Here is a 57,671-nt window from a genome sequence, read left to right on the forward strand (position 1 = left end):
TACGTTTCGTGCGTGAGTTTCATTTTCAGTAAGATTTTTAGCAGATTCAAACGACTTTATTTCTTTCTTGGTCAATCCTATTTTTTCAGTTTCAGGGAATTTTATCCTAATCTTACCTAAGCCAAATGGATAAAATTTTCTATCAACAACACCCATTTTTATCGCTCTGTTGTATATTGTTCTTATAACAACAAGATTATTAACTATTGACCTTTCAGAGAGATTTAATTTTTTCAAATAAATCTTAAATTTTCTCAAAAAGGCTTCGTCTATTTCTTGAAAGGTCAACTGCTTTGACTTATTAAAGTTTATTACGTGGTTAACACGGGCCTTATCGGTAGACAGTTGAGAGAGCTTTTTATTGGATTCAAGTTCGGAAAGAAAATCTCTTGCAACTTCATAAAAAGTATTCGATTTTGACTCTGAATAGAGTGCTTCTTTTATTTGATTTGCAGAGAAATCTTTTTTATCGGACTGTAAATCTATTAGTGTTTTATTGGCCTCTAATAGCTTGGTGGAAATCAAATTATTTAATCTGTTGGCATTAGTATGGGACTTCCTAACACGTAAGTTCTTCTCATCCCAATCTTTTAAATCTATGTAATGACCAACATAGTGATATGTTGAACGACGGTTCTTGGTTATACGGATTGCCAAAGGATAAAGCCCTTCTTTATTTGGTTTCTTTCTTATAACTACTTTTGCATTTGAGGCCATACCATTGAATTTTAGATTATAAAGATGATCAATTTTGGTACAACATAGGTACAACATTTGTTGATTTTAAACCATATTAAATGAAATCAATTAAAATTAAATATTTATTAATCAGTTGATTATAAGTATATTTAATCAAATTTACCATCAAATACGCTGGATTCAAAATCCAGTTCTTTCGGGAGTGCGGGTTCGATTCCCGCCTCGAGTACTTAAAGTGAAAACCCCTGATAACACAGGGGTTTTTTAGTTTTTCAGCGTCACTTTTAAAACTGAAAAGCATTATAAAATCGAAACCGAGCCACTTACCGGGCCAATTGAAATTAACTTAGTTCTGGGAAAATAGCAATTTACTGAACCGAAACTCTACATTGCCATAGAAAACAATGAACGGTAAGAAATGGTGATAAGCTGTACAAAAATACTTCCTGATTTTGATAATTCAAATTTATCTTACGATCCCGAAGAAGCTTACGCCTTCGTCAAAGGATTGGCAGATCATGTTAGAAACCTAATTGACAACAATCCAAATCTTACATCAGGTCAAATCGCTGATCTTATAACATGTTCAAATTAATGAAAGCTTATTACAAATTAAGACATAGTGCAGAACGAAAACAAGTTGGCTGTTTTCCTCAATCCCAAACTGGATCACTAGGAGGAATCCAGGATGGTAGAATAAATTGGAGAGGTTAATTTTGAGCTACCAGAAATATACCTGGAAAAACCAGCAAAATATTCATCTATTTTAAGTTGCCCTTATATTCCACCCTTATTCATCGTAGTAAATGACGAATTTGTAGATTTTCTGATCAATGAAACTGATGGTCCCTACCAAAGCTGGTCTGTAATAGAACATCACAAAAAACAAATTCTGTCGAATTATAATCTATTTGTTTTAAATGATACTAAAGAGGATCAATTTGTAGATTTTTCAAAATCTATTTTCTATTCTAGAAAATTGGATGATTGGGGTGCCACCGGGATTGTAGAAGAATTTACCTTTAATAATTATGCTGAATACTCAGAAAAACAAAAAAGTTGCATGAGTAATGATCAAATGATATTAGCAAAGAAAATGGTTCATAATTTTACAAATATGAATGAAGATTTTTTCAGAGTAGTAGGAGTTCCAAATGGAGGTTATTTTGTTTCAGAAGAATTGAAACATAAGATTGAACAACGTCATTTTACCGGAATGAGTTTCGAGCATGTTGACCAGTAAAGGAAATTTGCGAAAGCTGTTGCATCGCAATGGCTTTTTTAGAAAAAAGGCGTGGCGATTTAACGATCACTATAGAACCTTTCAATTCTATAATTTGTAGGATAACTTTTATCCTCCATCCTGCAAAATAGAACTCTTACAAATATTTGAATTTTAGATCTGAAGGCGGTATTTTATTATACCTGTTTTTGTACGTAAGTTGTCGTAATAAGAGTGGCAACACTTCTACAAAGAGGAGCGCTCAACTGAAGGTAAAGGATAAAAAGAAATGTGATTTTTCCTCTTGTTTGCAATCATCCGGCGGTATATGGCAAAATTCAGATCACTTCCTGCTTTCAGTATTCTAAACAAGAGAGTTGAGGATACACTTAAAATGCACTTCTTATCATACCTATAATCCAGATTCTTTCTCTACAACATTCTGCTTTAAGTTAAAAGCTGCATTTTTCACTTCAGAAGATCTGCACTGATTCTTTCAAGTTTGATCACTGTAAGGTTTTGGATAGAGTTGAGACGAAATCCCGGCCTGAAGAGATGCAGGCTTCAAATTTTAAATTTATGACCAAACATAAAAATTACTCTATTCTGGATCTTGCAGTAGTCGGCCAGGATATTTCACATTCTCAGGTTTTTAAAAATACCGTAGACCTTGCTCAGCAGGGAGAAAAACTCGGGTATAAAAGACTCTGGCTCGCTGAGCATCACAATATGGTGAGCATCGCGAGTTCTGCAACAACCGTCCTAATGAGTCATGTCGCTGCCAAAACAGATAGTATTCGTATTGGAAGTGGAGGGATTATGTTACCAAATCACTCTCCGTTAATTGTTGCTGAACAGTTTGGGACTTTAGGGTCGCTATATCCAGACAGGATCGATATGGGACTTGGCCGGGCTCCGGGAACAGATCAGGTAACTGCGCACGCGATTCGAAGTGATCGAATGAATTCTGTTTTTAAATTCCCTCATGAGATCGATGAAATTCAGCGTTACTTTAAGAATAGCTCAAAATCTACAAAAGTGAGAGCTACGGTTGCCGAAGGGGTTAATGTACCCATATATATTTTAGGCTCGAGCACAGATAGTGCGCATGTAGCGGCGGAAAAAGGACTGCCTTATGTTTTCGCTAGCCATTTTGCTCCAGGACAGCTATTTGAGGCAATGGAAATTTATTACAGGGAATTCCAGCCTTCAGCATATCTTGATAAACCTTATACTATTGCAGGGATCAATGTGACCGCCGCAGAAACCAACGAGGAAGCTGAGAAACTTTCTACCAGTTCGCTTAGAATGATGGTAGGTGTACTTACAGGGAATCTGGATTATTTGCAAAAACCGGTTGAAATGGATGCTGAATTACGTGAAGTTCGCGATAATCCCGCTTTACAGCGAATGCTGAAATATTCGTTCGTAGGAGACAAACAGCACATCAAAAACAAAGCTGAAGAATTTCTGAAGGATACCGGTGTTGATGAAGTTATTGTTGCTTCTCATATCTACCATCAGGAAGATAGACTTAGGTCGTACCGCATTTTTTCAGAAGTGATGCAAGAGATCAATTCCTAAACTTCCTTAAATGCAGAAGCACAGGCGTTAAGTAAGGTTAAAATACTTCTTACAGTACTTGTCGTATTTGACTTATGCACTCAATTCCATTATCTTGAAAATAAAAAAGATTATGGAAAAGGTAGTAAAGATCAAATCGATTGGTCAGGTAACGCACGATGTAAAGCAATTCATTGTTGAAAGACCCGAAGGCTATGAGTTTACGCCGGGACATGCCACAGAAATTTCGATCAACCAGGAAGAGTGGAAAGATGAAAAAAGACCTTTTACTTTCACCAGTTTAAACGAAGACGAGCATCTCGAGTTTACTATCAAGATCTATCCAGATCATGACGGAGTCACGGAGCAATTATCTAAACTGAAGGAAGGTGATGAACTGATTGTAAGAGATACCTGGGGTGCCATCGAATATAAAGGTCCCGGATATATCATTGCCGGAGGAGCCGGGATCACACCATATATTTCTATGCTTCGGGATCTTAAGAAGAAAGATAAACTGGCCGGCATGAATTTATTTTTCAGTAATAAGACCGATAAGGATATTATTCTGAAAGAGGAGCTGGATAGTATGTTAGGCGAGAATGCTACTTACGTAATTACAGATCAGGAAGACACTAAGCATACAAATGCTTATTTGAACGAGGAATTTCTGAAAAGCAATATATCTGATCTTAGTAAACAATTCTATGTGTGCGGACCGCCTGAAATGACGGAAGAGATCAATAAAACTTTGAAAAACATGGGAGCAGATAACGATGCTGTTCAGTTGGATGATCAATAGTTAGAAGTATCGAATAAAAATAAAAAAAGGCCGGAATTTTTTCCGGCCTTTTTTCGTTATGATTGCTCTTCAGTATAAGTCTTGAAACTTTCAAGGATCGATTTCCAGCTTTGTTCTTGCTGATCCACCGGATTTTCATCTTCTGTATCCAAAGTCTCTTTGATCATTACGCTCCCATCTTCTTCTGAAAAAGTTACTTCAGCATTCCTACCATCCTCAAGTTCATAAGTGAGTTTCTCTTTTTCCTTGACCACCTTGTAAGTTCCGGCGAAATCGAAACCTACTTTTCCATCTTCAGATTCCATCCTGTATTTGAACTTGCCGCCCTCCTTAAGATCATTTTCAGCATTGGGACATAACCAGTCTTCGCTGGCTTTGTTCCATTTGGTAATATGTTCGGGTTTAGTCCAGTATTCCCAAACCTGGTCTAGTTTTGCATTAATCTTACTCTCAATTTCGATCTTTCCTTCTGAAGCCATAATTGTTCTTTTTATTTAAATATATCAAAAATTGAAAGCGCAGTGTGCTCATTTAGCAGACTTATCGGTTTTGTTTAACATTTTGATTCTAGAATCTCCGTAAAATGTAAATAGGAAACATCCGAAGATCAGGTACATCATTTCCACGGAATATCTCATAGAAAATCAGGTCTATTGCAATTTTAGTGATCGAGATACCAAACTAAAAGAATAAATCAGTTATGCGTTCGTGAGAAATTTCCGCAAATTCATCCTTTATTTTTCTGAATCCAACTAGAAAAAGGCCAGTTTCCATGATCAACAAGTTACTGTGTAGTAAGTACAGCTGCTACAATAAGTGGTACAGTAATTAAAGCCGAAACTATCGCTGGTTTGGTCCAACTTTTCCGGATAAATTCTCTTTCCATCCCTATATACCTGTTCCAGAAATATTCTGTCAGGAACAAAGCGCCGCCTAAATTCAGCATTAAGCCAATGTAAGTAGTAGAAAAATTAAAAACGGTATAAGCATGACCAGCAGTATATAAAAGTGCAAAAAGCAATACCTGCCATTTTCCTTTATTCTCTTTAAGGCTGTTCAGGTTGCTCATAAGAATAACTGCTCCAAAGATCGTGGAGAAGAGCAGGCAGAACATGAAAATAACTCTTTTCGAATATAGTGCGGGAATAAGTTCTGTTATGTTATTGTCTTCAAATTCATCGTGGTTATGATCTGTTTCAGAATTGGGGTTTTCAGACCTGTGTGTCATATAGGTTCGGCAAAATTTTTATAATTCAAAATCGAATTTCAGAAAAAGCAATCTATCAAAAATTAAATGATGTCATGACAAAAATCTACAATAGAATTCCATTCAGAAATAATAACACTCGCAATAATAGCAAGTACGATTAAAAACAGGATCAGGAGCCAGTCTATAGATTTGAGCAACTTCATCATTATCTTTATATAAGATACAGTGCAGTGTAGGGACTCTAAGTATTCAATTTTTTATTAAATTAAGGCTTAAAATTAATATTAAAAACTAAACTTTTCACGGTTAGGTTTGAAAACTTTAATTGTAAAAATTACAATAATTAGGTATTGAGCTATTTGATATACCTATCATTATATAAAAACTATAGATAAAAATTATCGAATACCTTTTCGTAAATTCGAATTCTAATCCAATTTATTAATCTAATACTTAACAAAATGGGAAAAAATCATTCTGGAAGCGACGATAATCATAAGGTTTGGGAAGTCAATGAATCCAGTAAATGTCCATTTATGGGTGGAGCTATTAAGAACTCTGCCGGTAATGGGACATCCAACCGGGATTGGTGGCCAAATCAGCTAAACCTCAATATATTAAAACAGCATTCTTCATTAACCGATCCTATGGACGATGACTTTAATTATGCTGAAGAATTTAAAAGCCTTGATCTGGCTGCGGTAAAGCAGGATCTTTATGATCTAATGACCGATTCCCAGGACTGGTGGCCGGCAGATTATGGCCATTACGGACCATTTTTTATACGAATGGCCTGGCATAGTGCAGGTACGTACAGAATTGGAGACGGTCGTGGAGGAGCTGGTTCTGGACAACAAAGATTTGCTCCGCTAAATAGCTGGCCAGATAATGCAAACCTGGATAAGGCGAGATTACTACTATGGCCAATTAAAAAGAAATATGGTAGAAAACTGTCCTGGGCAGATCTACTGGTGCTAGCCGGGAATTGTGCTCATGAATCTATGGGCTTGCCAATGTTTGGATTTGCCGGTGGTCGTGAAGATGTATGGGAACCAGAAAATGATGTTTACTGGGGATCTGAAAGCGAATGGCTTGATAATGAAGAAAGATATGCTGAAGGCGAACTTGAAAGTCCGCTCGGAGCAGCACATATGGGCTTAATTTATGTAAATCCTGAAGGACATAACGGGAATCCAGACCCGGTAGAGTCGGCTTCTTATATTCGTGATACCTTCGGAAGAATGGCGATGAACGATTATGAAACTGTTGCTTTGATCGCGGGTGGTCACACCTTCGGAAAAACTCACGGTGCTGCAGATCCTGAAAAATATGTGGAAGCTGAACCAGCTGCTGCAGGGATCGAAATGCAGAGTATGGGATGGCAAAACACGTATAATTCTGGAAAAGGAGCCGATACAATTACTAGTGGTATTGAGGGAGCCTGGACAGATACTCCAACAAAATGGAGTAATACGTACTTCGAAAATCTATTCAAGTACGACTGGGAATGTATTAAAGGCCCCGGTGGAGCATACCAGTGGCAGCCAAAGGATAATGCCGGAGCGGGAACTGTTCCAGATGCTCATGACCCGAATAAGAAACATGCGCCATTTATGTTGACGACAGATCTTTCTTTAAAGATGGATCCAGAATATGAAAAGATCTCCAGACATTTTCTTGAAAACCCTGAAGAGTTTGCAGATGCTTATTCCCGTGCCTGGTTTAAACTAACCCACCGTGATATGGGACCTATCGAAAGATATTTAGGTCCAGAAGTTCCACAGGAGGAACTGTTATGGCAGGATCCTATTCCAAAAGTTGAACATGAGATCATCAACGAGCAGGATGTGGAAAGCTTAAAATCTAAAATTCTTGATAGCGGACTTTCTACTGCAGCGATGGTTTCTGCAGCATGGGCTTCGGCTTCAACTTTTAGAGGTTCCGATAAACGTGGTGGTGCCAATGGTGCACGGGTACGTTTAGCTCCGCAAAAAGGATGGGAAGTGAACAATCCGGCACAATTAGGGAAAGTGATCCAGACATTGGAAGGAATTCAGTCAGATTTCAACGATTCACAGGATTCTAAAAAAGTATCTATTGCAGATCTTATCGTGCTTGCCGGTTGTGCAGCGGTTGAGAAAGCAGCTAAAGACGCAGGGCATGATGTAAAAGTGCCATTTACTCCAGGACGTGCAGATGCCACCCAGGAAAAGACCGATGTGGAAGCATTTGAACCACTGGAGCCTAATGCAGATGGTTTTAGAAACTACTTCGGAAACAGGGATAATATCTCAGCATCAGCTGAAGCATTGTTGATCGATAGAGCACAATTGCTAACTCTAACTGCCCCTGAAATGACAGTTCTGGTAGGAGGAATGAGATCTATTGGTGCCAATTACGATGGTTCCAAACATGGAGTTTTCACAGACAGACCGGGACAATTAACGAACGATTTCTTTAAGAATATCCTTGATTTTGGAGTGACCTGGAAGGCAACTTCAGAAGATGATCAATTCTTTGAAGGAAGAGATAGAAGAACTGGTGATGTGAAATATACCGGAAGCAGAGTGGATCTAATATTTGGATCAAATTCAGAATTAAGAGCACTGGCTGAGGTTTATGCAACAGATGATGTTGAAGCGAAATTTGTAAAAGATTTTGTAAAGGCATGGAATAAAGTGATGAACCTGGATCGTTACGATCTTAAGGCTTAATATTTATCTAATAAATTAGAAAAGGGTGGCAATTTGCCGCCCTTTCTCATTTCAGATCATGAAACGAAATGCTGTACAGTTTTAAGGAGGAAGCTTACTATAAAAATTACAAACACAGCAAGAATTAATAAACTAACCAGGTTCAGCACTATACGGCTACCAGCAAGATCATACCTGTTATTGAACTTTTCACTCAATAGTGATTTGGCTGTTTTTTCTGAATGCAGGGCGTGTAGATACAGCCATCCTATAGGTTTGTAGATTAAATTATGTCCAAATGGCCGTTCTTGTGTATTCAAAACTGTCTGCGATTTTCATGTAGAAGAAACCTCTTCTTTTACGTTTAAGTCTGCAAAATATAAAAAGTCAGGATGTTTTTATGTTTTCAGGTAGCCTTCAGCATGCAAATCGGCTTCAGAAGAAATACTGACTAAATTCCCATTTTTCAGAAGAAAATATTTAGAGGCAACTTTTAGTACATCCTGGTAATAATGGTCTGTGATGACAACACCTTTTCTAGCTTTCAACTCCGTAATTAACTCAATAATATACTCCTTATACAGTGGTTCTACCATAGAAAAAGGTTCGTCCAGTAACAAAAATGGATGGTCAAGGTTACCCACAAGAAGTAATTCCAGATACCTTCGCTGGCCAATGGCTAGTTCTTTAATCTTTCTGGAAGCAAAATTTCCTACTCCTTTAGCGTAAAAAATGCGATCCTGAGCCTCTCCGTCTGGATGAAAAAACGGAATAATATCCTGCACAGTTGTATTCTTCGGAAGAAAACTATCCTGCGGTAAATAAGCGATCAATTTTTCTGAAATGATGGAGGATGATGTCAATTCCCGGTCATTGAGGTGAATACTGCCCTGGTCAGGTTTTATTTTTCCGAAGAGAATTTTTAGAAGTGTAGATTTTCCAGTACCATTTCTACCGAAGATTCCGATAATTTCACCTGTTTTACATTGAAAGTTCAGATCATTCAGAATATTAACTGCGTAGCTCTTGTGAATATTTCGGACATGAAGAATTCTCAAAATAGCAACAGGATTATTCCGCAGATAACAGAAATCAGAATATTAAGAAGAAAAACACGACTTAGCAGGAATGATTTGCTAAATCCCAGGTTTTCATACATAAAGTATTGATGCTTTTGAAAATAATCGAATGCCAGCATACCTATAAAAACACCAAAACTGCTAAAAATAAGCAGCGCATACAAGGGTCCGGCAGCGATCCCAATAATGATCGCCAGCGGAACATTGTATGTATTGATCTCCTTGAAATACCTGAAAACAGCCTGACTAAACATCAAATTACAACGTTTAAATAGCTCTTAAGGTATAAAATTCAGTTCAGTATTCTATTCTGAATAGGCGCCAGATGAATAAGTGAGTTCGTAACTATGCGTATAAATTTCGAATACAATCCCAAAAGGATCTTCTACATAACACATTTTGAAAGGTTTCTCCTTTGGATAATATTCTCTAATGGGCATTCGCTGTTTCCCACCATCGGCCACAATCTTTTCAATTAGACCTTCAATGTTAGGGTCCTGTACGCAAAAGTGAAACAATCCTGTGTTAAATGGGTTGAATTCCGGAGCTTCGTTTCTGCCCTTAGAAAATGAGAATAACTCGATTCCCACACCGTCTGAAGTAGACATATGTGCGATCTCAAATTCTTCCCAGTCATTTCCAAATACATCGATACACATTTGTCCAATAGCAGTATCAGGGTCTTTCTCTACCTTCGCTGGCTGCATAATCGTGTACCATCCCATTACTTCAGCATAAAAATCTACAGCTTTCTGAAGGTCTGGAACGGTGATTCCAATATGTGAAAATGATCTTGGATAAGCGTTTTCTTTTTTCATAACATTCTTCTTTGGAACCTCAAAATTAAGGTATATTCGTCTCGTAAACAATAAGTTACCTATAAGTGGTATAGGTTACTAAAAGAGTAAATAGTAGGTTTCCAGAGCTTTATGTCTAAAATTATGTCTAAGAATATTTGTCCTTTAAATGCGACCATGAATTTAATTGGTACAAAATGGAAACCTTTGGTGCTCTTTCATTTACTAGATGGTCCGGAAAGATCTGGTATTCTCAAATCCAGAATTCCTGAGATCAGCAATAAAATGTTCACGCAAACAGTACGTGAACTGGAGAAGGACTTACTCGTTTCCCGTAAGGTTTACCCGGTGGTTCCTCCCAAAGTTGAATATCAACTTACTGGAAAAGGAAGGTCATTGGAGCATATTCTGCGTGGATTGGATGAATGGGGAAAGCAGATTTAGTGTTTGATCTGTATCATCAAACAAGGAAACTGTAATTTTTAAAATTCCGTTAGCAAATTATGACCTGTTCGCGCGGAAGTTTTTCTAAATTTACGGCACAATAACAAACACAACTAAACAACACAACAAATGCCGACTACGGAAGCTAAAATCTTTAACTGTACACAAAGCCAGGCGCTGGCCGAGAAAATCGCCGATCATTACGGTACTCATCTTGGGAATGTGATCACTTCCACGTATAGCGATGGTGAATTTCAGCCATCTTTCGAAGAGTCTGTAAGAGGAAGTAGGGTTTTTATCATTGGCTCTACCCATCCGGGTAGTGACCATCTAATGGAGATGCTTCTAATGCTGGATGCTGCAAAACGCGCTTCAGCAAGACATATCACGGCTGTAATGCCTTATTTTGGCTGGGCTAGACAGGATCGAAAGGATAAACCTCGTGTGCCTATTGCCGCTAAAATGATTGCAAGTATTCTCGAAACTGCCGGGGCAACCAGGATCATTACCATGGATCTTCATGCCGACCAGATCCAGGGATTTTTCGAAAAACCTGTGGATCATCTATACGCAAGCACAGTGTTCCTTCCTTACTTAAAAAATCTTGGTCTAGACAACCTTACCATCGCATCTCCAGATATGGGCGGTTCCAAAAGAGCTTATGCATATTCCAAAGCATTAGAAACCGATGTGGTAATTTGCTATAAGCAAAGAGCGAAAGCAAATGTGATTTCCCATATGGAGCTCATAGGAGATGTCACCGGGAAGAATGTAGTCCTGGTAGATGATATGGTAGACACCGCAGGGACTTTGACCAAAGCTGCAGATCTTATGATGGAACGCGGAGCTTTAAGCGTTCGTGCCATCTGTACGCACCCTGTACTTTCTGGAGAAGCTTACGAGCGCGTTGAAAAATCTAAACTTGAGGAATTAATTGTGACAGATTCTATTCCATTAAGAAAGGAAAGCAAGAAAATCAAGGTAGTGAGCTGTGCAAATCTTTTTGCAGATGTGATGAAGAGTGTGAATGATAATCGCTCCATCAGTGAAAAGTTTATCATGTAACTTAAGCATTCGATATAATATAAAAAAGCCGGTTCTATACCGGCTTTTTTTATGCTTGATTCTGGTTCTTTTGACTTTCTATCGTGATGATCTCGATCTCTTTTCCGGTAATATCCTTCAGCAAATCTGCTTTGCGTAAACCTCCCCAGACTTCCAGTTCCGGCTCCCCTAATGTTGTTATTTGCAACCTGATCTTTTCTGAAGATTTAATGATCTCCAGTTCCTGGACGTTCTGATAGTGACTGCGATCCAGGCCGTCGGCAAGTCGGAGTAAAGCGGCTAGTTTCTCGATCCTCTTGCGTAGTTTTTTTGATAACTGTTTATATAAATAATGTCTCTTCTTAGGAACAGTTCTTCGGTGATAGCGAGCGGTGTGCGCCATGATATTGATCTCATCCTCGGTGAAACCACGTAGATCTGCATGCCTAATAATATAAAGTGCATGTTTATGATGTTTGCGATAGTTGATATAATATCCAATATCGTGCATTAATGCTGCATATTCCAGTAGTTCCCGATCTCCTTCTTCCATTTTCAGATCTTTTTGAAAAGCATCGAATAACTGCAGGCTCATCGCTGCCACATGCCGGGAGTGATCTTCCATCCAGTGGCATTTGCGTAAAAGTTCATGGACACTTCGCTTACGCGGTTCAGGATAATTAGCGACAAGATCAAGTTTTGGACGTTCCTTTTTAATAAAATCGAGGATCATCCCATCTCTAAGCGCAGCTTCAGAAATTTTAATTTCTTCGATATTAAATTCCTTGATAAGATATTTTACCAGCACCATTCCCGGGTTAATGATATCTATTCTTTTTTCATCCAGCTCACTTATATCCTCACGTTCTTTGCGATCAAGCTGAATAAAATCCTTGTAGAATTTTTTAAATTCTGAAACATCAAAAACCAGTTCGTTCAGGCTCATATTGGCCGTATGAGAGTTTCTGTTGGCGATCATGGCGCCTATATTCTCCATGGTTCCGGAACTTCCAATAATGGTTCTAACTTTATGTTTTGCTAGTATTTCTGAAAGTTCACCAAGTTCTTTTTTATAATGTTTTTTTAAAGCTTTGATCTCTTCTTTACTAATAGGGTCATTAGAAACAAATTTTGCCGCCATGCGGGCAACGCCGAGTTTCAAACTCTGAGAATAGAGAAACTTCTCATTATTACCCAGAATAAATTCCACGCTTCCTCCTCCAATATCCACCATCAATACCAGTTCTTCGGAAAGTGCTATACTATGCTGAACCGCCAAACCAATCAATGCTGCTTCCTTACTACCCGAAATCGCTCTTACTTTAATGCCAGATTCAGCTTTCATTCGCTGAATAAAATCTCCTCCATTGGTGGCTTCCCTAATGGCTGAAGTAGCAAAGGCGATAATTTCTTCCACATGCATGCTATCGCATAGAAATTTTATCCTTTTCATAGCGTCAAGGCCACGTTGCATGGCTTCTTCACTCAATTTATTCTCCATTCCTTTTTCAGCAAGAATGACCATCTCCTTCAGCTTGTCTACTGTTCTAAAACTTCCGTCAGGATAAATATCTACCAGTACGGCATGAAAAGAATTCGTACCGAGATCGATCGCGGCGATTCGCTTATTGGCATTTACAGTTTCAGATAGGTTCTCCATGTACTTCAGAATTGATTGAGTTTCAATTTATACAAATAATAGATGAACTTCCAGTGAGAGATCTCAAAATCATGATCTCTGTAATTCATCTGAACTTTTTAAGGATCAGTATTTTATAGATTCAGAAAAAGCTTTACTTTTGCAACCTCAAAATTTTGGCAAATGAAGGCAGTCCAAAGCGGACCCGACGACATTTGTTATAACTTTAAATTACAATAATGAAATCAATTACGATCAACGGATCTAAAAGAGAAAGCGTAGGCAAGAAGGCAACGAAGGCACTACGTAATGCTGGACAGGTTCCTTGCGTATTGTACGGCGTAGAAGGTGATCCACTACACTTTGCAGCAGAGGAAATCTCATTCAAAGACCTTGTGTACACTCCAGATGTACATACAGTTAAAATTAAATTGAAAGATGGAAAATCTTTTGATGCGATTCTTCAGGATATTCAATTTCACCCAGTGAATGATGCTATCCTTCACATCGATTTCTACCAGATCTTCGATGATAAGCCAATTACGATGGAAATTCCTGTTCACACTGAAGGTGTTGCAAGAGGGGTTAAGAACGGTGGTGTACTAAGATACAACCTTCGTCGTCTTAAGGTAAGAGGTTTACCTGGAGATCTTCCAGATTACATCGTTGCAGATGTATCTAAACTTAAAATTGGTCAGAAACTTTATGTAACTGGTGTTGCTAGTGAGGATTATGTGATCCAACATCCAGATAACACAGTAATCTGCCAGGTAAGAACATCCCGTAATATTGTCGCTCTTGATGACGATGAGGACGAAGATGAAGTTGCTCCAGATGAAGTGCCAGCTACTGAGACTGATGATGTAGCAGCCGTAAAAGAAGGAGAAGACAACTAGTCTTATTCTTTAATTCATATAGAAAAGCATTCCACTTCGGAATGCTTTTTTTATTAGCAGAATTTTATCATTCGGTTTTTAGTAATCTAATTTCAAAGTAGCTGATAAATTTTATCTTTACGAAAACTAAATTGGATGCTTTCATTCTTCGGAAGGATATTACGTAAGAAAGAGACCGGGAAGCAAATAGATCCCATGAAGAAATTTTTGATCGTAGGCCTTGGAAACATTGGCCCGAAATACGAAAATACCAGGCACAATATAGGATTTAAGATCCTTGACGAACTTGCCAGAGAAAAAGAGGTAAGCTTTGAAACCCAGAAACTGGGCGACGTTGCCAGCTTTAAATTCAAAGGAAGAACTTTCGTGCTTCTCAAGCCCAGTACGTACATGAATCTTAGCGGAAAGGCAGTGAATTACTGGATGCAGAAGGAAAAGATCAATCTTGAGAATTTACTTGTGGTAACAGATGATCTTAACCTGTCATTTGGCACTTTGAGACTCAAAACCAAAGGTAGCGATGGTGGTCATAATGGCCTTAAAGATATACAGGCACAATTAAATACAACAAAGTACAATCGTTTTAGATTCGGAATCAGTGATGAGTTCGCCAAAGGACAACAAATAGATTATGTACTTGGTGAATGGGAAGATGATGAACTTAAGAAGATGCCGGAACGTTTAAAAACTTCCGCAGAATTAATATTGAGCTTTGGAACAGCTGGAGTTTCCAATACCATGAATTCATATAACGGAAAATAACAGGATTTGGAAGAGCATAAAGGTGCAAACTCATTTAGTAGTGAACGTCAAACTGTAGTGACCATAGGGACTTTTGACGGTGTTCATGCAGGACATCGCAAGATTATAGACCGCCTTGTTAATTCTGCCCATGCCAATAACCTCGACTCGGTAGTGCTTACCTTTTTTCCTCATCCAAGAATGGTGTTGCAGAAGGAAAGCAATATCAAGCTTATTAATACGATCGAGGAGCGCAAGCAATTATTAGATCAAACCGGAATAGATCACCTTGTAATTCATCCATTTACACGTCAATTTTCCAGGCTTACTGCACTGGAATTTGTACGGGATTTCCTTGTCAATAAACTAAAAGCGAAAAAGATCATTATTGGCTACGATCATAGATTTGGGCGTAATCGCACCGCAGATATTGATGATCTCAAGCAATTTGGAAAGGATTTTGGTTTTGAGGTGGAAGAGATCTCCCAGCAGGATGTGGAGCAGGTAGCTGTAAGTTCCACTAAAATTCGGAAAGCGCTTATAGAGGGAAGAGTGGAACAGGCCAATATTTACCTTCAAAGTGAATTTACACTGAAGGGTATCATAGTTAGAGGAAGAGGGATTGGCAAAGGCCTTGGCTATCCAACTGCAAATATGGAAATTCCTGAAGATTATAAACTAATACCGAAGAATGGCGTTTACGTAGTAAGATCTGTTTTAGATGGACGAACCATTTTTGGAATGATGAATATTGGAACTAATCCTACTGTTGGAGGAAAGGAGCAAACGATCGAAACGTACTTTTTTGATCTTGATAAGGATCTCTACGGAAAAGAATTTACCATAGAAATGCTGGTAAGGATCCGCGATGAAAAGAAATTTAATTCAGTAGAAGAATTAAAGATCGCCATGAAGCAGGACCAGGCATTTTCAAGTCAATATATCAAGGATAATTATGCTGAATAGGTGGTTGTTCAAAGAAGTCGATAATTCAGCACTCGTTGTATTTCGTGCGTTATTTGGATTATTGATCACCATCGAAGCTTTTGGTGCTATTTTCACTGGTTGGATTCGCCGAACCATGATAGAGCCAGAATTCACTTTCAATTTTATAGGATTCGAATTTCTTCAACCGCTACCTGGAAACGGGATGATCTGGTATTACGCGATCATGGGTGTTTTCGGGATTTTTGTTATGCTGGGTTTCAAATATCGAATGTCCATAGTGCTCTACGGGATCATGTGGGCAGGCGTTTATTTAATGCAGAAATCCTCTTACAACAATCACTATTACCTGCTCATGCTCCTATGTTTTATCATGAGCTTTCTGCCGGCACATCGCTGGTTTTCGATAGATGCGTGGAGAAAACCGGAAATTAGCAAAATTTCCATGCCCAGATGGGTCTGGGCAGTGATCGTACTTCAGTTATGGATCGTGTATACGTATGCTTCCGTAGCCAAATTTTACCCGGACTGGCTGGACGGCAGTTTTCCTGCGATGCTTATGGCTTCCAAAAAAGATTACTGGCTGGTTGGAGAATTCCTTCAGCAACCCTGGATTCGCTACGCGATCACTTCTTTCGGACTCCTTTTTGATCTGTTAATTATCCCATTACTACTTTGGAAAAGAACAAGATTAATGGCATTTATCGCCGCGATATTCTTTCATCTTTTTAACAGTTTTATCTTTCATATTGGCATCTTTCCTTACATGTCGCTTGCCTTCTGTATTTTCTTTTTTCCTTCGGAAACTATCAATAAAATATTTCTGCGTGGAAAGAAGAAAGTCTACACTGGTAATGAGATCAATGTTCCTTCCTGGAACAAGATCTTTGTTGGTGCTCTGGCCGTGTGGTTTGCCATACAGGTTGCTTTGCCATTACGACACTGGTTTTTTCAGGATGATGTACTCTGGACTGAAGAAGGACATCGCTTAAGCTGGAGAATGATGCTTCGGGGCAAAGGTGGTAGAATTACTTTCAAGGTAGTAGAAAAAGGAACCAGCGACACCATTATTGTTCAGAAAGAAGATTATCTCTCGCCTAAACAACTAAGAGCCATACCAAGCAAACCAGACATGATCTGGCAATTTGCGCAAAGACTCGAGCAGGAATATGCTGAAAAAGGTATGGAAATAGAGGTTTATACTGAAGGGAAAATCAGGGTGAATCGTGGTCCATATAAAACCCTGATCGATCCAAAGGTAGATCTGGCGGCTGAAGAATGGCAGCATTTTCGTCATCATGACTGGATTTTACCTTCTACCGAAGACTAATTTTCTAGCCTGCTTTTGCTACATTTGCAGCTTATAAAAATTTCAACTTCATTTAAAATTTTCAGGCCTTATGTTACAGGTTTCCAAAATAGCAGAACATAAAGACGAATATATACAGGCACTCAAAAAACGAAATTTTGAGGCTGAAGCAGTATTCAATAAGATCCTTGAACTGGATGAGACCAGAAGGTCCACGCAGGCACAATTAGATGATACCCTGTCAACATCCAATAAGCTTTCGAAAGAAATAGGGCTCATGTTCAAAAATGGGGAACACCAGAAGGCTAATGTTTTAAAGCAAAAAACCGGGAAGTTAAAAGAAGATTCTAAAGATCTTTCAGAAAAATTAAATAGCACTACAACTCAACTGCAGGAGTTGCTATATACGGTCCCAAATATTCCTCATCCATCTGTTCCCGCTGGTAAAAGCGAAGAGGACAATGAAGAGATATTTAAAGATGGTGATGTTCCGGTACTGGCCGAAGGTTCTCAACCACACTGGGAACTGGCCAAGAAGTACGATATTATAGATTTTGAGCTAGGGAATAAGATCACTGGTGCAGGATTTCCGGTTTATAAAGGAAAAGGGGCGAGATTACAGCGTGCCTTAATCTCCTGGTTCCTGGATAAAGCAACCGAAGCCGGTTATACTGAATATCAATTACCTCTTTTGGTCAATGAAGCTTCAGGTTATGGAACAGGACAGTTGCCAGATAAAGAAGGGCAAATGTATCATGTTACCGAAGATGATCTTTACCTGATCCCAACGGCTGAGGTTCCTATGACGAACATGTTTCGTGATAATTTAATGTCCGAAAATGACTTTCCAATTAAATGTACCGGTTATACCCCATGTTTCAGAAGAGAAGCGGGATCATATGGAGCGCATGTAAGAGGATTGAATCGTTTGCATCAATTTGATAAAGTAGAGATCGTAAGAGTAGAAACTCAGGAAAACTCTTACGCAGCTTTAGATGGGATGGTAGACCATATTAAAAACCTACTTAAAGAGCTGAAACTGCCATATCGAATTTTGCGTCTTTGTGGTGGTGATCTTGGATTTACGGCAGCGCTTACTTTCGATTTCGAGGTATTCTCTACTGCTCAGGATAGATGGCTGGAAATAAGCTCGGTTTCAAACTTCGAAACTTTCCAGGCAAACCGACTTAAATTACGTTACAAGAATAAAGAGAATCAAAAGGAACTGGCTCATACTTTAAACGGTAGCGCCCTGGCTTTACCGAGAGTACTTGCCGGCATCCTTGAAAATTACCAGACTGAAGATGGAATTAAAGTTCCTGAAGTTCTGGTTCCATATTGCGGTTTCGATTTGATCGATTAACCTGAGGTTCACCATACTGAAACAGCGCAAATGTTTATATTTACATATGCGCTGTTTTTTATTTATGCTGATTTTCCTGCTCACGGGCTCTATAGCGGTTGCACAATCTGAGCAGCTTGCCAGGAATTTCTTCGACCAGGGAGAATACAAAAAAGCACTTGAGATCTACAAGGATATTTACGAGGATAATCCTTCCAATCCAATCATTTTTAACGGTCTTGTAAGTTCATATCAACAACTGGAAGATTTCAGTGCTGCGGAAGATCTTTTGCGGGAGCGTATGAATGCTTCGGCAAATAATCCAGCTATCCTTATTGATATTGGTCATAACTACGAACTTCAGCAAAACCTGGAGCGGGCAGAACAGTTTTACCAGGAAGCTTTGCAGGCTGGAGAATCCCGACCTAATTATGCTTATTCTATTGCCCGAAGTTTTGAGAAATACAGTTTACTCGACTATGCAGTAAAAGCTTACGAGCGTGCAATGGAGATCAATCCCGCTCAGAACTTTAATTTGCAACTCGCAAGGATCTACGGGGAACAGGGGAATACAGAAAAGATGTTCTCTAATTATCTCGATCTTATAGAAGATGATACAAAATTTTATAGCCTGGCAAACCGGGAATTTAGTCGTTATATTACGGATGATCCAGCTTCGGAAGCCAATATGAACTTTAGAAAATTACTACTGAAGCGTTCACAGGAAGATCCTAGATTATTATATAATCAAATGCTAAGCTGGCTTTTCGTGCAGCAGCAGGAATACGATAAAGCTTTTACCCAGGAACGCGCAATTTATAAAAGAGGAGAAAAGAACTTACAGGGGATTCTTAATCTTGCACTTCTGGCCCGGGAAGCGAAGCAATTTGAGGAAGCACAGGAAATCCTGACCTATGCGATCGAAGAATCACCATCACCCGCTTTTAATTTACAGGCCAGACATCTATTGCTAAAACTCAGAACCGAAACGGTAACTTCAGCAGGCTTGAATGACCATGAATCGGAATTTGAGCAATTGATCGGAGAATACGGAGTAAATAATGAAACGCTGGAACTTCAGATCGATCTGGCAAACTTTAAAGCTTTCCGAAGAGATAAAAAAGAAGCAGCGATCGCTTTACTTGATAACGCTCAGGAACTGCAATTATCCAATTTCGAAAAAGCCAAAGTCAAAATGGCGCTGGCAGATATCCTGGTGATGCAGGAAAAGTTCAACCAGGCTTTGATCTACTATTCACAGGTGCAAAACCTGGTGAAAAACGATGTTATGGCGCAGGATGCAAGATTCAAGGTTGCTAAGACAAGTTATTATAAAGGTGATTTTGAATGGGCGAAAACTCAGCTTGATATTCTTAAAAAATCTACTTCGCAATTGATCGCAAACGATGCCATGGAATTGAGCTTGCTCATTAATGACAATAGCCAGGAAGATAGCACTCAAACTGCACTTAAGAAGTATGCCAGGGCAGACCTGCTGGCATTTCAGAAGCGAAATTCAGAAGCTATTTCCATGCTGGATACGATACTTGAAATGCATAAGGGTGAAAGTATAGAGGATGAGGCTTTGTATACGCAGGCAAGGCTTTTCGAGGAGCAGGCAAGTTATGATAAGGCAGAGAATAATTATTTACAGATCATCCAGTCCTATGGTGATGATATCCTGGCAGATAACGCACATTACTACCTTGCCGAGCTTTACGTAAACAAGCTGGAACATCCAGAGAAGGCAAAGACTCTTTACGAGCAAATTATCTTTAACTTTGCCAATAGTATTTATTTCACAGATGCCCGTAAAAAGTACCGGCAACTTCGTGGAGATATACTGGAATAACATCTTTAAAAATTTTCCCATGATTATTTATAATGTTACCCTGAACGTACAGGAAGAGATCCACGACCAGTGGATAGAGTGGATGAAAAAAGAACATATTCCGGATATGTTGAAAACCGGAAAGTTCAGCAAAGCTTTGATGACCAAAGTGATGGTGCAGGAACCTATGGGCGGCATCACATATTCTGTACAATATACTGCGGAAAGTAAGGAGATGCTGGAGCGATATTACAATGAAGATGCCACTAAAATGCGAGCAAGTTCCAAAGCTTTTGAAGGTAAATTCGTCGCTTTTAGAACCGAACTTGAAATAATTGGAGAATATACTTCCCAGGAATAATTGATCATGAAAAATAACAGGCCACCAAGACAAGATTCCAATACAGATGTTCGTGCAAAGAAACATCTTGGTCAGCATTTTTTAACCGATGAGAATATAGCCAGGAAAATCGCTGACACCTTGGATTATTCCGGATATGAAAAAACTTTGGAGATAGGTCCTGGGATGGGTGTGCTAACCAAGTATCTTCTTGAGAAAGATACTGAAGTTCACGTGATCGAGATCGATTCAGAAAGTGTGGAATATCTGGAAAGTCATTATCTGCATTTGCGTGGTCGAATTCATGAAAAAGATTTTTTAAAACATGACCTTGGGAGTATTTTTAGAGATGAACAGTTCGCCGTAATTGGTAATTTCCCCTATAATATTTCCACACAGATCGTTTTTAAGGTGTTGCAAATGCGAGACCAGATCCCTGAGTTTTCTGGTATGTTTCAAAAGGAAGTTGCTAAACGAATTTGTGAGAAGGAAGGAAGTAAAGCTTACGGAATTTTGAGTGTACTTGTCCAGGCATTTTATGAAGCAGAATACCTGTTCACGGTACCTCCAACAGTTTTTAATCCACCGCCTAAAGTGGATAGCGGAGTTTTGCGCTTAAAACGTAAGGAAAACTATAGTCTTCCCTGTAATGAAAAGCTTTATTTTACCGTGGTGAAAACCTCTTTTAACCAACGTAGAAAAACACTTCGTAATTCTTTAAAAAGTCTTAATCTTCCAGATAATTTAAGGGAAGATACTATATTTGGCTCTCGACCGGAACAACTCGGTTTCCAGCAGTTTATTGAACTGACGCAAAAAATAGAGCCGTATGCAGTTTCAAATAAGTGAAGAATTAATTGACAAAATTCAGTACCTCATCGAACAAGGAAACGATGAGGAATTGTTGTTGCACCTTGAAGACGTGCATCACGCTGATATTGCTGAAATTCTTACCGAAATTAACCTGGAAGAAGCTACGTATATCGTAAGGCTTCTGGATAGTGAGAAAACTGCTGAAGCTCTTATGGAGCTGGAAGAGAATGTTCGGGAACGCATTCTTGAAAATCTTTCTCCAAGCGAGATCGCTTCAGAGCTGAACGAAATGGATACCGATGATGCGGCAGATATTATTTCTGAACTGTCACCGGAACTTCAGCAAAATGTGATCGCTGAGATCGAGGACGAAGAGCACGCAGATCATATTGTAGAACTGCTTCGTTATGACGAAGATTCTGCCGGTGGTTTGATGGCTAAAGAGCTCGTGAAGGTTAATGAGAACTGGAGCGTTACCGGCTGTATGGCCGAGATGCGCAAACAGGCTGAGAACGTAACCCGTGTTCATTCCATTTATGTCGTTGATTCCAAAAATAAATTAAAGGGGAGACTGTCCCTTAAGGATCTGCTTACCGCTCCAAGCGACGCGAACATCAGCGATGTTTATATTCCGCAGGTGGACTACGTAAATGTGCATACTGAAGGTGATGAGGTAGCCAGGATCATGCAAAAATATGACCTTGAAGCGATTCCCGTGGTGGATGAAATGAATCGCCTCGTAGGTAGAATTACCGTGGATGATATTCTTGATTTTGTAAGGGAAGAAGCTGAAAAGGATTACCAGATGGCCGCAGGTATCTCTGAAGATGTGGAGGCCGATGATAATATTTTCAAACAAACAAGGGCCAGATTACCCTGGCTAATGATCGGGATGTTCGGTGGTCTTGGAGCTGCCAGTATAATTTCCGGTTTTGAAACCATACTTACAACATATCCAAACTTACTGGTATTTGTGCCGCTTATCCAGGCGACTGCCGGGAACGTTGGAGTACAGTCCAGCGCGATCATCGTACAGGGACTCGCGAATGACAGTTTGAGAGGGAATATTCTGTCCAGATTATTAAAGGAATTTGGACTGGCACTTATAAATGGAACTTCTATAGCCCTGATAGTTTTCGCTATTAGTTCCTATTTCTTCGGAACCACTATTCGGGAATCGATCAGTATTGGGGTGGCCCTGATTTCGGTGATCGTACTAGCCGCACTTATTGGTACTTTTATTCCTATTATTCTAAATAAAAATAACATTGATCCTGCTGTTGCTACCGGACCTTTTATCACTACCAGTAACGATGTTTTCGGGATCCTTACTTACTTCCTTATCGCCAAGGCGATACTGGGTTTCTAGGACTGTTTTACGGCTTCTGCCAAATCATTCTTAACTTTGTAGCAGGCATTTTCAGTAGATTACTGAAACTGTGAAAATTGCTAAATTCAAATAAGAAAGACATGATCATCCTACACGCAGATACGAATCACCCTATATTAATGAAAAAACTGGCAGAAGCTGGCCATCATAATGTGGAAGGCTTCGAACAAAGCCGGGAAGAAACCCTTCAGAATCAACATCTATACGATGGTATCGTCATAAGAAGCAGGTATAAGATCGATAAAGAATTTATTGATGCTGCGCCAAATTTGAAATTTATCGCCCGGGTTGGCGCCGGACTCGAAAGCATTGATGTGGAATATACTCAGGAATGCGGAATCAAACTATTTTCTGCGCCGGAAGGAAATGCAAATGCTGTTGGGGAACATGCTCTTGGGATGCTGTTATCCCTGTTTAACCGACTCAACAAAGCAGATCGTGAGGTTCGTGAAGGATTATGGCATCGTGAAGAAAATCGTGGCGTGGAACTGGACGGTAAAACTGTTGGTTTGATAGGCTACGGAAATATGGGGAAGAGTTTTGCTAGAAAGCTCAGAGGTTTTGATGTTGATGTTATTTTCTATGATCTGAAGGAGGGAATTGCCGATGAGAATGCAAGACAGGTTTCCTACGATGAATTTTTCGAAAAGGCTGATGTCGTGAGTTTGCATACTCCGTTAACAGAAAAAACCCATCAAATGATCAATAAGGAATTTATTGCTAGCTTTAAGAAGCCATTCTGGTTTATCAATACAGCCAGAGGGAAAAGTGCGGTAACAGAGGATCTTGTGGAAGCCTTGAAAGAAGGGAAAATTCTAGGCGCAGGGCTGGATGTACTGGAATATGAAAAATCCAGTTTTGAAAGTCTTTTTGGCAATAAAAAGAACGTAAGCATAAGTGCGGCAGATCCTATTCCGGAAGCTTTAAGAGAGCTTATGTTCATGCCACATACACTATTGAGTCCGCATGTAGCAGGGTGGACCCAGGAATCTCACGAGAAACTGGCCACAGTGATTGCAGATAAGATCATAGGGAGCTTTGGAGTTGAGAATAAGTAAATAGGGCTTCACGTTAGAGCCTTAGATATCTCACTTAACTTTAAACAAGTAAAGAAATTTAAAATTTACCGGGATAAATTCGATTCATTATGAAAAACAGGGTTACAGGTTTAGGAGGTTTCTTTTTTAAAGCAAAAGATCCGGATGCTTCAAAAAGCTGGTATAATCAGCATCTAGGTTTGGATACAGATCAATACGGTTGCACTTTCTGGTGGAAGGATAAGCAGGGAAATGATTTCTCAACGCAATGGAGTCCGATGGATCAGAAAACTGAATATTTTCAACCTTCGGAAAAACAATTCATGATGAATTTCAGGGTAGAGAACCTGGAAGAATTACTGAAGGTTTTGAAAGCTGAAGGAGTAGAAGTTGTAGGTGAAATGGAAACCTATGACTACGGTAAATTTGGCTGGATCCTGGATCCTGAAGGAAACAAGATCGAATTATGGGAGCCTGTAGACCAGGTTTTCCTGGATCAAAAAGAAAAAGATAAAGAATAAAAAAAGCCATGCATCGCATGGCTTTTTTTATTCTTGATTCAATATGTCATTTAAGCTTTAGTCGTAAGATCTAATAAAGCTTCTTTTATAGATTGTGGACCTTCAATTGCCTCAAAAGTCATATTCTTTACTAATGGATCTGCCAGTGACATTACCAGTAAAAATGCTACATCATCTCTGGAGATCTCTCCTCTTTTTCCAAGTGAACCTTCTGCAACTTCAACTTTGGCTAGGCCAAGATCATCTGTCAACGCACCTGGTCTTACGATTGTATAATTCAATCCACTTGCACGAAGATAATCGTCAGCTTCTTTTTTCGCTTCTAGATAATGCTTAAGATCTTCATTCTTTGATGGCTCATCTGCTGCCATTGCGCTCAACATTACAAATTTCTGAACATTGGAATTTTTCGCTGCATCAATAAGTTTTTTAGCACCTTCCTGGTCTACAGCAATGGTTTTTTCCTCACTGGTTCCTCCACCAGATCCTGCGGCGAAGATCACCTTATCAATTCCTTTCATGGTGTGACTTACATCGCCTTCAAGATCTCCCATCACAGCTTCTACATCCATATCTTCAAACTGCTGTCTTTGTTCTTCTTTTCGAATAAGTGCCAGCGGATTAAAACTTTCAGAATTGTTCAGGATTTCGATTACTCTTTTCCCTGTAGCACCGGTTGCACCGGCTATTAATATATTTTCCATGTTGTTAGCGTTTAGGTTTGCAAGTTAAGAATCAGGCTTTCCAATGTCCAGTAAAAACATCAGAATAACAGTATCTTAACAGCAGCTTATTTATCTTTTGCAATTGCTGCCGCCCGCTCTTCAAGTTCTTTCTGAAACTCTTCCATCACCGGTTTTACCGTGCTCTCGGGTAGATCAGCGATCTTTATATACATAAGTCCGTCTACCGCATCATTGAACAAAGGGTCCACGTTAAAAGCAACCACCCTGGCATTTTGCTTAATATATTTTTTTATAAGAACGGGAAGCCTGAGGTTCTCAGGTTCCAGCTCATCAATGATACGATCAAATTTATTGAGATCGGCTTCGCTTTCGTCAAATACAAGGTCTTTGTCTGCATCGACAAGTTTTACTTTAAATTCCTTCTTGGGATGAACATACTGTGCAACATAAGGATCGTAATAATTGGACTTCATGAATTCGATCATCAGCGATTTTGAAAAATTACTGAATTTGTCGCTAATGGTAACTCCGCCAATCAGATACTTATGTTCCGGAAACCTCAAGGTACAATGCACAATTCCTTTCCAAAGTAAAAACAAAGGCATTGGCTTTAGCTGGTATTCTTTAATGATAAACGCCCGACCCATTTCGATGCTCTCGCTCATCATTTTGTAAAGTTCTGGTTCAAAACCAAACAGGTCCTGCAGGTAGAAACCATCGATTCCATGAGCTGCAAAAATCTCATTTCCCATTCCCATTCTGTAAGCACCGGCGATCTTTTCAGCTTCTTGATCCCAAAGGAACAAATGGTGATAATGATCATCGAATTTGTCAAGGTCTACACTTTTATTTGTGCCTTCTCCCACTTCTCGAAATGTGATCTCTCTTAATCTGCCAATTTCATTCAGGATGTTTGGGATCACTTCACGTTTGGCAAGAAAAACCTCGTAATTTTTACTTTGCAGCAGTCGTTTATCCATTCTCCTGCAATTCTCCACTTCAAGACTCATTAATTCTGAATTGGTTTCTTCAGCAACGTTTTTCGGAGATCTGGGAATCTTTAATGTTCTGGGAAGTTTGGACAGTAAATTTTTCTTCTCAAAAACATTGGCAAGCATATATGTTTTCCGTCGTAAAAATGCGGTATACGCTTCCAGATTCGTATGCTCTTTCTGATCTTCTACTGAAATTGGATGACCTATTCTAACCTTGATTTTTCTACGCTTCTGTGAAAGCATCTCACTGGGTAACTTTGCAGTACGTAACACATCGCTCATACTAGCCAGGCGATAGAAAAATACGCTGTTCTTAGCATGGAAATAGATAGGAAGCACCGGAACTTTCGATTTCTGAATAAGTTTCATGGCTGAAGGTTCCCAGGGTTTATCCACGATTAAATGTTTGTCTTTGCTGGTAGAAACCTCCCCGGCAGGAAAAATTCCCAGGGCATTCCCGGCTTTGATGTGTGCGATCGATCTTTTCATTCCTCCCAGGCTGGACTTGGCATCCTTATGGTCTTCAAAAGGATTTACTGGCAGAATGTAAGGTCTAAGAGGATCAAGACGGTGCAAAAGAAAGTTTGCAATGACTTTATAATCGGGTCTTTTCTCCAGAACCAGCTTCATCAGGATCATTCCATCAATTCCCCCAAGAGGATGATTGGAAACAGTAATAAAAGAACCATCTTTTGGAATTCTTTTCAGGTCTTTTTCCGGAATATCAAAATCAATCTCAAATTCATTCAGAATAGAATCTATAAAATCAATCCCATTAAGGTTTTTGCGTTTATCGTATTCTCGATTAATGCGGGAAAGTTTCGTGGTTTTAAGGATCATCCAGCCAATGCTGTCACCAAGAAAACCAAATTTGCGAAGATTCATCACTTTGGCTACTTCTCTTGCACTTACAATTCCCATAGTTACCTGGTTTGGTTAGTTTTTGACCTAAAATCAATCTTCAGCTACCAGTTGAACGGTGTTTTGGGTCAATTGTTTTAAAAGTACGGTTTTATCCTTTTCCAGGCTAGCGATCGCTTCTGCATTGAAATGCCTGATGGTATAGAGAGAAACACCGGTTTTGTAATCCACTTTAAATCGCGCCTTAAGATGCTGGATCAGTTTTTCAAGCTGGTTGAATTTATTATCCACGCAAACCTTGAAACTAATAGCCGAATTCTGAATAAGATCCACCTTCATCTGATATTTATGGAAAAGTCGGAATATTTCAGAAATATTCTCTTCCACCATAAAGCTGAAATCCAGGGAAGACAATGAGATCAATACCTGATTCTTTTTCACGATGAAGCAGGGCACTTCGGGAAAAATAGTCCTACCCTTACTTACAGCAGTGCCTTCTTCCGCAGGATTAATAAAAGAGCGTACATAAAGCGGAATTTCCTTTCGCTGTAATGGCTGTAGTGTTTTTGGATGTATCACCGAGGCACCATAAAACGCAAGTTCTATAGCCTCTTCATAGGAGATCTGGTTGAGCAAATGAGTTTCGGTAAAATGCCGCGGATCTGCATTTAAGACACCAGGAACATCTTTCCAGATCGTTACATTTTCCGCATTAAGGCAATAGGCCAGGATCGCCGCCGAATAATCTGAGCCTTCTCTACCCAATGTCGTCGTGAAATTGTTCGCATCTGAAGCAATAAAACCCTGAGTGATATTGAGCTTTGAGGTATCGATATGACTGAGTACGAGGTCCTGAGTTAACCTCCAGTTTACCTGAGCTTCCCGATTGGTGCTATCGGTTTTAATGAATTTTCGTGCATCCAGCCATGTTGATTTAATCTGCTGACTATTGAGGTATTCGCTAACTATAGTGGTAGAAATCAACTCACCAAAGCTCACAACCTGGTCGTAAACGAAATCGTATTGTAATGATTTATTATGTTCTAAAAAGTTTTCAAGTTCAGTAAAAAGCCTATGAATTTTAGTAAAAACCTGTGCTCTTGTATCTGGAAAAAGCTCCTGCATGATCTCCAGATGATAAGTTTTCACTTGCTCCAGCGTATTCGAAACTCTGGAATTTTGCAGGTATTCCTGTACAACAAATTCCAAGGCATTCGTTGTTTTACCCATCGCGGAAATTACGATCAGTTTTTCTGCAGTTCCTGTAACTTCAAGAACCTTTAAAAGGTTGCGAACGCCCTCAGCATCTTTTACTGAAGCACCACCAAACTTAAATACTTTGATCACTACTTTTTCACATTTTTATGGATACCACTTTCTTCCATATGCACGGTCTTCCAGCTCTCCTTTATTTGTGCACCTGTGTTTTCATAAAATTCGATCGCATTTCTATTTCCTTCTGAAACGACCCATTCTATACGTTTAACGCCATGCTCGTGACCATATTTCACAACTTGCTGGTATAAAGCTCCGCCAAGACCTGTTCCACGCATACTTTCACGAACGATAAGATCTTCAAGGTGTACGGTTCTTCCTTTCCAGGTAGAAAACCTGAAATATACAAGCGCCATTCCTTCGATCTTACCAGAAACATCGGCTACAAAACATTTAAAGTTTTCATGTTCAAAACCTTCTTTTTCCAGTGCGGCAACATCTACCTCTACATCATCAAGATGGTTTTCATGTGCGGCAAGTTCTTTTATAAGTTCCAGAACATCCCGCATGTCTTCACGTCTGGCCTCTCTAATTGTATATTCCATAAGTCAAATTTTAACAAAAATAGGGATTGTAGATGATAAGTCTATTAAAGCCTTATTAAAGCATGTTTTTATTTAGGAGATAGGCATGCATTCCATCTGCATCCATTTGTACCGTATCCCAGTCCTGCATGACGTTTGCACCACTTCTGCGATAGAAATCGGCAGCATCTTTATTCCAGTTTAGAACCACCCATTCTGTTCTTTTTACATTTTCTTTGGAAGCAAATTTGATCACGCGGCTGTAAAGTGCAGATCCCAGACCTTTACCTCTATAGCTCTCCCTAACTACCAGGTCTTCAAGATGAACAGTTTTTCCTTTCCAGGTGGAATACCTGAAATATATAAGTGCCATTCCGTGAATCTTGCCTTCAATTTCAGCAACAAAACAGGTGAAAAGAGGTTGCTCACCAAAACCATCCCTTATAAGATCTTCTTCTGAAATAATGACCGCATCTGGCTCCTTTTCGAAGATTGCGAGTTCCTTTATGAGATCAAGAACGTCCTGCATGTCCCGGGCTTCCGCCTTTCTAATGTTAATTTCCATATAAATACTTTTCTACAAATTTAAACAATAGTAGTATTGCCAGCGAAATCGTTATAGTGAGATCAAAATTTAATACTTTAGCGGCCAGAAACCCAATTTCATGTCTAAGCCAAATCAAACTCTCGGAGAATTTATCATTGAAAACCAGTCAGATTTCCCGGGTTCTTCCGGAGAATTATCCAGACTTATCAATTCCATTCGGCTAGCAGCCAAAGTAGTTAATCATGAGGTGAATAAAGCCGGACTAGTGGATATCATAGGAGCTTATGGCGAGACCAACATTCAGGGTGAAGATCAGCAAAAGCTGGATGTTTATGCGAATAATAAGTTTATTCAAACTTTGACCAATCGCGAGATCGTTTGCGGGATCGCTTCCGAAGAAAATGATGATTTCATCCGGATCGAAGGGCATAAACGCGATCATAAAAACAAATATGTAGTGTTAATGGATCCGCTGGATGGTAGTTCGAATATAGACGTAAACGTTTCTGTAGGTACTATTTTCTCGATCTATCAGAGAGTGACACCTATTGGAACTCCGGTTCAGAAAGAAGATTTTCTTCAGCCCGGTAATATGCAGGTGGCCGCGGGATATATTATTTATGGAACTTCAACCATGTTAGTATATACCACAGGTCATGGAGTGAATGGATTTACTTTAAATCCTGCTCTGGGATCCTGGTATCTTTCTCATCCAGATATGAAATTTCCTGAAGATGGAAGGATCTATTCTATTAATGAAGGGAATTATATTCATTTTCCCCAGGGAGTAAAAGATTATATCAAATACTGCCAGGAGGAACAGGGAGATCGTCCTTATACTAGCAGGTATATTGGTTCGATGGTATCAGACATTCACCGAAATATGATTAAAGGCGGGATCTTCATATATCCAAAGAGCTCAAAAAACAACAATGGAAAGTTACGACTGCTTTATGAGTGCAATCCATTCGCATACTTAACAGAGCAGGCTGGAGGAAAAGCAAGTGATGGTTTCCAGAGAATTATGGACATAAAACCTACCGAGCTTCACGAACGTGTGCCCTTCTTCTGCGGAAGCAGGAAAATGGTAGAAAAAGCTGAAGAGTTTATGCAGAAAGCAGAAACTGAAGATCAGTCTCAGTCATTATCTTTTTCAAGCAAATAACGGTAATCTTCGAAGTTTAAGTGTCCGCTAAAGATCTGGATAGAACGCTCGATAATTCCTTCAGAAGCCTGGCTGGAAAAACCAAGACCAATCGCGTAGCGCTTGATAAGTTCAGTTTCTTCTTCGTCGATCTCATTATCTGCAAAGATGATCTTGAAAAGATCGTGTAGCCGCTCTAATCTTCTTTCCACACTATTGGATCCGGTAAGAGGAAATGCTTTTGGGTTTTCGATCACCTTGGCATATTCTTCTTCGTTAATATCCAGTTTACGGGCAAATCTTTGAAGTAATTTCTCTTCTCTATCATTAATCTCACCGTCTATGGCTGCAAGATTTACGATCGATGCAAAATGACTTAAGTTTCTTAGATGCTCTCCTGAGCCAAATAAATCTGAAAAGGACATTTGTAATATAATTTAGTCTTACAAATATAAAGATATCCCGCACTTTAATTACGCAAAGCCAGCATTATTCTTGCTAGTCGTTCGCTAATCTTTTCTTAATCCTTTCCGTTTGAATCGAGTATTATTTAAATTCAATTTTCTTCAGAATTTATGGAAACACCGCTACTGGCATTTAATGATAAAGGAATTTACTGCGCTGCTGCAGATGTATATCTGGACCCGTGGAAACCTGTGGATAAGGCGATCATTTCACATGGTCATGCAGATCATAGCAGGTATGGTCACAAAAAATATATTACGCATCATAGCAACGTGCCTATCATTAGTCACCGGCTGGGAGAAATAAGTGTCACCGGCAAGAAGTGGAATGAGAGCTTTACGATCAACGGAGTGAAATTTTCATTGCATCCGGCAGGTCATATTATTGGTTCTTCCCAGATCAGGGTCGAGTATAAAGGTGAAGTCTGGGTTTTCACCGGAGATTATAAGACAGAGGATGATGGTGTTGCGGTCCCTTATGAGCCGGTAAAATGCCACACTTTTATTACTGAATGCACCTTTGGCTTGCCCGCTTTTAAGTGGACTCCACAGGAGCAGGTCTTTACTGAAATAAATAATTGGTGGGCGCAAAACCAGGCAGATGGCAGAACTTCTGTACTCTTCGGTTATTCCCTCGGAAAAGCCCAGCGATTATTGAAACATCTGGATCCATCTATTGGAAAAATATATACTCACGGAGCCATTGAGAATATGACTGAAGTTTTACGTTCTCAAATGGATTTTCATGAAACAACGAGAGTTACCAGGGAAACTACCAAAGCAGACATGAAAGGAAATATCGTACTAGCCCCGGGAAGTGCCCATGGCAGTACCTGGATCAGGAAAATGGTGCCTTATGTAACCGCTTCAGCCAGTGGATGGATGACTTTTCGTGGTGCCAGAAGAAGAAGAGCGATCGATAAAGGCTTTGTGCTCAGTGATCATTGTGACTGGCAGGGTTTATTATCGTCCATCAAAGAAACTGGTTGCGAAAAAGTGATCTGTACTCATGGATATACCGATATATTTTCGAAATATCTACGCGAACAGGGTTACGACGCAAGAACTGAAGAAACTCAATACGAAAGTGAGACCGGGCAACTGGAAAGCGATAAAGAAAAGGATTCGGAATGAGAGCATTTGCAGATTTGATCAAAACCCTGGATAGTACCAATAAAACTACTCTGAAAGTAGAAGCTCTTACCGAGTATTTTAAAAATGCTGAAGACAAAGACAAGGTCTGGACCATCGCGATCTTGAGTCATCGACGACCACCCCGACCGGTAAACACCACACTCATGCGAGAATGGGCTTCAGAATTGGCGAATATCCCGCTCTGGCTATTTGAAGAATCTTATCATATTGTTGGAGATCTGGCTGAAACTATTGCACTTGTTATTCCGAAGAGTGACAGTTCTACGGAAAAGAGTCTGAATCAGTTTTTACAGGAGATCCTTGACCTGAAGAAGAAGCCAGAAGATGTCAAGAAAGAATACCTCTTTGATAATTGGTTGAATCTCAATTATTATGAACGCTTTGTATTTACCAAACTTATAACCGGAAGTTTTCGAATAGGAGTGAGTCAGAAATTAATGACTCGTGCGCTGGCAAAAGCTACCGAAATTGATGAAGATATCCTCGCTTACAAATTAATGGGGAATTGGGAACCTTCCAAAATCACCTACAATAAGCTTATTCTCGAGGAAAATGAAGAAGATTTTCTCTCAAAGCCTTATCCATTCTATCTTGCTTACGCTATTGAAGATGAACCTGATGCACTTGGTGATGTTTCAGAATGGAGCGCCGAACATAAATGGGATGGTATACGTTCGCAGGTAATTATTAGAAATGACCAGTTATTTGTATGGTCGCGTGGAGAGGAACTGGTAACCGATAAATACCCCGAATTTGAAGCTTTGGTTGGCGTTGTTCCCAATGGAACGGTGATCGACGGTGAAATTCTTCCATTTCCAGATGGTGAGATTGGAACTTTTAATGATCTGCAAACGCGTATTGGACGAAAAAATGTTAGTAAGAAACTTCTTGAAAAAACACCGGTTATTTTAAAAGCCTACGATATTCTGGAATGGGAAGGTGAGGACATCCGGAATACGGCATTTGGAGAGAGACGTGAGATCCTGGAAAAGCTATATCACGAAGTTCGAAGCGATGAACTGCCCTTGCATCTTTCAGAAAGTATACGATTCAAAACCTGGGAGGAAGCAGCTGTAGAACGCGAAAATTCGAGAGAAGTAAAGTCGGAAGGATTAATGCTGAAAAGACTAGACTCTCCGTATCTAGTAGGTAGAAAAAAAGGAGACTGGTGGAAATGGAAAGTTGATCCTCTCACCATAGATGCTGTACTTACCTATGCCATGCGAGGTCATGGAAGGCGAAGTAATTTATTTACAGATTATACATTCGGGCTCTGGGATGAAGAAAAAAAGGAGCTGGTGACTTTCGCAAAGGCTTACTCTGGTCTTACCGATAAAGAATTCAGAAAGCTGGATGCCTGGATCAAACGAAATACGCTGGACCGCTTTGGCCCGGTTAGAAGTGTAACTCCACATTACGTATTCGAAATTGCTTTTGAAGGAATTGCAGAATCCAAAAGACATAAAAGTGGTGTTGCTACAAGATTTCCCAGGATACTTCGCTGGAGATTAGATAAAAAGATCGAGGAAGCCAATACGCTCGAAGATCTAAAAGCGCTCATACCGTAATGAAGAGGGCAGAACTCATAGGACTGGCAGATGACTGGTTTGCGGGACAAGACTGGAAACCCTTTAAATTTCAGAAGGATACCTGGACAGCCTATCTTCAGAAGAAAAACGGATTGTTAAATGCGCCTACCGGTAGTGGGAAGACCTATGCCCTATGGGTTCCAATAGTGCTGGATTATATTCGTAAAAACCCGGATTATAAAACGAAGCATAAGAAAGGCTTAAAGGCGATATGGATCACTCCGCTTAGAGCTTTAAGTGTTGAGATCGAGCAGGCCGCTTCACGCTTTGCTGAAGAAATGGGAACGCAATTTACTGTGGGTATCAGGACCGGAGATACTTCCCAGAAGGACCGGGCCGCGCAGAAACGATCAATGCCAGATCTGCTCATTACAACTCCTGAAAGCCTGCAATTACTGCTAGCTTCTAAAAACTACGATAAAACATTCAAGGATCTGCAGGCGATCGTGATCGATGAGTGGCATGAACTACTGGGGACCAAAAGAGGTGTTCAGGTAGAATTAGGGCTTTCTCGACTGAAAGCTATCTCCAAAGATTTAAGGATCTGGGGTATTTCTGCTACAATCGGGAATCTTGATCAGGCAAGGGAAGTACTGCTTGGGCCAGAGTCAAAAGCCTTTGAAAATTCGGTTTTGGTAAGAGCATTCCTGAAAAAGAAGATCGATGTTCGATCCATTATTCCGAAGAAAATGGAGAAATTTCCCTGGCGAGGGCATTTAGGTCTGCATTTGCTAGATGAGGTGGTGCCTATTATTAAGGAATCCAGAACCACGCTGCTTTTCACCAATACCAGGTCGCAATGTGAACTCTGGTTTCAGAAATTATTGAGTAAATACCCTGAGTTTGCCGGTGAAGTTGCCATGCATCACGGAAGTATTAATAAAGAAACCAGGCTTTGGGTCGAGCAGGCGATAAGAAATGAAAGTCTGAAAGCTGTGGTCTGTACTTCAAGTCTTGACCTAGGAGTAGATTTCGCGCCGGTGGAAACGATCGTACAAATTGGCGGACCTAAAGGTGTAGCGAGATTTTTACAAAGGGCGGGTAGAAGTGGTCACCAGCCGGGAAAAGTAAGTTTGATCTACTTTCTACCAACTCATGCTATAGAATTGATCGAGGCTTCAGCTTTACAAAAGGCCGTAGTTAAAAAGGCGGTGGAGGATCGAGTGCCTTACCTGATGAGTTTTGACGTTTTAGTTCAATATTTAAATACGCTGGCAGTCTCCAATGGGTTCTTCCCAAAGGAGATCTTTCCGGAAATTGCCAGTACGTTCTGCTTCCAGGGTATTACTGAAGATCAATGGCGATGGATCCTGAATTTTATCACCAAAGGTAGCCAGAGTCTTCAGTCTTACGACGAATATAAAAAAGTGGAGATCGAAGAAGATGGAAAGTTTAAGATCAATAACCGGGGAGTTGCCATGCGGCACCGACTTCAAATTGGAACGATTGTTAGCGATGCGGTGCTTAGTGTAAAATATATTAAGGGTGGTTATATAGGAACTATGGAAGAGTTCTTCATTTCGAAATTGAAACCTGGTGATGTATTTACCTTTGCCGGTAGAAACCTGGAACTCGTTCGAATTAAGAACATGCAGGTACTGGTTAGAAAATCGAAAAAGAAAACTGCTAAAGTTCCCAGTTGGTCTGGTGGAAGGATGACTTTCTCTGCTCAAATGAGTGAATTGTTACGCGATGAAATGTATGAAGCTTCAGCATTGGAGCAGGATGAAAAGACCAGTCCTGAATTTGAAGCTTTAAAACCTATTTTTAAACGGCAACAGAGAGATTCAATCATTCCAAAGGCAGATGAGTTTTTAATAGAAACTTTCAAAACCAGGGAAGGTTATCATGCGGTTTTTTATCCTTTTGACGGGAGATTTGTGCATGAAGCTCTGGGTAGTTTGCTTGCTTACCGTATCAGTTTGCTTGTTCCAATCAGCTTTTCGATCGCATTTAACGATTACGGATTCGAATTACTTTCAGACCAGGAGATCGATATGCAGCAGGTATTGGATAACAATCTTTTTTCTGCAGAATATCTTATGGATGATCTCTATAAAAGTTTAAATTCTACGGAAATGGCCCGTAGAAAATTCCGCGATATAGCGGTAATTGCTGGATTGGTATTTACCGGCTATCCTAATAAGCTGATCAAAAGCAAACACCTTCAGTCGAATTCTCAACTATTGTTCAGTGTTTTCAGAGATTATGAAGAGGACAATTTACTGTATCAGCAAGCCTTTCGGGAGACTTTTGAGCATCAATTAGAAGAAGGGAGATTGAGAATCTCCCTTGATAGAATTTCAAAACAAACAATTGTCTGGAAAAAATGTGCGAAACCAACACCTTTCTCTTTTCCTATTATTACAGATAGAATGCGAGAAAAATTATCTTCCGAAAAGCTAGAAGACAGGATCAAAAAGATGCTGAAGCAATTAGAGGCTTAGTTGCTCTCTCTCATTTGCTTATCGATATAATGTCTTACCAGTTCTGTAGTTACACCAAAGGCAACATGGGCAAAAAGCTCATTGATCTGCATTCTTATAGGCACATCTGTTGGTTTAGGCTCAAGACCTAAAATAGGTAAAGAAGTTTCGTGAGTAGAAGCCCAGGTTGTTGCACCAAAAATGATCCCGTCCATAGGTTTAAGACCAAAACGGTTCTTTTTTCCATATCCATAAGCGGCTCCAAGAGAACCACCCATTGGGATGTTCACTAACTGTTCTGCCAGTGCTTCATTGTGAGTGCTTACGGGGCTACCTGTGATCTTAGTCGAAAGGTCGTCTACTATCTTCATTTGGGAGGACTTCTGGTCAATTTCTCTAACCGGAAGAACCTGCTCAATAAGGGTCTTAACAGCAGTCCCTGCAAGACCACCAATAAAACCTGAAATTACGCTACGACTTGTATTAGAAACATATGAATCCTTCTGAAAGAAATTTGCTACACTCATGATTTTGATTTTTTTGTGGAATAAAACTATTTATAAAGCGGGCGTTGCACAATGATTTAACACTGCTTTGGCACAGCTTTACACGAATTTTATATTTTTGAGTATGGATGATAAATTACAAGTAGCCATTATTCAGGCTGAGCTGGAATGGGAAAATTCTGATGCGAATCTGGAGATGTTTTCAGAAAAGATAGAAGCGATCAGCGATAAGACAGAACTTATTGTATTGCCGGAAATGTTTACGACAGGGTTCAGTATGAATGCTGAAAATCTTGCTGAAGAAACAAATGGAAAGACGCTCAACTGGATGATCCAAACGGCTAAACATAGAAATGCAGCAATTACCGGAAGTGTGATCATAAAAGATCAGGGTGAATATTATAACCGACTATTTTTCGTATTTCCTGATGGGAATTATGAGATTTATGATAAACGACACACCTTCACTCTGGCAAAGGAACATCTTACGTATACCGCTGGAAAAGACAGGTTGATCGTAGAATACAAAGGATGGAAGATTTGTCCGCTGGTATGTTATGACCTTAGATTCCCGGTGTGGGCCAGAAATACCGATGATTATGACCTATTGATCTATGTAGCAAACTGGCCTGAGAAGCGTGTAAACGCGTGGGATGCATTACTGAAAGCTCGTGCTATTGAAAATATGAGCTACTGCATTGGATTGAATAGAACCGGCGAGGATGGAGATGGCTATATTTACAACGGGCATTCTGCTGCTTACGATGTTTTGGGTAATACTATAACCGGCCTGAATAGACCTGAAGAATTCGTGGAGGAATTCGAACTATCCAAAAAGAAAATGCTGGAAACCCGTGAGAAATTGAAATTCCTTCAGGATCGTGATTCTTTTAGTCTAGACTAAATTTGTAAGGTTGATCCCAGTTAGCGCGCACTTCCAAAGTGTCTCTTAAATACTGAATTCTTTCCGGCTGAATCTTTTTCAGGTAATTGCCTGTATCCCACTTTTGGTTGGCATTGCTGTCAAAAATAACTCGCACCAGGATATCCCCGGGATTGAGATAATTGAAAGTAAAATTAGACCGGTCTTCGGAGTATTGCTCCGCTAAAATTTCACCTTTAATATTCGTTAACTGCACGATCACTGGAAATTGCTGAATATTCTGAAGATCTATGATAATAGTACCAAATGCCGAAAGATCTTTAGTGGTCATGTTTTTGTAAATGGTGTCATTCGTTTCTTCAAAAAGATCTGTGATCGCACCTGGATAGGCAGTGATATTATAATTATTTGAAGGCTTTTTCTCGAATTTCAGTCTCACTTCATTCAGCAATGGATCAAATTCAGCTTCAAAAGGAACATCAGTAGAATCCATATCCATGATTCTGATCTGGTCTGCAGCATATTCAACGATTGGCGTGTTAGCTTTTAACTTAAAATCTTTGATCAAATCGCCATTTTCGGTTGAAACCATCAATGAATCACGTTCCAGATTTCCCATTCTCGCGATTAAAGTATCCTGTGTCTCTGGAGAATTCACCGCAAACATGAGGGTGTCCAATCCCGGACTGGTATTATACCAGTAATACAAAGTGTCTTTTACAGGGTCCTTAATTATTCTCGAGCGATAACCTTCAGGCCTGGCGGATAGCAAATCGATTTTGATACTATCGGGATCTGCATATCCTTCGTAACCAAAAATGATCTGGTTCCCTTTAAAATGATTAGGCCTTTTAGGTTCGAATTCGAGCTGTTCCTTGAAAACTGTAAGCTCAAAGGTTTCTTCAGTAGGAATCGTAATATCACCTTCTACAAAACCAATTTTTTCCTTTTTAGGATTATACAGATAGTTATCATTACTATCCATAAGCGCGACCATCCTGTAGGTTCCTGCCTTAAGATTTTCAAGACTGAAATTAAAAGTGCTATCCTGGGAGTAGGTGATATACCTTGGAGTTTCCTTGAAAACTATGGAATCTGTGTAGGAAGTATCGGCTTCATAAAGCATTACAGAAATTACTTCTGAAGGTTCTTTCAACTTGGCGTCTTTAACAATTCCTGAAACTGCCAGTGAATCTATATAATCTCCTGTTGAAAATACATATTTGAAATAATCATAGGGATTCCCTTCATTATTGTCGACGATAGATTTTCCGAAGTTAATCGCATAGGTAGTATTTTCTTCCAAAGTATCCGTGATCTCTATCTTAATATCTTTTCTCGCTGTTCCCAAAGGCATGATGTTCGGCTTTGGGACCATGGGGGGAGAAATAATGATTTGCTGGGAAGGTTTGTCCAGCTTAATATATTCATCGAAGTAAATTCGTATTTCTTCTTTGTCGAAATTCGTAGTAAAGTTTTCAGGGTTTGCTCTTAAGAATTTTGGCGGATCTTCATCTACCGGTCCGCCCTCGGGCATTCCTTTCTTTGCACACTGTACTGTGGTGAACAGAAGTATCAAAACGAGAATAAAACCGGGTACTCTTTTCTTCATGAATGAAAGGGAATTCTTTTAGCAAAGAAACAATTATTTTGAATTACAACGCAATGCTTAGTGTGTAATTGCCATGGTGGCGATAGATATGCTGATATTTTCTATTTCAAGTAATTTATGAGCACAGGCTTCCAGAGTCGCTCCGGTCGTAACCAGATCATCAACCAGCAGCACATTCTTTCCCTTCAATTCATCGGGCTTCTGAAGTTCGAGCGTTTGTTCAATTTTGCCCCATCTGGAGATCCTGCCTTTCCTCGTTTGTGTTTGCATGGCGTTTACTTTTAATAGAAAATCAGATCTATATTGAGCATTCAGTTTTTTGGCGATTTCGATTCCGAATGCTTCTACCTGGTTGTAACCACGTTCTTTTAACCTGGATTTATGCAAAGGAACAGGAAGAACCAGGTCTATTTCTCTGTATTCATCGATCGCTGATAGCTCTTCTCCCAGCCATGCACCAAGATAATTTCCAATTTCCTGGTGTCCGCGATACTTCAGATCATGGATTAGCTGCTGTACCCCAGATTTTTTTCTGAAATGTAATAATGCGGTTGCTTTGTCTATCTTTACCCTGCCCTGGAAAATTTTTTTGACCGGATTGTCGTTATCTAAATGATATCTGGTAACCGGAAGATCATGCAGGCAACTGGTGCAAAGTATATGCTCATTTTTCACAAGTTCTGCCTGGCAAATGTGACAGGAAGCCGGATAAAGAAGATTGATGAAATCGTGAAACATTTGTTAATGGCTTGTACCAGACTTGGTTAAACGTATAAATTTACAAACTAAATTGATTCATAATGACAGAAAATAAAAGCAATACTGCATTAAAAGTTCTTACAGGTGTACTTGCCGTGGCGCTTATTGCCCTGAGTATTTACACCATCAAATTCTATAACGAAGAAAAGGAGAATAAAGAGATCCTTCAGAAGGAAAAAACAGTTATAGAGGATGAATTGAACGAACTTATCATTAAATACGATGAGGCAATCGATGAGAATGAGGTGATGGATCAGGACCTGGTAAATGCGCGTGATCGAATTACCAGATTATTAGATTCAGTAAAAGATAATGAAGCGAATCTGGTTATGATCTCGAGATATAGAAGAGAGATCGGTAATTTAAAAGCTGAGAAAGACAGATTATTCCGCGTGGTAGATAGTTTAAGTGCGCAGAATCAACAATTGAGTACTTCTCTGGATAGTACAAGCGTTGCTTTGCAGGAAAGAACAAGATTTTCAGATTCTTTGCGTAATACGAACCAAAGTCTTTCCACAAAGGTGGACAAGGCGGCACGTCTTAAGATCACAGGTTTAAAAGGAGAAGGTGTCATCGTTAGGAATAGCGGAAAACTAGTTGAAAATGATAGAACGGGACGGATTGACCAGATTAGAACCTGTTTTACTCTAACGGCTAATGATCTTGCAGATACAGGAGAGAAAACTATGTATGTTCAGGTTTATAACCCTGAAAATGAACTCGTAGGTGACCAGATCGTGGTGCAACATGAAGGTGGAGCCATGGTTTATAGCGCATCTTCGAAAGTATTCTACGAAAAAGATGAACTGGATGTTTGTATTCTTTCTAATACAGATGAGGATAAACTACTGGAAGGAACTTATAAGGTCTATGTTTATAATGACGCTGTTCTTCTTGCGAATGGAAGTTTCAGCCTGAGATAGATTATTAAAATATAAAATACAGACCGCCTTGAAGCTTATTCAGGGCGGTTTTTTTATTTTTGTTCCATGGCAAAACAAGAAGACCTTTTTAAGAACGTGATTTCCCATTCGAAGGAGTATGGGTATATTTTTCAATCCAGTGAGATCTATGATGGCCTGAGTGCTGTATATGACTATGGCCAGAATGGAGCTGAGCTGAAGAAAAACATTAAGGAATACTGGTGGAGAAGTATGACGCAGTTACACCAGAATATTGTTGGGATAGATGCTTCAATCTTAATGCATCCCACCACCTGGAAGGCTTCTGGCCACGTCGATGCCTTTAATGATCCTCTTATTGACAATAAAGATTCTAAAAAGAGATATCGCGCAGATGTTCTGGTAGAGGATTATGCTGAAAAGCTACTTCAGAAGGCAGAAAAGGAAATAGCAAAAGCGAAGAAAAGGTTTGGTGAAGATTTCGATGAAGAAATGTACAGGCAGACTAATCCAAGAGTGCAAAGATATCTTAGTGATCGCAAAGAGATCCTTGAAAGACTGGCTCGCTCGCTTACCAATGAAGATCTTGCTGATGTCAAAAAGTTGATAGAAGAACTTGAAATCGCAGATCCCGATACAGGTTCTAAGAACTGGACTGAAGTTAGACAGTTCAACCTCATGTTTGGAACAAAACTGGGAGCTTCAGCCGATTCTGCTACAGATTTATACCTGAGACCTGAAACTGCTCAGGGTATCTTTGTAAACTTTCTGAATGTTCAGAAAACAGGGAGAATGAAAATTCCTTTCGGGATAGCACAGATCGGTAAAGCCTTCAGAAATGAAATTGTAGCCAGACAGTTCATCTTCAGAATGAGAGAGTTTGAACAAATGGAAATGCAATTTTTTGTACGACCAGGTGAAGAACTTGAATGGTACGAGAAATGGAAAGAAATAAGATTGAACTGGCATAGATCACTAGGTCTGGGTGAAGAGAATTATAGATTCCATGACCATGAAAAATTAGCACATTACGCTAACGCAGCTGCAGATATAGAATTTGATTTCCCATTTGGATTTAAGGAACTTGAAGGAATTCATTCAAGAACAGATTTTGACCTTAAAGCTCACGAAGAACACTCTGGTAAAAAGCTGAGGTTCTACGATCCTGAGCTCAAAGAGAATTATGTGCCTTACGTGATTGAAACCTCGATAGGTCTTGATCGTATGTTCCTGGCAGTTCTATCATCTTCGTTAAAAGAAGAACAATTGGAAGACGGGAATACTCGTACAGTATTAAAACTTCCTGCGGTACTGGCTCCAACAAAAGCAGCAGTATTGCCACTGGTCAAGAAAGACGGCTTGCCGGAACTCGCCCATAAGATCATTGATGAACTACAATGGGATTTCAGAGTGCAGTATGATGAGAAAGATGCAATAGGACGTAGATATAGAAGACAGGATGCTGCCGGAACTCCGCTTTGTATTACGGTAGATCATGACTCTCTGGAAGATGATTCAGTAACTGTAAGATTCCGAGATACCATGGAACAGAAAAGAGTAAAAATCTCTGAACTCGATGCATTGATAAGAAAAGAAACCGACTTTAAAACCTGGATGAAAGATTTCGTTTAGAAATATTCATTTCTGGTATAGTCCCGATATAAAGGCAATTAAGCGATTAATTGCCTTTTTTATATTGATTAAATTTGATAATGTCTATTTTTAGTCATTATTGAAGTTGATGCATTCGCGATGAAAAAATATATACTATTACTTCCTCTTTTATTTCTTTTTCAGCTGAACGTTTTTTCCCAGCAGAAAGAAAGAATGGGACCTGCATTCATAGATTCTGCCAGCGTAATTAAATCGGGAGCACTTTCAAAAAAACGATTGATTCCTTCTACCAAAAAGCAAAAGCTTTATAATCCGAGAAACAGGGGGATCAACAAGATCGTTCCAGGAAAAGGCCTGCCAAAAAGAGATGATCCTACTGTTCAAAAGAAAAAAGGTGATATCCCGGCGAAAGCGCCAATATTTACTTTTGATGGAGCAGATACGAGATCAACTCCCTCAGATCCTACCGGTGCCGTAGGCCGAAATCATTACGTGAATGCATGGAATTCTGAATTTGCGATCTGGGATAAGCAGGGAAATGTTTTAATTCCTGGTTCTTCGCTCGCTAGTATCGGTGGAGCTTTCAATGATGAAACCGATGGGGATCCTATCGTTTTCTACGATGAGTCGGCAGATAGGTTCGTGGTAATGCAATTTAGCGATGACCTTGCACCAAGAGGTACGAGTAATTCTCCGGCAGCACTGCTTTTTGCAGTTTCTCAGGGTCCCGACCCCGTAAATAGTGGATGGTATACCTATAGATTTGACCTGGAATCACTGCCAGATTACCCGAAAATTTCACTTTGGAGCGATGGTTATTATATCACTACCAACAAGGATGCTTTAGAACCACAGGGTAAAGAAATAGTTTATGTACTGGAGCGTGATAAAATGCTGGCTGGTGCAAATGATGTTAGAATACTGGGCTTTCCTTTACCGGGAATTCAGAATAACGGTTTCTACAGTCCGGCAGGTTTTAGTGTGATGGGATCAGATCTTCCGCCTGCGGGAGATGCACCAATAATTTATTTACAGGACGATCAATGGGCCGGGGTAAATGAAGATCATTTAAAGATCTGGCTTATGGATGTAAACTGGGAGGACCTTTCTTCTTCCAGCATAAGGTTAAGTCAGGAACTTACTGATGGTGTTTCACCATTTATAGCGACTTTTGATGGTGGTAGCTTTAAGAATCTTGCTCAGCCGGGAAGTGATACAGATATTGATGCCCTGCAAGGTGCCATGATGTATATGACGCAGTATCGCAGGTTCGAAGACCACAATTCGGTCGTAATGAACTTTGTGGTAGATGTGGATGCTAGTCCTGCGGAACATGCAGGCATTCGCTGGTATGAACTAAGACAGGCGAACGATGGCGCAGCCTGGAGCGTTTACCAGGAAGGTACTTACGCCCCGGATCCGAGTGATAGATTTAGCGGAAGCATAGGGATAGATGCCCGGGGAAATATAGCTCTTGGTTTTACAATTCTGGATGATAATCCTGTGGATCCAATTTTCCCATCCATTCGTTATACCGGGCGATATGTGAACGACGCATTGGGAGTCATGAGCATCGAAGAGCAGAGCATTGTGGAGGGATTGAGTCCGCAGCCCAGTCCTTTTGGTCGCTATGGAGACTATGCGCATCTAAGCATAGACCCGGTAGATGACCTTACCTTCTGGCATAATGCGGAATATTTTGAAGGAACAAGACGTCTTAATAAAGTGGGAGTTTTTAGATTTTCTGCAACAGAACTCAACGATATTGGAGTGATTAGCCTGGAAAGTCCCGAAGATGCAAGTTTAACCGCTTCAGAACAAATTAGCATCAGACTTAGAAACTTCGGACTTAATCCTCAATCTAATTTTGAGATCAGCTATACCATAAATGGTGGTGAAACGGTAACTCAGACCTATACTGAAACCATTCCTGCGGAAAGTGTTGCTGAATTTAATTTTTCTGAACTCGCAGATCTTTCCGAAGTAGGCCAGATCTATACACTGGTGATCTCTACCAGTCTTGAGGGCGATGTCAATCCTGGAAACGATAGTATTGAAGCTGAGGTAAAGAATTTACCACCTAATGATGTTGGAGTTACTTCCATCGACGCGCCGGAATCTGGAGAGAACCTGAGTGCTTCTGAGCAGGTGACGGTCACGATCGAAAACTTTGGTGGAGAGCCACAAAGCAATATCCCGGTTTCTTATCAGGTTGGAAATAATGCTACCGTTTCTGAAGTTTTTAATGGTACCCTTGAAGTAGGAGGTCTTGAAGTTTATACTTTTAATCAGACTTCTAATTTTTCAAGTTCCGGGCGATATACGATTACGGCCAGAACCAGGCTGGCAAACGACTTTGATCCATCGAACGATTCAGAAAGAACGTCGGTTGCTAATTTAGATTGTATTCCTGAAGGTTCAGATTGCTCTCAGGGAGATGGCATATTTTATTTCGAGATCAATGATTTTGTAAATGAAAGGATTCCATGTACTACAGGATATCTTGATTTTATTGGAGGTACTACGAATCTTGATCGATCAATCAACGATTACAGCGTAACTGTTCAAACCAATTTTGCAGATGATGATGTTGAGAAGTTTTCCATGTGGATCGATCTAAACGATAACGCGGTTTTTGAAGATTCTGAAAGACTGATCACTTCAGAAGTGATTCCGGAAATCAATACACCTTTTACCTATAATTTCAGTTTACCTGAAAATGCTACATTGGGACAACACTTACTTAGAATAAGAGCTGGTGATACCAGTTTTGATGGAGATCTAAATGATCCATGTTCAGTAATAGCCTATGGAACAACACATGATTATTCAGTAAATATCATTGACAGTACTTTAGATATTGAAGACTTCATCCTGAATGAAGCTGAATTGATCGTGGTTTCAGATCCAACAGTAGAAGGACTTTACAGGGTAGTAATGGAAACAAGCTTTAATGAACCTCTACGCCTCACTGTTCATGATATTAGCGGCCAATTGCTCCTGGAAAACCTGATCCTTAATGAAGGAGATGGTTATGTCTACGATCTGGATATGTCATACGCTGCGAGGGGAGTTTACCTGGTTCGCGTAGGTACCCGAAAAGTTGGAAAAGTAAAACGCTTTATCGTAAAATAACGATCATTTTAAATAAATCATAACGCTATCCGGGACGACGAAAAGTTCAGATAGCGTTATTTTTGCGCAAATTCGACTCCTATGACTATAATATCATATAATGTAAACGGCATCAGGGCTGCCATCAGGAAAGGTTTTCTTGACTGGTTGCAACAGGCAAATCCAGATGTAGTTCTTATTCAGGAAATAAAAGCTACTCCAGAACAACTTGATCTGGAAGTCTTCGAAAAAGCTGGCTATCCATATCAATACTGGTATCCGGCAACTAAGAAAGGATATAGTGGCGTGGCAATTTTGAGTAAAACTAAACCAGATCATGTAGAATATGGCACCGGGATCGATTATATGGATTATGAAGGGCGTGTGATTCGAGCAGATTTTGGAGAACTTTCAGTCATGAGTCTTTATCTGCCATCGGGTACCAATACCGCAAGGCTCGATTTTAAGTTCAAATTCATGGAAGACTTCCAGTATTATATAGATGAACTTAAAAATTCCAGACCTAATTTGATCATTGGAGGGGATTATAACATTTGTCACGAAGCCATCGATATTCATGATCCTGTGCGGTTGAAAAACACTTCCGGATTTCTTCCTGAAGAACGACAATGGATCGACAGGTTGATGCAAAGTGGCTTTATAGATAGCTTCCGTCATTTTAATGAGGAACCAGATCAATATTCCTGGTGGAGTTACAGAGCCAATGCACGAAATAATAATAAAGGATGGAGAATCGATTATAACCTGGTAGCAGCACCCTTGAAAGATCGCCTGAAAAGAGCAGTTATTCTGCCTGAAGCATACCATAGCGACCATTGTCCCGTTTTAGTAGAAATCGAAAAATAAAGAAATTATGAAACTTAGAATCCTTACAATATCAACACTTCTGGCATTGGGAACTTCCTGTGTCTCATCGAAAAAATACAATGATCTGGAAGGTAGAAATGCAGACCTTCAGCGTGAGAACAGAAGCATGAATGAAGACCTCAATTCCTTCCGAAGTAATTCGGAAAAGCTTGGGAATGATCTTGCCAGCTTGCAAAAGGAGTACGATGCTGCAACGACAGAGCGAAATGATCTCATGCAGAAATATGCTACGTTGCAGAAGAACTATTCCAGCCTGGAAGAATCTTATGATGCCCTTGAGCAAAACAGTTCAGCAGCGATACTGGAGAATTCCCGTCAAAACAGGGAGCTATTGGCGCAATTAGACGAAAAGGAAGCTGACCTGCTTACTGAAAAGAACCGACTGGAAAAACTTCAAAAAGACCTTAGTCTCCGTTCGCAAAGAATCGATGAACTGGAGTCTGTGATTGCAGCTAAAGACGCTAAGATGAACGCTCTTAAGAATGCTGTTTCCAATGCGCTTACAAATTTTGAAGGTAAAGGATTAAGCGTTGAGCAAAAAGATGGGAAAGTATATGTTTCCATGGAAAACAAATTGCTGTTCGATTCCGGTAGCTGGGCAGTAAATCAGGAAGGAAGAAAAGCTGTAAAACAGCTGGGGAGCGTACTTGCGCAAAATCCCGATATCGCAGTTCTAATTGAAGGACATACAGATAATGTGCCTTATGGTGGAAGCGGACAGTTAAAAGACAACTGGGATCTTTCTACCAAAAGAGCGACGTCTATAGTGCAGATCTTACGCGAAAACAACCAGATTGACCCTCAAAATCTTACCGCTGCTGGTAGAGGTGAATATGCACCAATCGCCAAAAATGATTCTGAAGCTGGAAAAGCCAAAAACCGTAGAATTGAAGTGATTCTTACTCCAAAACTGGATGAAATCACTCGTGTTTTGAATGAAATTGAGTAAATAGATGAAATATAGCAATCTATCGAATACCAGTATAAAAGTTAGTAAGATCTGTCTAGGTTCCATGACCTGGGGTGAGCAGAATACAGAGGCTGAAGGTCACGAGCAGATAAATTACGCCCTGGATAAAGGTGTGAACTTTATAGATACTGCTGAAATGTATTCGACCCCAACGAAGGCAGAAACTCAGGGAAGTACAGAAAAAGTGATTGGATCCTGGTTAAAGAAAACCGGAAGAAGAGACGATGTGGTGATCGCCAGTAAAGTAGCTGGTCCCGGAGATATGGTTTCGCATATTCGCGAAAATCTTGGGTTTCACAAGGAAGCTATCCAGGATGCATTACATAACTCTTTAAAGAGATTACAAACAGATCATATCGATCTTTACCAATTGCACTGGCCGGAACGTAATACCAATTTCTTCGGAAAACTGGATTATAAGCATGATGAATCTGAAGAATGGGAAGAAAACTTTCAGGAGATCCTGGAATCTTTGCAGGAGTTTGTTCAACAGGGAAAAATTGGTCATATAGGTTTGAGTAATGAAACTCCCTACGGACTCATGAAATTCCTTCAGGCAGCGGGAGATAAACTGCCTAGAGTAGTGACCGTTCAAAACCCATACAGTCTGTTGAATCGAAAGGATGAAGTTGGATTGACAGAAATACTTCATCGGGAGAATGTAGGCTTATTTCCGTACTCACCGCTCGGAATGGGAACGCTTAGTGGAAAGCATTTAAATGGTATTCAAAAGAATTCCCGTTTGGATCTGTTTCCGCAGTATAAGAGATATTCAAATGATCTGGCAGTCGAGGCAACCAGGAAATACAAAGATCTAGCAGATAAGCATGAGCTTAGTTTAACCCATCTGGCATTGGCTTTCGTGAACCAGCAGGAATTCGTGACCAGCAATATTATTGGAGCTACCACCATGGAGCAATTAAAGGAAAATATCGAGAGTATTGATATCGTTCTTAGCGATGAAATCCTGAAAGAGATCGATGAGATCCATCATCTAATCCCAAATCCTGCACCCTAAATATTTGGGCTTACCAGGCTTTCATGTACATACATAGAACGGTCGAGGCTATCACGAACATGGTACCAGTCGGCCGTTTTTCCCTGCACAAACAACAATTCACCATTTCTGGCAGTTTTCATTATTTTAGAATTACTGGCAGCTGCTTTATTCCGCAGGTTTGCTTTCGTTGAAATTACTCTAAGTTGCTGCGCTATTTCATTTTCCTGCGGAATAGCACTTTCCAGGGTTTCAGTTTTATAAACAAATCCCAGCGGATCGATTGCTCCGGTGTTCCTGCGATATATTCCGAAGTGTAAATGCGGAGGTGTTGTTTTAGCGTTTCCAGTGTTGCCAACAAATCCAAGGGTATCACCGGTTTTGACCGAATTTAAATTTGGAACTATACTATCCAGGTGAGCGTAATAAATAGATTGAGACCGTTTTGAATCACGCAGCCAGACTTGCTTTCCGCCAAGGCCTTTCTCTCCGGAATAACCTATCCTTCCAGAAGTCGTTGCAATCACCGGTGTTCCCCGATCTGCAAAAATATCTATACCCTCATGATCCCGGCTACCACCGTCCCGTATGTCTCCCCAGTAACTCCCAATATCTGCATTGTTCCTGCCAGAAACCGGAAATTCATAGGCAGGTTGAATAGAAAGTTGAACGGTAAATGCCGTATGAGCTTCAATTTCTGGCTGAAAGATCACTTTATAGAGTCCGTTTTCTTCCACTTCGTAAGAAACAGAACCTTCAGATTTAGGTTTTAGAACCTGTTCAAATTTCTTAGTTTGTTTGTTACGACGGTAGATTTCAGTAAAAATAAGGGTAGAGGAGGTGTCGGTTTTAAAATTGGTGTTCAGGATTTCTCCAGGTTTAAGATAAGCCTGGTAAGAGTAAACAGCGAAGCTTTTCGGTTTTAATTTTCCAGCTTCGGTATACGGCATTTCAACTTCGATACTATCATTTAAAGCTTTCTGGATTCTTGATTCCCAAAGGCTGAATAGTTCATCAGAAATATTCTGTTCGCGCTGATACTTCTCTTTTTCAGAAAGACCTGAAATAAGATCTTCAGCTTTTTCCAGCTGAGAACAGCCAGAAATAAGCAATAAAATAAGAATATACCAAAGGTTGCATATTTGCTTCATATCGAGCTAAATATACGCAGCAATTGTGCCAGTCTATTCAAAAAGATGACTTACAACATCTTCAATTTTGGAAACTTTAACGATCCTGATATGATATTCAGATTTGGGGAATTTATTTTGCCTGGAAACCATAATGCTGGCAAAACCAAGTTTTTCAGCCTCAAGAATTCTTTGCTCGACCCTTGTCACAGGTCTCACCTCACCGGCAAGGCCAATTTCAGCAGCAAAACAGATATCTTTTGGAAGTGCAATATCTTCGTTTGAAGACAGAATTGCAGCAACAACTGCGAGATCTATCGCCGGGTCATCCACACTAATACCGCCGGTGACATTTAAGAACACATCTTTCGCTCCCAGCCTGAAGCCAGCTCTTTTCTCCAGAACTGCCAGCAGCATATTCAATCTTTTAGCATTATAACCCGTGGTAGAGCGTTGTGGAGTCCCATATACAGCGGTACTTACCAAAGCCTGAATTTCGATCATTAGCGGTCGCATTCCTTCCAGTGTAGAAGCGATGGCTGTTCCACTTAGATCTTCATCATTCTTGGAAATAAGTATTTCTGAAGGGTTATTGACTTCCCGTAGTCCGCTGCCCTGCATCTCGTAAATGCCGAGTTCATGAGTGCTTCCGAAGCGGTTTTTATGCGCTCTAAGGATCCTGTATACATGATTTCGATCTCCTTCAAACTGCAAAACAGTATCTACCATATGCTCCAGAACCTTCGGGCCAGCAATACTTCCTTCCTTCGTGATATGTCCAATCAAAATGACCGGAGTGTTGCTCTCCTTAGCAAATTTTATTAGCTCTGCGGTGCATTCCCTTATCTGCGAAATACTTCCCGGTGCGCTTTCAATATAGTCACTATGTAAGGTCTGGATCGAATCGATAATAACTACTTCAGGCTCGATCTCTTCTACCTGACGGAAGATATTCTGAGTTTTAGTTTCGGTAAGGATAAAACAATTGGCAGGATTAGGATCGATACGTTCAGCACGCATCTTGATTTGCTGCTGACTTTCTTCTCCGGAAACGTATAAAACCTTGTATTTTAATTGCAGACTTATCTGAAGTAGTAGCGTACTTTTTCCAATTCCCGGTTCACCACCAAGCAAAGTAAGCGATCCCGGAACGAGCCCACCTCCAAGCACACGATTTAGTTCATTATTACCAGTGTTAAGGCGATCATGTGGGGTGGTTTCAATATCTGCGATGAGTAAAGGTTTGGCTAGTTTTTTAGCTTCCTTGCTGGCACTCGTTTTCCAGTCCTTTTTTTCAGGTTTTGCAACAAGCTCTTCTACTATCGTATTCCAATCGCCGCAACTGTTGCATTTCCCCTGCCATTTTGCGTATTGTGCACCACATTTCTGACAATAGAATGTTGTCTTTACCTTCGCCATTTCCTAAATTATATTCTGCTAATAACCGAAATCTTTTTTGATTGCATCTGCCTTCTCCAGCATATAATCTGCATCCAGAAAAGCGATACTTTTTTGTCCGTAGGCATTTTGATACATACGCATTGCCTTTTTAGGATTACCGGTTTCTTCTTCATGTCTAGCTTCGAAGAATGTTCCTAACATGGTTCCCGGATAATGATCAAATGCAAGTTTGTAAAGACCCTTATAGGCTTCCCAGTTACGTGTCTTTTCTATGGCATTATGAATAGCCATAAAATCATTAATGCTTATTTGTCTTTTAAGACCATAAAGCTCTTCTATAGATTCATATTTCTCGGTCAGATATTGGGTAGGAGAAATAGAAGTTTGCAGAAGGATTTCATTATAATCTTTGGTTGATATAGGGCGGTAGATCTCAAACATGCTTGAGATTGCCGAAGGTATGGCCTTGCCAACCAGTGAGTAATGAGATTCCCCGGTAAATTCTTCAAATTTATAAGAAACCAACTTGTTGTTGATATTTTTGAGTTGATTATCGAAAGTTGCAATGCCAGATTTTAGTGCAGGTATATCCTCGTTAGATGTAGCCAGATAGAACCATTTTTTGGATTCTGAAGATTCTAATGCATCCGTAACCCAGTTCGCTACTTCTGGAGCCAGATCAGGACTAAGATTAATATAACCTTTGAAAATGGGCTCTTGTTTAAGGAGATAATAATTGATAAAATTGGCGGTGAAATCATGTCCCACGATCATACGGAAATTTGAAGTTCTGTATTTTTGATCGAGACTGGCGAGTAATTCCATACCTATAAATTCAAAAAACTTAGCGCCTTTATCTGCAGGAAGAGAATTTTCTCCATAGGAAGTATCTTCCATACGAATTCCATCCTGGTTGATTCCAACAACGATCATTTCAGGAACGTCTTTCCAGTATGAATAATAATCTACCATACCAGCTACGGGTTCAAACAGGTAGTCTCCATCCAGAACGACCACAACCGGGTATCTTTTTTCTGAATTCTGTTCGTAATTTCTGGGAAGTTGGATTTTGATTTCTCTTTTCTCTCCTAACTTTTGAGAATTGACGGTCTCATGCAGGATCTGAGACCAGCTTACTATAGGCAGAATGAGTGCCAATAGCATGGTTGATAAACGGTTCATAGGTGTAGTATTGATTCGGACAGGAAAGGTAAGTATTATTTCCTGTTATTAAAAAGCGGTAACAGGATAAATGATAGTCCGCCAAATAACAGAACCACAGCGGTTTGAGTTGCCCAGGAGATCCAGCCAAGCGCTTCAGCAGCATGTGATTCGATACCAAAGAACATCAGGATTCCGCCTACGGCTAGTGGATAAACGCCTATGCCGCCATTAGTCGCTGATACGGCAAAACTTCCCACAACGAAGGCAGCCAGAATGGTGCCTGGCGTAGCATCTGCAGTCTCAGGAACGCTTAGTTTTATCACGAAGAACATGCATAGATACATTGACCAGATGAAGATGGTATGTGCTATAAAAGCCCATTTCTGGCGCATGTTCAGGATACTTCGCATCCCTTCCAGCAGTCCTTTTGCGAGTTTTTTTATTTTTTTAAAAGGTCCCCAGTTCGATCTTTTAATAACTGTAAGGCCTAAAACCCCGAGTCCTACCAATCCTAGAAAAATGAGTAGGGTGTTCATGGGTTTAATATTCTGGTCATGCAGGTAGCCCAGAAGATCGTCGGTTTGTAAAATAAGCGCAACGCCAATAATGAGCATTAAAATAAGTAGATCAGCAACTCTTTCAGAAATAATGGTTCCGAAACCTTTTTCAAAAGGAACCTTTTCATAAGTAGTTAGCGTGGCAGCACGCAAAACTTCACCAGATCTTGGAATTCCGAAATTGGCAAGATAGGCGACCATAACCGACATGAATCGGTTTGGAAGCCGGGTGGTATAACCCATTGGCTCCAGCATAAACTTCCAGCGATAAGCCCTGGAAAGATGTGAAAGCGTTCCAAGAACAAAAGATACTGCAATCCAGAGTTTGTTGGCATCAACAATACTTTTCCACAGGCTTGAACGTTCTTGAGCAGTAGAACTCTGTAATGAGTACCATACCAAAAAAATCCCCAGAAATAAGGGGATACCAATCTTTAAAAACTTTTTGAATTTTTTGCTCAATGACTTATTTCAAAAGATTGGTTTCTTCATCAGGAAATACCAATGAGGGCTTGAAGTTTTTAGCTTCTTCCATTTCCATAATTCCGTAGGCGATAATGATAAGAATATCTCCTTTAGCCACTTTTCTGGCTGCAGCTCCATTAAGCGTGATCTCTCCTGAATTTCTAGGACCTGGAATTACATAAGTTTCAAGACGTTCACCGTTGTTATTATTAACGATTTGTACTTTTTCACCTTCAATAATATTCGCCGCTTCCATTAGATCTTCATCGATAGTGATACTACCAATATAATTTAGATCTGCACCGGTTACTTTAACTCTGTGAATTTTGGATTTTACTAAGTGAATCTGCATCATGAATTAATTATTCAGAGCGATGTTATCGATGAGACGAATATCGTCTGCATATACTGCGATGAACGCCCTGTATTGTTTTTCTTTTTCTTTGGTTTTAATTTTTTGAAGACTATTAGCTTCAGCAATCATAAAATATTCCAGTTCCAGAACATCCTGATCTAGAAATGCCGCCTCAACCCAGTCTGTCACTTCTTTAGCACTTTTTGTGCCAAATAGCTCGCTGGCAGTTTGTAGCGTTTTATAAATAAAAGCTGCTTTCTGCCTGTTTACATCACTTAGACGTTCATTTCGTGACGACCTTGCAAGTCCGCTATCCTCTCTTAATATTGGACAGCCAATGATTTCTACCGGTAATTTTGTGAGATCTGTAAGTTTGCGTATAATCTGCAATTGCTGGAAATCCTTTTCACCGAAAAAAGCCTTGTCAGGTTCAGTGGCTTCGAACAATTTTTTCACCACGGTACCAACACCATTAAAGTGTCCATTTCTAAATTTTCCTTCCATGACGGTCTCCAAACCACCAAAGTCAAATTGTTGGGAAACGATCTTACCATCATAAAGTTCAGTCGCATTAGGACTAAAAATCCACAAATCTTCGAATTTTGTCTTTAATAGTGCGATATCCTGTTCGAGATTTCTGGGGTATTTTTCCAGATCATCCGGATCGTCAAATTGAGTTGGATTTACAAATATGGATACAACAACCTGGTCTGTCTGTTGCGTGGCGAATTGAACCAGGGATAGATGACCTTCGTGTAAAGCACCCATGGTTGGCACCAGTCCGATGCTCTTTTCTTCAGATTTCTTCTCGCGAATAGCCTCAAGTAAACGTCCTTTCTCCCTAAAAACCTGCATTTTATTTTAAAATTAACAGCGTGCAAACTTAATATATCTGTGGCAATCTGCATAAAATTTTGTAATTTTGCGTGTTTTTTATTCGGAAACGTAACTAAAGCAAAGAATATATGAAAGATAAGAGAGTGTTATACGTCTCGTCTGAAGTTATACCGTACTTACCTGAAACCGATATCTCATCTACTTCCTTCGAAGCTGCAAAAATGGTTAATAACCTGGGCGGACAGATAAGGATCTTTATGCCAAGATTCGGAAATATCAATGAAAGAAGGCACCAATTACATGAAGTGATTCGATTATCCGGGATGAACCTGGTGATCAATGATCTTGATATGCCTCTAATCATTAAAGTGGCTTCCATTCCAAAGGAAAGAATGCAGGTTTACTTTATTGATAACGAAGATTATTTTAAAAGGAAAGCAACCTTAACAGATGAAGATGGAAATCTCTTTTCTGACAATGACGAAAGAGCAATTTTCTTTGCAAAAGGCGTGATCGAAACAGTGAAAAAGCTGAACTGGTCTCCAGATATCATTCATGTACATGGATGGTTATCTTCTCTTCTACCACTTTATTTAAGAAATTATTACGGGAATGAGCCGTTATTCCGTGACGCAAAAATTGTGACCTCTGTTTACAATCAAAGTTTCGATGGAACGTTAGATGAAGAACTACGTGAGAAAATTTTGTTTGATGGTTTTGAAAATGCTAACGTAAAACATCTAAAAACTCCAAACTTCGTAAATATTTTGAAGACGGCAGTAGATAATTCAGATGCTGTAGTAATGGGTGGTGATGATGTGCCTGAAGAGTTGCAGGATTACATTAAGAAGCTTAATAAACCGGTTCTTCCTTATACCGAAAAAGAAAATTTCTCTCATGCGTATCAGGAATTTTATGACACTAAAGTATTGTCAGAATCGTAAGAAAATTTTTAAATGAGATTAAATAATTTATACAGAATAACAGTCTTTATGGCTGTTATTTCCGCTTTTGTAGGGTGTGACGAAGACTTTTCAGAAATAGGTGGAGAGATCATAACAAATCCTTCCAATGTAGAAGTTCGGGAGTTCAATGTGAATGCCTACACTAAAAAGCTTAATTCAGTACAAACCAATAACTCGTCCAACTTATTTCTGGGCGTCACCAATCACGATCTTTACGGTAAATCTGTCGCTAGTATAGTTAGCGAGTTGAGATTATCTACATTAGATCCGGATTTTGGAGACAATGTAGAACTTGATAGTGTAGTTCTTAAAATCCCTTATTATTCTTCGGAAGCAGCCACTTCAGATGATGATGAGGTAACATATGAACTGGATTCTATTTATGGAAATGGGTCTTTTAAATTATCCATTTTCGAGACGGACTTTTTACTGAATGACCTCGATCCTGATGCTGGTTTCGAATCGGCTCAGAGATATTATTCAGATCAAAAGCAAGTATTCGAGCAGAATATTGTAGGGCCAGCGATCTATGAAGAAGAGAATTTCATTCCTTCGCCTTTAGCTTTCGATTCTTACGAAGTTGGGGAAGATGGAACCGATACTATCGCCAATACACCGTCTTTCAGGATAAAACTTCCTGTGGATTACTTCGAGACGAAGATCATTAATAAGGAAGGTTCTTCGGAATTATCCTCGAATACCGATTTCAGAAACTACTTCAGAAATTTATACATTAAAGCTGAAGAGAATGGAACTGAAGGATCACAAATATTCTTTAATCTGAATAATCAGGATGCAAAAATTACCTTGTATTACCGCAGTGATCGTGAGGTAGATGATGAAATTGAAGAAAATGTTCGTGGTAGTTATACCTTGAATTTTGCTTCTGGAAACAGAGTGAATCTATTGGAAGGAGCATATCCATCTAACGTTTTGCAGGAAATCCAGTCTCAATCTTCAGAAACCGGTGCTGAAAATCTTTATATTAAAGGACAGCAGGGAAGTATGGCTATTATTGAACTATTTCCAGATACATTGGTGCTTCAGGATCTAAGATCAGAAGATTTATTGATCAATGAAGCTACTCTGGAATTCTTTGTAAATCGTGATGTATATGAAGGTGAAAATCCAGAAAGACTATATTTGTATGATTTTACAAATAATGCTTTTCTTGGCGATTACGCGATAGATCTTACGCTAAATGCTGCAGATCCTTCAACTAGTTTGACGACTTTTTCAAGTCCGTTGCAGGTCGAAGAAGGAGAAGACGGTTATTATTATACTTTAAGAATCACTAACCATTTATCCAACATTCTGAATAATGATGGAGATAATGTAAAACTAGGACTTGTAGCAGTACCTAATATTAATACGGTAGTTTCAAGGTCAAGTCAGGGAGTAATTGCAGGTTCCTTAAATTCTGCAGTAAGAAATTCAGAAGAGCTTACCAGAATTCCTACGGGTTCTGTATTAACTCCGGAAGGAACCGTGTTGCACGGTAGCAATTCCTCAGATGAAAATAAGAGATTGAAATTGAGAATATATTATACCAACTATAATTAAGAAATATGTGTGGAATTGTTGGATACATAGGGCATAGAGAAGCTTACCCTATTGTTTTAAAAGGATTACAAAGACTGGAATATCGTGGGTACGATAGCGCCGGTATCGCTCTATACGATGGTGAGGAGCTGAAGATGTGTAAAACGAAAGGTAAAGTAGCCGATCTAAAGAATAAATTCGAGGAGGAAGTTACTACAAATGGAACTGTTGGAATTGGTCATACAAGATGGGCAACACACGGAGAGCCAAATGATGTAAACTCTCACCCTCACTATTCAAATTCTGGTGACCTTGTTATTATCCATAATGGGATCATTGAGAATTATGATTCTTTGAAGAAGGAATTGAAAAAACGTGGTTATACTTTTAAAAGTGATACCGATACTGAAGTATTGGTAAATCTTATAGAAGATGTGATTATAAATGAAAAGGTGAAATTAGGTAAAGCAGTTCAGATTGCTTTAAACCAAACTATAGGCGCTTATGCGATCGCTGTTTTCAACAAGACGAAGCCAGACGAAATTGTAGTAGCAAGACTGGGAAGTCCGTTGGCTATTGGAGTTGGTGAAGATGAATTCTTCGTAGCGTCAGATGCATCACCATTTCTGGAATTTACTAATAATGCGATCTACCTGGAAGACGGAGAGATGGCAGTAATTCGTAGAGACAAGGATGTGAAAGTGAGAAAGATTCATGATGATTCACTAGTAGATCCTTATGTGCAGGAACTGCAAATGAACCTGGAGCAGATCGAAAAAGGTGGATACGAGCACTTTATGCTTAAGGAAATTCATGAGCAGCCAAATGCAATTAGCGATACCTATAGAGGTAGAATGCTAGTAGATCAAGGCATCATTAGAATGGCAGGGGTAGACGATAATATGGAGCGTATCGCGAATGCAAAACGTATCATAATTGTTGCTTGTGGTACTTCATGGCATGCTGGACTTGTAGCTGAATATATAT

55 protein-coding genes (1 of these 55 running past the window's edge) are annotated in these 57,671 nt (G+C 39.7%); 31 read left to right on the forward strand and 24 right to left on the reverse strand.

What is annotated here, in order from left to right:
* A partial coding sequence (locus tag QZ620_RS00005; protein WP_295177761.1) for a phage integrase SAM-like domain and Arm DNA-binding domain-containing protein occupies positions 1 to 717 on the reverse strand: 717 nt, incomplete at its 3' end.
* A gap of 961 nt (positions 718 to 1,678) precedes the next feature.
* Between QZ620_RS00005 and QZ620_RS00010 the strand changes: the two genes are divergently transcribed.
* From QZ620_RS00010 to QZ620_RS00020, 3 genes are all read left to right on the forward strand, one after another.
* Positions 1,679 to 1,942, forward strand: coding sequence for a hypothetical protein (locus tag QZ620_RS00010; RefSeq protein ID WP_295177762.1), 264 nt, complete (start codon positions 1,679 to 1,681; stop codon positions 1,940 to 1,942).
* Positions 1,943 to 2,500: 558 nt separating this feature from the next.
* On the forward strand, positions 2,501 to 3,505 hold the full coding sequence (locus QZ620_RS00015) for an LLM class flavin-dependent oxidoreductase (RefSeq protein ID WP_295177763.1): 1,005 nt from the start codon (positions 2,501 to 2,503) through the stop codon (positions 3,503 to 3,505).
* Between the two features lie 112 nt (positions 3,506 to 3,617).
* Entirely contained in the window at positions 3,618 to 4,286 is a 669-nt protein-coding gene (locus tag QZ620_RS00020; protein ID WP_295177764.1) for an FAD-binding oxidoreductase, read from the forward strand.
* Between the two features lie 56 nt (positions 4,287 to 4,342).
* On the opposite strand, the gene QZ620_RS00025 is transcribed toward QZ620_RS00020, so the two are convergent.
* From QZ620_RS00025 to QZ620_RS00035, 3 genes are all read right to left on the reverse strand, one after another.
* Complete coding sequence (locus QZ620_RS00025; protein WP_295177765.1) at positions 4,343 to 4,765, reverse strand: SRPBCC domain-containing protein; 423 nt, start codon at positions 4,763 to 4,765, stop codon at positions 4,343 to 4,345.
* Positions 4,766 to 5,070: 305 nt separating this feature from the next.
* The gene (locus QZ620_RS00030; RefSeq protein WP_295177766.1) at positions 5,071 to 5,514 is read right to left on the reverse strand and encodes a hypothetical protein; all 444 of its coding nucleotides are present in this window, start codon (positions 5,512 to 5,514) and stop codon (positions 5,071 to 5,073) included.
* 62 nt (positions 5,515 to 5,576) lie between these two features.
* Positions 5,577 to 5,702, reverse strand: coding sequence for a hypothetical protein (locus QZ620_RS00035; protein ID WP_260443467.1), 126 nt, complete (start codon positions 5,700 to 5,702; stop codon positions 5,577 to 5,579).
* 255 nt (positions 5,703 to 5,957) lie between these two features.
* On the opposite strand from QZ620_RS00035, the gene katG reads away from it, so the two are divergent.
* Entirely contained in the window at positions 5,958 to 8,210 is a 2,253-nt protein-coding gene (gene katG / locus QZ620_RS00040) for a catalase/peroxidase HPI (protein ID WP_295177767.1), read from the forward strand.
* A gap of 56 nt (positions 8,211 to 8,266) precedes the next feature.
* On the opposite strand, the gene QZ620_RS00045 is transcribed toward katG, so the two are convergent.
* The 4 genes from QZ620_RS00045 to QZ620_RS00060 form a co-directional block, all read right to left on the reverse strand.
* Entirely contained in the window at positions 8,267 to 8,509 is a 243-nt protein-coding gene (locus QZ620_RS00045; RefSeq protein ID WP_295177768.1) for a hypothetical protein, read from the reverse strand.
* 78 nt (positions 8,510 to 8,587) lie between these two features.
* Entirely contained in the window at positions 8,588 to 9,247 is a 660-nt protein-coding gene (locus QZ620_RS00050; RefSeq protein ID WP_295177769.1) for an ATP-binding cassette domain-containing protein, read from the reverse strand.
* On the reverse strand, positions 9,244 to 9,525 hold the full coding sequence (locus tag QZ620_RS00055; protein ID WP_295177770.1) for a hypothetical protein: 282 nt from the start codon (positions 9,523 to 9,525) through the stop codon (positions 9,244 to 9,246). The genes QZ620_RS00050 and QZ620_RS00055 overlap by 4 nt, the downstream gene beginning before the upstream one ends.
* 48 nt (positions 9,526 to 9,573) lie before the next feature.
* The gene (locus QZ620_RS00060) at positions 9,574 to 10,086 is read right to left on the reverse strand and encodes a lactoylglutathione lyase family protein (protein WP_295177771.1); all 513 of its coding nucleotides are present in this window, start codon (positions 10,084 to 10,086) and stop codon (positions 9,574 to 9,576) included.
* Positions 10,087 to 10,209: 123 nt separating this feature from the next.
* Between QZ620_RS00060 and QZ620_RS00065 the strand changes: the two genes are divergently transcribed.
* Entirely contained in the window at positions 10,210 to 10,509 is a 300-nt protein-coding gene (locus QZ620_RS00065) for a helix-turn-helix domain-containing protein (RefSeq protein ID WP_295177772.1), read from the forward strand.
* Between the two features lie 129 nt (positions 10,510 to 10,638).
* Positions 10,639 to 11,574 (forward strand): ribose-phosphate pyrophosphokinase, encoded by a 936-nt coding sequence (locus QZ620_RS00070; protein ID WP_295177773.1) that lies wholly within the window; start codon positions 10,639 to 10,641, stop codon positions 11,572 to 11,574.
* Between the two features lie 49 nt (positions 11,575 to 11,623).
* On the opposite strand, the gene QZ620_RS00075 is transcribed toward QZ620_RS00070, so the two are convergent.
* Entirely contained in the window at positions 11,624 to 13,213 is a 1,590-nt protein-coding gene (locus QZ620_RS00075; protein ID WP_295177775.1) for a Ppx/GppA phosphatase family protein, read from the reverse strand.
* Positions 13,214 to 13,431: 218 nt separating this feature from the next.
* Between QZ620_RS00075 and QZ620_RS00080 the strand changes: the two genes are divergently transcribed.
* From QZ620_RS00080 to QZ620_RS00130, 11 genes are all read left to right on the forward strand, one after another.
* The gene (locus tag QZ620_RS00080) at positions 13,432 to 14,088 is read left to right on the forward strand and encodes a 50S ribosomal protein L25/general stress protein Ctc (protein WP_295177777.1); all 657 of its coding nucleotides are present in this window, start codon (positions 13,432 to 13,434) and stop codon (positions 14,086 to 14,088) included.
* A gap of 135 nt (positions 14,089 to 14,223) precedes the next feature.
* A complete protein-coding gene (gene pth, locus QZ620_RS00085; protein WP_295177779.1) occupies positions 14,224 to 14,850 on the forward strand; it encodes an aminoacyl-tRNA hydrolase in 627 nt (208 codons plus the stop codon).
* Between the two features lie 6 nt (positions 14,851 to 14,856).
* Complete coding sequence (locus QZ620_RS00090; protein WP_295177781.1) at positions 14,857 to 15,795, forward strand: bifunctional riboflavin kinase/FAD synthetase; 939 nt, start codon at positions 14,857 to 14,859, stop codon at positions 15,793 to 15,795.
* The gene (locus tag QZ620_RS00095) at positions 15,785 to 17,104 is read left to right on the forward strand and encodes an HTTM domain-containing protein (RefSeq protein ID WP_295177783.1); all 1,320 of its coding nucleotides are present in this window, start codon (positions 15,785 to 15,787) and stop codon (positions 17,102 to 17,104) included. The genes QZ620_RS00090 and QZ620_RS00095 overlap by 11 nt, the downstream gene beginning before the upstream one ends.
* Before the next feature lie 70 nt (positions 17,105 to 17,174).
* Positions 17,175 to 18,446, forward strand: a complete 1,272-nt coding sequence (gene serS / locus QZ620_RS00100) for a serine--tRNA ligase (RefSeq protein WP_295177785.1) — start codon at positions 17,175 to 17,177, stop codon at positions 18,444 to 18,446.
* 64 nt (positions 18,447 to 18,510) lie between these two features.
* A complete protein-coding gene (locus tag QZ620_RS00105; RefSeq protein ID WP_295177786.1) occupies positions 18,511 to 20,277 on the forward strand; it encodes a tetratricopeptide repeat protein in 1,767 nt (588 codons plus the stop codon).
* A 19-nt stretch (positions 20,278 to 20,296) separates the two neighbouring features.
* On the forward strand, positions 20,297 to 20,617 hold the full coding sequence (locus tag QZ620_RS00110; protein ID WP_295177788.1) for a DUF4286 family protein: 321 nt from the start codon (positions 20,297 to 20,299) through the stop codon (positions 20,615 to 20,617).
* A gap of 6 nt (positions 20,618 to 20,623) precedes the next feature.
* Positions 20,624 to 21,445 (forward strand): 16S rRNA (adenine(1518)-N(6)/adenine(1519)-N(6))-dimethyltransferase RsmA, encoded by an 822-nt coding sequence (rsmA, locus tag QZ620_RS00115; protein WP_295177790.1) that lies wholly within the window; start codon positions 20,624 to 20,626, stop codon positions 21,443 to 21,445.
* Positions 21,426 to 22,778 carry a magnesium transporter gene (gene mgtE, locus QZ620_RS00120; RefSeq protein WP_295177792.1) on the forward strand — a complete coding sequence of 451 codons (1,353 nt, stop codon included), beginning with the start codon at positions 21,426 to 21,428 and terminating at the stop codon, positions 22,776 to 22,778. The genes rsmA and mgtE overlap by 20 nt, the downstream gene beginning before the upstream one ends.
* A 101-nt stretch (positions 22,779 to 22,879) precedes the next feature.
* The gene (locus QZ620_RS00125; RefSeq protein WP_295177794.1) at positions 22,880 to 23,857 is read left to right on the forward strand and encodes a 2-hydroxyacid dehydrogenase; all 978 of its coding nucleotides are present in this window, start codon (positions 22,880 to 22,882) and stop codon (positions 23,855 to 23,857) included.
* 89 nt (positions 23,858 to 23,946) lie between these two features.
* Positions 23,947 to 24,357: a VOC family protein gene (locus QZ620_RS00130; RefSeq protein ID WP_295177796.1), complete on the forward strand. Its 411-nt coding sequence runs from the start codon at positions 23,947 to 23,949 to the stop codon at positions 24,355 to 24,357.
* Positions 24,358 to 24,407: 50 nt separating this feature from the next.
* On the opposite strand, the gene QZ620_RS00135 is transcribed toward QZ620_RS00130, so the two are convergent.
* The 5 genes from QZ620_RS00135 to QZ620_RS00155 all read right to left on the reverse strand — a co-directional run bounded on the left by QZ620_RS00135 (position 24,408) and on the right by QZ620_RS00155 (position 29,263).
* Positions 24,408 to 25,061, reverse strand: a complete 654-nt coding sequence (locus tag QZ620_RS00135; RefSeq protein WP_295177798.1) for an SDR family oxidoreductase — start codon at positions 25,059 to 25,061, stop codon at positions 24,408 to 24,410.
* An 86-nt stretch (positions 25,062 to 25,147) separates the two neighbouring features.
* Positions 25,148 to 26,959: a lysophospholipid acyltransferase family protein gene (locus QZ620_RS00140; RefSeq protein ID WP_295177800.1), complete on the reverse strand. Its 1,812-nt coding sequence runs from the start codon at positions 26,957 to 26,959 to the stop codon at positions 25,148 to 25,150.
* Positions 26,960 to 26,992: 33 nt separating this feature from the next.
* Positions 26,993 to 28,243 carry an aspartate kinase gene (locus QZ620_RS00145; RefSeq protein WP_295177884.1) on the reverse strand — a complete coding sequence of 417 codons (1,251 nt, stop codon included), beginning with the start codon at positions 28,241 to 28,243 and terminating at the stop codon, positions 26,993 to 26,995.
* Positions 28,244 to 28,245: 2 nt separating this feature from the next.
* Complete coding sequence (locus QZ620_RS00150; protein WP_141879052.1) at positions 28,246 to 28,719, reverse strand: GNAT family N-acetyltransferase; 474 nt, start codon at positions 28,717 to 28,719, stop codon at positions 28,246 to 28,248.
* A 55-nt stretch (positions 28,720 to 28,774) separates the two neighbouring features.
* Positions 28,775 to 29,263: a GNAT family N-acetyltransferase gene (locus tag QZ620_RS00155; protein WP_295177804.1), complete on the reverse strand. Its 489-nt coding sequence runs from the start codon at positions 29,261 to 29,263 to the stop codon at positions 28,775 to 28,777.
* 100 nt (positions 29,264 to 29,363) lie between these two features.
* Here QZ620_RS00155 and fbp point away from each other — a divergent pair, with 100 nt between their 5' ends.
* On the forward strand, positions 29,364 to 30,410 hold the full coding sequence (fbp, locus tag QZ620_RS00160) for a class 1 fructose-bisphosphatase (RefSeq protein ID WP_295177806.1): 1,047 nt from the start codon (positions 29,364 to 29,366) through the stop codon (positions 30,408 to 30,410).
* Here the strand turns inward: fbp and QZ620_RS00165 are convergent.
* A complete protein-coding gene (locus tag QZ620_RS00165) occupies positions 30,383 to 30,814 on the reverse strand; it encodes a TerB family tellurite resistance protein (protein WP_295177808.1) in 432 nt (143 codons plus the stop codon). The genes fbp and QZ620_RS00165 overlap by 28 nt on opposite strands.
* 150 nt (positions 30,815 to 30,964) lie before the next feature.
* Here QZ620_RS00165 and QZ620_RS00170 point away from each other — a divergent pair, with 150 nt between their 5' ends.
* From QZ620_RS00170 to QZ620_RS00180, 3 genes are read left to right on the forward strand one after another with little or no spacing between them, the layout of a single operon-like run.
* Positions 30,965 to 31,987 (forward strand): ligase-associated DNA damage response exonuclease, encoded by a 1,023-nt coding sequence (locus QZ620_RS00170; protein ID WP_295177810.1) that lies wholly within the window; start codon positions 30,965 to 30,967, stop codon positions 31,985 to 31,987.
* Positions 31,984 to 33,576 carry an ATP-dependent DNA ligase gene (locus QZ620_RS00175; protein ID WP_295177812.1) on the forward strand — a complete coding sequence of 531 codons (1,593 nt, stop codon included), beginning with the start codon at positions 31,984 to 31,986 and terminating at the stop codon, positions 33,574 to 33,576. The genes QZ620_RS00170 and QZ620_RS00175 overlap by 4 nt, the downstream gene beginning before the upstream one ends.
* On the forward strand, positions 33,576 to 36,044 hold the full coding sequence (locus tag QZ620_RS00180) for a ligase-associated DNA damage response DEXH box helicase (RefSeq protein WP_295177814.1): 2,469 nt from the start codon (positions 33,576 to 33,578) through the stop codon (positions 36,042 to 36,044). The genes QZ620_RS00175 and QZ620_RS00180 overlap by 1 nt, the downstream gene beginning before the upstream one ends.
* Here the strand turns inward: QZ620_RS00180 and QZ620_RS00185 are convergent.
* Positions 36,041 to 36,550, reverse strand: coding sequence for a DUF1440 domain-containing protein (locus QZ620_RS00185; protein ID WP_295177815.1), 510 nt, complete (start codon positions 36,548 to 36,550; stop codon positions 36,041 to 36,043). The two genes, QZ620_RS00180 and QZ620_RS00185, sit on opposite strands and share 4 nt — an antisense overlap.
* 103 nt (positions 36,551 to 36,653) lie before the next feature.
* Between QZ620_RS00185 and QZ620_RS00190 the strand changes: the two genes are divergently transcribed.
* A complete protein-coding gene (locus QZ620_RS00190) occupies positions 36,654 to 37,433 on the forward strand; it encodes an amidohydrolase (RefSeq protein WP_295177817.1) in 780 nt (259 codons plus the stop codon).
* On the opposite strand, the gene QZ620_RS00195 is transcribed toward QZ620_RS00190, so the two are convergent.
* The gene (locus tag QZ620_RS00195; protein ID WP_295177819.1) at positions 37,420 to 39,024 is read right to left on the reverse strand and encodes an Ig-like domain-containing protein; all 1,605 of its coding nucleotides are present in this window, start codon (positions 39,022 to 39,024) and stop codon (positions 37,420 to 37,422) included. The genes QZ620_RS00190 and QZ620_RS00195 overlap by 14 nt on opposite strands.
* Before the next feature lie 57 nt (positions 39,025 to 39,081).
* Positions 39,082 to 39,762: a ComF family protein gene (locus QZ620_RS00200; RefSeq protein ID WP_295177821.1), complete on the reverse strand. Its 681-nt coding sequence runs from the start codon at positions 39,760 to 39,762 to the stop codon at positions 39,082 to 39,084.
* A gap of 62 nt (positions 39,763 to 39,824) precedes the next feature.
* On the opposite strand from QZ620_RS00200, the gene QZ620_RS00205 reads away from it, so the two are divergent.
* From QZ620_RS00205 to QZ620_RS00230, 6 genes are all read left to right on the forward strand, one after another.
* The gene (locus tag QZ620_RS00205; protein ID WP_295177822.1) at positions 39,825 to 40,706 is read left to right on the forward strand and encodes a hypothetical protein; all 882 of its coding nucleotides are present in this window, start codon (positions 39,825 to 39,827) and stop codon (positions 40,704 to 40,706) included.
* A 66-nt stretch (positions 40,707 to 40,772) separates the two neighbouring features.
* Positions 40,773 to 42,317 (forward strand): glycine--tRNA ligase, encoded by a 1,545-nt coding sequence (locus QZ620_RS00210; protein ID WP_295177824.1) that lies wholly within the window; start codon positions 40,773 to 40,775, stop codon positions 42,315 to 42,317.
* Between the two features lie 120 nt (positions 42,318 to 42,437).
* Complete coding sequence (locus QZ620_RS00215; protein ID WP_295177826.1) at positions 42,438 to 45,434, forward strand: T9SS type A sorting domain-containing protein; 2,997 nt, start codon at positions 42,438 to 42,440, stop codon at positions 45,432 to 45,434.
* Between the two features lie 81 nt (positions 45,435 to 45,515).
* Positions 45,516 to 46,280, forward strand: coding sequence for an exodeoxyribonuclease III (locus QZ620_RS00220; protein WP_295177828.1), 765 nt, complete (start codon positions 45,516 to 45,518; stop codon positions 46,278 to 46,280).
* Between the two features lie 7 nt (positions 46,281 to 46,287).
* On the forward strand, positions 46,288 to 47,250 hold the full coding sequence (locus tag QZ620_RS00225; protein ID WP_295177830.1) for an OmpA family protein: 963 nt from the start codon (positions 46,288 to 46,290) through the stop codon (positions 47,248 to 47,250).
* 4 nt (positions 47,251 to 47,254) lie between these two features.
* Positions 47,255 to 48,289, forward strand: coding sequence for an aldo/keto reductase (locus QZ620_RS00230; RefSeq protein WP_295177832.1), 1,035 nt, complete (start codon positions 47,255 to 47,257; stop codon positions 48,287 to 48,289).
* Here QZ620_RS00230 and QZ620_RS00235 read toward each other — a convergent pair.
* The 6 genes from QZ620_RS00235 to panC are packed head-to-tail and all read right to left on the reverse strand — an operon-like array spanning position 48,286 to position 54,195.
* Positions 48,286 to 49,419, reverse strand: coding sequence for a peptidoglycan DD-metalloendopeptidase family protein (locus QZ620_RS00235; RefSeq protein ID WP_295177834.1), 1,134 nt, complete (start codon positions 49,417 to 49,419; stop codon positions 48,286 to 48,288). The two genes, QZ620_RS00230 and QZ620_RS00235, sit on opposite strands and share 4 nt — an antisense overlap.
* A gap of 33 nt (positions 49,420 to 49,452) precedes the next feature.
* Positions 49,453 to 50,817 (reverse strand): DNA repair protein RadA, encoded by a 1,365-nt coding sequence (gene radA, locus QZ620_RS00240; protein WP_295177836.1) that lies wholly within the window; start codon positions 50,815 to 50,817, stop codon positions 49,453 to 49,455.
* An 18-nt stretch (positions 50,818 to 50,835) separates the two neighbouring features.
* Positions 50,836 to 51,981, reverse strand: a complete 1,146-nt coding sequence (locus tag QZ620_RS00245; RefSeq protein WP_295177838.1) for an alpha/beta hydrolase-fold protein — start codon at positions 51,979 to 51,981, stop codon at positions 50,836 to 50,838.
* Between the two features lie 35 nt (positions 51,982 to 52,016).
* Positions 52,017 to 52,982, reverse strand: a complete 966-nt coding sequence (locus tag QZ620_RS00250; RefSeq protein WP_295177840.1) for a lysylphosphatidylglycerol synthase transmembrane domain-containing protein — start codon at positions 52,980 to 52,982, stop codon at positions 52,017 to 52,019.
* A 4-nt stretch (positions 52,983 to 52,986) separates the two neighbouring features.
* Positions 52,987 to 53,337 carry an aspartate 1-decarboxylase gene (gene panD, locus QZ620_RS00255; protein ID WP_295177887.1) on the reverse strand — a complete coding sequence of 117 codons (351 nt, stop codon included), beginning with the start codon at positions 53,335 to 53,337 and terminating at the stop codon, positions 52,987 to 52,989.
* Positions 53,338 to 53,343: 6 nt separating this feature from the next.
* Entirely contained in the window at positions 53,344 to 54,195 is an 852-nt protein-coding gene (gene panC, locus QZ620_RS00260) for a pantoate--beta-alanine ligase (RefSeq protein ID WP_295177842.1), read from the reverse strand.
* Positions 54,196 to 54,305: 110 nt separating this feature from the next.
* Here panC and QZ620_RS00265 point away from each other — a divergent pair, with 110 nt between their 5' ends.
* The 3 genes in view from QZ620_RS00265 to glmS are tightly spaced (at most 48 nt apart) and all read left to right on the forward strand, a layout consistent with a single transcriptional unit that may run on beyond the window.
* Positions 54,306 to 55,121: a glycogen/starch synthase gene (locus tag QZ620_RS00265; protein ID WP_141879031.1), complete on the forward strand. Its 816-nt coding sequence runs from the start codon at positions 54,306 to 54,308 to the stop codon at positions 55,119 to 55,121.
* 48 nt (positions 55,122 to 55,169) lie between these two features.
* On the forward strand, positions 55,170 to 56,705 hold the full coding sequence (locus tag QZ620_RS00270) for a DUF4270 domain-containing protein (RefSeq protein ID WP_295177844.1): 1,536 nt from the start codon (positions 55,170 to 55,172) through the stop codon (positions 56,703 to 56,705).
* 5 nt (positions 56,706 to 56,710) lie between these two features.
* Positions 56,711 to 57,671 carry the 5' portion of a glutamine--fructose-6-phosphate transaminase (isomerizing) gene (glmS, locus tag QZ620_RS00275; RefSeq protein ID WP_295177846.1) on the forward strand. 887 nt of this gene lie beyond the right edge of the window, so only the first 961 of its 1,848 coding nucleotides appear in the window; the start codon lies at positions 56,711 to 56,713; its stop codon lies beyond the right edge, outside the window.

This window comes from uncultured Christiangramia sp. (genome assembly GCF_913046405.1).
GTDB lineage: Bacteria > Bacteroidota > Bacteroidia > Flavobacteriales > Flavobacteriaceae > Christiangramia > Christiangramia marina.

What these genes read in the sequence shown, in the direction of transcription:
- QZ620_RS00015 (WP_295177763.1), top strand. Translation starts at nt 2,501, where the DNA reads ATGACCAAACATAAAAATTACTCTATTCTGGATCTTGCAGTAGTCGGC.
- QZ620_RS00020 (WP_295177764.1), top strand. Translation starts at nt 3,618, where the DNA reads ATGGAAAAGGTAGTAAAGATCAAATCGATTGGTCAGGTAACGCACGAT.
- QZ620_RS00025 (WP_295177765.1), bottom strand. Translation starts at nt 4,765, where the DNA reads ATGGCTTCAGAAGGAAAGATCGAAATTGAGAGTAAGATTAATGCAAAA.
- QZ620_RS00030 (WP_295177766.1), bottom strand. Translation starts at nt 5,514, where the DNA reads ATGACACACAGGTCTGAAAACCCCAATTCTGAAACAGATCATAACCAC.
- QZ620_RS00035 (WP_260443467.1), bottom strand. Translation starts at nt 5,702, where the DNA reads ATGATGAAGTTGCTCAAATCTATAGACTGGCTCCTGATCCTGTTTTTA.
- katG (WP_295177767.1), top strand. Translation starts at nt 5,958, where the DNA reads ATGGGAAAAAATCATTCTGGAAGCGACGATAATCATAAGGTTTGGGAA.
- QZ620_RS00060 (WP_295177771.1), bottom strand. Translation starts at nt 10,086, where the DNA reads ATGAAAAAAGAAAACGCTTATCCAAGATCATTTTCACATATTGGAATC.
- QZ620_RS00065 (WP_295177772.1), top strand. Translation starts at nt 10,210, where the DNA reads ATGTCTAAGAATATTTGTCCTTTAAATGCGACCATGAATTTAATTGGT.
- QZ620_RS00070 (WP_295177773.1), top strand. Translation starts at nt 10,639, where the DNA reads ATGCCGACTACGGAAGCTAAAATCTTTAACTGTACACAAAGCCAGGCG.
- QZ620_RS00075 (WP_295177775.1), bottom strand. Translation starts at nt 13,213, where the DNA reads ATGGAGAACCTATCTGAAACTGTAAATGCCAATAAGCGAATCGCCGCG.
- QZ620_RS00080 (WP_295177777.1), top strand. Translation starts at nt 13,432, where the DNA reads ATGAAATCAATTACGATCAACGGATCTAAAAGAGAAAGCGTAGGCAAG.
- pth (WP_295177779.1), top strand. Translation starts at nt 14,224, where the DNA reads ATGCTTTCATTCTTCGGAAGGATATTACGTAAGAAAGAGACCGGGAAG.
- QZ620_RS00095 (WP_295177783.1), top strand. Translation starts at nt 15,785, where the DNA reads ATGCTGAATAGGTGGTTGTTCAAAGAAGTCGATAATTCAGCACTCGTT.
- serS (WP_295177785.1), top strand. Translation starts at nt 17,175, where the DNA reads ATGTTACAGGTTTCCAAAATAGCAGAACATAAAGACGAATATATACAG.
- QZ620_RS00105 (WP_295177786.1), top strand. Translation starts at nt 18,511, where the DNA reads ATGCTGATTTTCCTGCTCACGGGCTCTATAGCGGTTGCACAATCTGAG.
- QZ620_RS00110 (WP_295177788.1), top strand. Translation starts at nt 20,297, where the DNA reads ATGATTATTTATAATGTTACCCTGAACGTACAGGAAGAGATCCACGAC.
- rsmA (WP_295177790.1), top strand. Translation starts at nt 20,624, where the DNA reads ATGAAAAATAACAGGCCACCAAGACAAGATTCCAATACAGATGTTCGT.
- mgtE (WP_295177792.1), top strand. Translation starts at nt 21,426, where the DNA reads ATGCAGTTTCAAATAAGTGAAGAATTAATTGACAAAATTCAGTACCTC.
- QZ620_RS00125 (WP_295177794.1), top strand. Translation starts at nt 22,880, where the DNA reads ATGATCATCCTACACGCAGATACGAATCACCCTATATTAATGAAAAAA.
- QZ620_RS00130 (WP_295177796.1), top strand. Translation starts at nt 23,947, where the DNA reads ATGAAAAACAGGGTTACAGGTTTAGGAGGTTTCTTTTTTAAAGCAAAA.
- QZ620_RS00135 (WP_295177798.1), bottom strand. Translation starts at nt 25,061, where the DNA reads ATGGAAAATATATTAATAGCCGGTGCAACCGGTGCTACAGGGAAAAGA.
- QZ620_RS00140 (WP_295177800.1), bottom strand. Translation starts at nt 26,959, where the DNA reads ATGGGAATTGTAAGTGCAAGAGAAGTAGCCAAAGTGATGAATCTTCGC.
- QZ620_RS00150 (WP_141879052.1), bottom strand. Translation starts at nt 28,719, where the DNA reads ATGGAATATACAATTAGAGAGGCCAGACGTGAAGACATGCGGGATGTT.
- QZ620_RS00155 (WP_295177804.1), bottom strand. Translation starts at nt 29,263, where the DNA reads ATGGAAATTAACATTAGAAAGGCGGAAGCCCGGGACATGCAGGACGTT.
- fbp (WP_295177806.1), top strand. Translation starts at nt 29,364, where the DNA reads ATGTCTAAGCCAAATCAAACTCTCGGAGAATTTATCATTGAAAACCAG.
- QZ620_RS00165 (WP_295177808.1), bottom strand. Translation starts at nt 30,814, where the DNA reads ATGTCCTTTTCAGATTTATTTGGCTCAGGAGAGCATCTAAGAAACTTA.
- QZ620_RS00170 (WP_295177810.1), top strand. Translation starts at nt 30,965, where the DNA reads ATGGAAACACCGCTACTGGCATTTAATGATAAAGGAATTTACTGCGCT.
- QZ620_RS00175 (WP_295177812.1), top strand. Translation starts at nt 31,984, where the DNA reads ATGAGAGCATTTGCAGATTTGATCAAAACCCTGGATAGTACCAATAAA.
- QZ620_RS00180 (WP_295177814.1), top strand. Translation starts at nt 33,576, where the DNA reads ATGAAGAGGGCAGAACTCATAGGACTGGCAGATGACTGGTTTGCGGGA.
- QZ620_RS00185 (WP_295177815.1), bottom strand. Translation starts at nt 36,550, where the DNA reads ATGAGTGTAGCAAATTTCTTTCAGAAGGATTCATATGTTTCTAATACA.
- QZ620_RS00190 (WP_295177817.1), top strand. Translation starts at nt 36,654, where the DNA reads ATGGATGATAAATTACAAGTAGCCATTATTCAGGCTGAGCTGGAATGG.
- QZ620_RS00195 (WP_295177819.1), bottom strand. Translation starts at nt 39,024, where the DNA reads ATGAAGAAAAGAGTACCCGGTTTTATTCTCGTTTTGATACTTCTGTTC.
- QZ620_RS00200 (WP_295177821.1), bottom strand. Translation starts at nt 39,762, where the DNA reads ATGTTTCACGATTTCATCAATCTTCTTTATCCGGCTTCCTGTCACATT.
- QZ620_RS00205 (WP_295177822.1), top strand. Translation starts at nt 39,825, where the DNA reads ATGACAGAAAATAAAAGCAATACTGCATTAAAAGTTCTTACAGGTGTA.
- QZ620_RS00210 (WP_295177824.1), top strand. Translation starts at nt 40,773, where the DNA reads ATGGCAAAACAAGAAGACCTTTTTAAGAACGTGATTTCCCATTCGAAG.
- QZ620_RS00215 (WP_295177826.1), top strand. Translation starts at nt 42,438, where the DNA reads ATGAAAAAATATATACTATTACTTCCTCTTTTATTTCTTTTTCAGCTG.
- QZ620_RS00220 (WP_295177828.1), top strand. Translation starts at nt 45,516, where the DNA reads ATGACTATAATATCATATAATGTAAACGGCATCAGGGCTGCCATCAGG.
- QZ620_RS00225 (WP_295177830.1), top strand. Translation starts at nt 46,288, where the DNA reads ATGAAACTTAGAATCCTTACAATATCAACACTTCTGGCATTGGGAACT.
- QZ620_RS00230 (WP_295177832.1), top strand. Translation starts at nt 47,255, where the DNA reads ATGAAATATAGCAATCTATCGAATACCAGTATAAAAGTTAGTAAGATC.
- QZ620_RS00235 (WP_295177834.1), bottom strand. Translation starts at nt 49,419, where the DNA reads ATGAAGCAAATATGCAACCTTTGGTATATTCTTATTTTATTGCTTATT.
- radA (WP_295177836.1), bottom strand. Translation starts at nt 50,817, where the DNA reads ATGGCGAAGGTAAAGACAACATTCTATTGTCAGAAATGTGGTGCACAA.
- QZ620_RS00245 (WP_295177838.1), bottom strand. Translation starts at nt 51,981, where the DNA reads ATGAACCGTTTATCAACCATGCTATTGGCACTCATTCTGCCTATAGTA.
- panD (WP_295177887.1), bottom strand. Translation starts at nt 53,337, where the DNA reads ATGCAGATTCACTTAGTAAAATCCAAAATTCACAGAGTTAAAGTAACC.
- panC (WP_295177842.1), bottom strand. Translation starts at nt 54,195, where the DNA reads ATGCAGGTTTTTAGGGAGAAAGGACGTTTACTTGAGGCTATTCGCGAG.
- QZ620_RS00265 (WP_141879031.1), top strand. Translation starts at nt 54,306, where the DNA reads ATGAAAGATAAGAGAGTGTTATACGTCTCGTCTGAAGTTATACCGTAC.
- QZ620_RS00270 (WP_295177844.1), top strand. Translation starts at nt 55,170, where the DNA reads ATGGCTGTTATTTCCGCTTTTGTAGGGTGTGACGAAGACTTTTCAGAA.